This is a genomic window from Pseudoclavibacter sp. RFBB5 (assembly GCF_002931555.1).
Classification (GTDB): domain Bacteria; phylum Actinomycetota; class Actinomycetes; order Actinomycetales; family Microbacteriaceae; genus Pseudoclavibacter.
Map to the genome: position 1 here is coordinate 56,188 of NZ_PSTZ01000001.1, position 54,785 is coordinate 110,972.

58 protein-coding genes and 1 pseudogene (2 of these 59 only partly in view) are annotated in these 54,785 nt (G+C 68.2%); 24 read left to right on the forward strand and 35 right to left on the reverse strand.

From position 1 onward, the window contains the following. Both rhaS and C5B97_RS00265 read left to right on the forward strand, forming a co-directional pair. Positions 1–917, forward strand: partial view of a rhamnose ABC transporter substrate-binding protein gene (gene rhaS / locus C5B97_RS00260; RefSeq protein WP_104310157.1) — the 3' portion only. The gene continues 115 nt to the left of window position 1, outside the view; 917 of the gene's 1,032 nt are visible here — the last part of the coding sequence; its start codon lies beyond the left edge, outside the window; the stop codon is at positions 915–917. Between the two features lie 281 nt (positions 918–1,198). After that, a complete protein-coding gene (locus tag C5B97_RS00265) occupies positions 1,199–1,531 on the forward strand; it encodes an L-rhamnose mutarotase (protein WP_104244631.1) in 333 nt (110 codons plus the stop codon). Between the two features lie 214 nt (positions 1,532–1,745). Here the strand turns inward: C5B97_RS00265 and C5B97_RS00270 are convergent, their stop codons facing one another. Next, entirely contained in the window at positions 1,746–2,261 is a 516-nt protein-coding gene (locus tag C5B97_RS00270; RefSeq protein ID WP_104310158.1) for an adenine phosphoribosyltransferase, read from the reverse strand. A gap of 72 nt (positions 2,262–2,333) precedes the next feature. Further along, complete coding sequence (locus C5B97_RS00275; protein WP_104310159.1) at positions 2,334–3,206, reverse strand: LysR substrate-binding domain-containing protein; 873 nt, start codon at positions 3,204–3,206, stop codon at positions 2,334–2,336. 68 nt (positions 3,207–3,274) lie between these two features. Between C5B97_RS00275 and C5B97_RS00280 the strand changes: the two genes are divergently transcribed. Continuing rightward, positions 3,275–3,757, forward strand: coding sequence for a GNAT family N-acetyltransferase (locus C5B97_RS00280; protein WP_104310160.1), 483 nt, complete (start codon positions 3,275–3,277; stop codon positions 3,755–3,757). 257 nt (positions 3,758–4,014) lie between these two features. Here the strand turns inward: C5B97_RS00280 and C5B97_RS00285 are convergent, their stop codons facing one another. After that, positions 4,015–5,025: a LacI family DNA-binding transcriptional regulator gene (locus tag C5B97_RS00285; RefSeq protein WP_104310161.1), complete on the reverse strand. Its 1,011-nt coding sequence runs from the start codon at positions 5,023–5,025 to the stop codon at positions 4,015–4,017. A 257-nt stretch (positions 5,026–5,282) separates the two neighbouring features. Between C5B97_RS00285 and rhaI the strand changes: the two genes are divergently transcribed. Genes rhaI through C5B97_RS00305 form a run of 4 tightly spaced genes read left to right on the forward strand, consistent with a single transcriptional unit; the run spans position 5,283 to position 11,301 of the window. Further along, positions 5,283–6,449 (forward strand): L-rhamnose isomerase, encoded by a 1,167-nt coding sequence (gene rhaI / locus C5B97_RS00290; protein WP_104254704.1) that lies wholly within the window; start codon positions 5,283–5,285, stop codon positions 6,447–6,449. Between the two features lie 58 nt (positions 6,450–6,507). Continuing rightward, positions 6,508–8,544: a bifunctional aldolase/short-chain dehydrogenase gene (locus C5B97_RS00295; protein ID WP_104310162.1), complete on the forward strand. Its 2,037-nt coding sequence runs from the start codon at positions 6,508–6,510 to the stop codon at positions 8,542–8,544. Next, complete coding sequence (locus C5B97_RS00300) at positions 8,541–10,022, forward strand: rhamnulokinase family protein (protein ID WP_104310163.1); 1,482 nt, start codon at positions 8,541–8,543, stop codon at positions 10,020–10,022. Before C5B97_RS00295 ends, C5B97_RS00300 begins: the two co-directional genes overlap by 4 nt. 19 nt (positions 10,023–10,041) lie before the next feature. Beyond that, positions 10,042–11,301 (forward strand): alpha-hydroxy acid oxidase, encoded by a 1,260-nt coding sequence (locus C5B97_RS00305; protein ID WP_104310164.1) that lies wholly within the window; start codon positions 10,042–10,044, stop codon positions 11,299–11,301. A 208-nt stretch (positions 11,302–11,509) separates the two neighbouring features. On the opposite strand, the gene C5B97_RS00310 is transcribed toward C5B97_RS00305, so the two are convergent. Genes C5B97_RS00310 through C5B97_RS00320 form a run of 3 tightly spaced genes read right to left on the reverse strand, consistent with a single transcriptional unit; the run spans position 11,510 to position 12,832 of the window. Beyond that, positions 11,510–12,373, reverse strand: coding sequence for a Cof-type HAD-IIB family hydrolase (locus C5B97_RS00310; RefSeq protein ID WP_104310165.1), 864 nt, complete (start codon positions 12,371–12,373; stop codon positions 11,510–11,512). A gap of 10 nt (positions 12,374–12,383) precedes the next feature. Beyond that, positions 12,384–12,596, reverse strand: a complete 213-nt coding sequence (locus tag C5B97_RS00315; protein ID WP_104310166.1) for a DUF2945 domain-containing protein — start codon at positions 12,594–12,596, stop codon at positions 12,384–12,386. Further along, positions 12,593–12,832, reverse strand: coding sequence for a hypothetical protein (locus C5B97_RS00320; protein WP_104310167.1), 240 nt, complete (start codon positions 12,830–12,832; stop codon positions 12,593–12,595). Before C5B97_RS00320 ends, C5B97_RS00315 begins: the two co-directional genes overlap by 4 nt. A gap of 94 nt (positions 12,833–12,926) precedes the next feature. Here C5B97_RS00320 and C5B97_RS00325 point away from each other — a divergent pair, with 94 nt between their 5' ends. From C5B97_RS00325 to C5B97_RS00335, 3 genes are all read left to right on the forward strand, one after another. Beyond that, the gene (locus C5B97_RS00325) at positions 12,927–13,271 is read left to right on the forward strand and encodes a PadR family transcriptional regulator (protein ID WP_104310168.1); all 345 of its coding nucleotides are present in this window, start codon (positions 12,927–12,929) and stop codon (positions 13,269–13,271) included. After that, positions 13,268–13,702 carry a hypothetical protein gene (locus tag C5B97_RS00330; protein WP_104310169.1) on the forward strand — a complete coding sequence of 145 codons (435 nt, stop codon included), beginning with the start codon at positions 13,268–13,270 and terminating at the stop codon, positions 13,700–13,702. The genes C5B97_RS00325 and C5B97_RS00330 overlap by 4 nt, the downstream gene beginning before the upstream one ends. A 76-nt stretch (positions 13,703–13,778) precedes the next feature. After that, entirely contained in the window at positions 13,779–14,027 is a 249-nt protein-coding gene (locus C5B97_RS00335; protein WP_104310170.1) for a hypothetical protein, read from the forward strand. Between the two features lie 33 nt (positions 14,028–14,060). On the opposite strand, the gene C5B97_RS00340 is transcribed toward C5B97_RS00335, so the two are convergent. The 6 genes from C5B97_RS00340 to C5B97_RS00365 form a co-directional block, all read right to left on the reverse strand. Beyond that, positions 14,061–14,336 carry a hypothetical protein gene (locus tag C5B97_RS00340; protein ID WP_104310171.1) on the reverse strand — a complete coding sequence of 92 codons (276 nt, stop codon included), beginning with the start codon at positions 14,334–14,336 and terminating at the stop codon, positions 14,061–14,063. 127 nt (positions 14,337–14,463) lie between these two features. Beyond that, the gene (locus tag C5B97_RS00345; RefSeq protein ID WP_104310172.1) at positions 14,464–15,216 is read right to left on the reverse strand and encodes an ABC transporter; all 753 of its coding nucleotides are present in this window, start codon (positions 15,214–15,216) and stop codon (positions 14,464–14,466) included. After that, positions 15,213–16,133 (reverse strand): ABC transporter ATP-binding protein, encoded by a 921-nt coding sequence (locus C5B97_RS00350; protein WP_104310573.1) that lies wholly within the window; start codon positions 16,131–16,133, stop codon positions 15,213–15,215. Before C5B97_RS00350 ends, C5B97_RS00345 begins: the two co-directional genes overlap by 4 nt. Then, positions 16,130–16,357 carry a PLDc N-terminal domain-containing protein gene (locus tag C5B97_RS00355; RefSeq protein WP_104310173.1) on the reverse strand — a complete coding sequence of 76 codons (228 nt, stop codon included), beginning with the start codon at positions 16,355–16,357 and terminating at the stop codon, positions 16,130–16,132. Before C5B97_RS00355 ends, C5B97_RS00350 begins: the two co-directional genes overlap by 4 nt. Positions 16,358–16,470: 113 nt before the next feature. Then, positions 16,471–17,010, reverse strand: a complete 540-nt coding sequence (locus C5B97_RS00360; protein WP_104310174.1) for a helix-turn-helix domain-containing protein — start codon at positions 17,008–17,010, stop codon at positions 16,471–16,473. Between the two features lie 75 nt (positions 17,011–17,085). Beyond that, complete coding sequence (locus C5B97_RS00365; RefSeq protein ID WP_104310175.1) at positions 17,086–17,457, reverse strand: MerR family transcriptional regulator; 372 nt, start codon at positions 17,455–17,457, stop codon at positions 17,086–17,088. A gap of 159 nt (positions 17,458–17,616) precedes the next feature. Here C5B97_RS00365 and C5B97_RS00370 point away from each other — a divergent pair, with 159 nt between their 5' ends. After that, entirely contained in the window at positions 17,617–19,128 is a 1,512-nt protein-coding gene (locus C5B97_RS00370) for a SulP family inorganic anion transporter (protein WP_104310176.1), read from the forward strand. Positions 19,129–19,144: 16 nt separating this feature from the next. Here C5B97_RS00370 and C5B97_RS00375 read toward each other — a convergent pair. Beyond that, positions 19,145–20,125, reverse strand: a pseudogene (locus tag C5B97_RS00375) (TrkH family potassium uptake protein). A gap of 86 nt (positions 20,126–20,211) precedes the next feature. Between C5B97_RS00375 and nhaA the strand changes: the two are divergent. After that, positions 20,212–21,570 (forward strand): Na+/H+ antiporter NhaA, encoded by a 1,359-nt coding sequence (gene nhaA, locus C5B97_RS00380; protein WP_104310177.1) that lies wholly within the window; start codon positions 20,212–20,214, stop codon positions 21,568–21,570. Here nhaA and C5B97_RS00385 read toward each other — a convergent pair. The 4 genes from C5B97_RS00385 to C5B97_RS00400 form a co-directional block, all read right to left on the reverse strand. Further along, entirely contained in the window at positions 21,561–22,079 is a 519-nt protein-coding gene (locus C5B97_RS00385) for a hypothetical protein (protein WP_104310178.1), read from the reverse strand. The genes nhaA and C5B97_RS00385 overlap by 10 nt on opposite strands. A gap of 169 nt (positions 22,080–22,248) precedes the next feature. Further along, positions 22,249–23,076, reverse strand: a complete 828-nt coding sequence (locus C5B97_RS00390) for a PRD domain-containing protein (protein WP_104310179.1) — start codon at positions 23,074–23,076, stop codon at positions 22,249–22,251. Between the two features lie 94 nt (positions 23,077–23,170). Beyond that, positions 23,171–24,625: a glycoside hydrolase family 1 protein gene (locus C5B97_RS00395; protein WP_104310180.1), complete on the reverse strand. Its 1,455-nt coding sequence runs from the start codon at positions 24,623–24,625 to the stop codon at positions 23,171–23,173. Continuing rightward, positions 24,612–26,513, reverse strand: a complete 1,902-nt coding sequence (locus tag C5B97_RS00400) for a beta-glucoside-specific PTS transporter subunit IIABC (protein ID WP_104310574.1) — start codon at positions 26,511–26,513, stop codon at positions 24,612–24,614. Before C5B97_RS00400 ends, C5B97_RS00395 begins: the two co-directional genes overlap by 14 nt. A 264-nt stretch (positions 26,514–26,777) precedes the next feature. Here C5B97_RS00400 and C5B97_RS00405 point away from each other — a divergent pair, with 264 nt between their 5' ends. Further along, positions 26,778–27,956 (forward strand): MFS transporter, encoded by a 1,179-nt coding sequence (locus C5B97_RS00405; RefSeq protein ID WP_104310181.1) that lies wholly within the window; start codon positions 26,778–26,780, stop codon positions 27,954–27,956. 104 nt (positions 27,957–28,060) lie between these two features. On the opposite strand, the gene C5B97_RS00410 is transcribed toward C5B97_RS00405, so the two are convergent. Both C5B97_RS00410 and C5B97_RS00415 read right to left on the reverse strand, forming a co-directional pair. Next, positions 28,061–28,555 (reverse strand): GAF domain-containing protein, encoded by a 495-nt coding sequence (locus tag C5B97_RS00410; protein ID WP_181026836.1) that lies wholly within the window; start codon positions 28,553–28,555, stop codon positions 28,061–28,063. A gap of 205 nt (positions 28,556–28,760) precedes the next feature. After that, positions 28,761–29,678: an AEC family transporter gene (locus tag C5B97_RS00415; RefSeq protein WP_219819738.1), complete on the reverse strand. Its 918-nt coding sequence runs from the start codon at positions 29,676–29,678 to the stop codon at positions 28,761–28,763. Between the two features lie 37 nt (positions 29,679–29,715). Here C5B97_RS00415 and C5B97_RS00420 point away from each other — a divergent pair, with 37 nt between their 5' ends. Then, the gene (locus C5B97_RS00420; protein WP_104310184.1) at positions 29,716–30,237 is read left to right on the forward strand and encodes a CGNR zinc finger domain-containing protein; all 522 of its coding nucleotides are present in this window, start codon (positions 29,716–29,718) and stop codon (positions 30,235–30,237) included. Positions 30,238–30,282: 45 nt separating this feature from the next. Here the strand turns inward: C5B97_RS00420 and C5B97_RS00425 are convergent, their stop codons facing one another. Next, entirely contained in the window at positions 30,283–30,615 is a 333-nt protein-coding gene (locus C5B97_RS00425; RefSeq protein ID WP_104310575.1) for a helix-turn-helix domain-containing protein, read from the reverse strand. A 64-nt stretch (positions 30,616–30,679) separates the two neighbouring features. Here C5B97_RS00425 and C5B97_RS00430 point away from each other — a divergent pair, with 64 nt between their 5' ends. After that, positions 30,680–31,516, forward strand: coding sequence for an NAD(P)H-binding protein (locus C5B97_RS00430; protein ID WP_104310185.1), 837 nt, complete (start codon positions 30,680–30,682; stop codon positions 31,514–31,516). 138 nt (positions 31,517–31,654) lie between these two features. Continuing rightward, positions 31,655–34,183: an ATP-binding cassette domain-containing protein gene (locus C5B97_RS00435; RefSeq protein WP_104310186.1), complete on the forward strand. Its 2,529-nt coding sequence runs from the start codon at positions 31,655–31,657 to the stop codon at positions 34,181–34,183. A 198-nt stretch (positions 34,184–34,381) separates the two neighbouring features. Here the strand turns inward: C5B97_RS00435 and C5B97_RS00445 are convergent, their stop codons facing one another. The 6 genes from C5B97_RS00445 to C5B97_RS00470 all read right to left on the reverse strand — a co-directional run bounded on the left by C5B97_RS00445 (position 34,382) and on the right by C5B97_RS00470 (position 39,278). Continuing rightward, positions 34,382–35,230, reverse strand: coding sequence for an oxidoreductase (locus C5B97_RS00445; RefSeq protein ID WP_211892201.1), 849 nt, complete (start codon positions 35,228–35,230; stop codon positions 34,382–34,384). A 27-nt stretch (positions 35,231–35,257) separates the two neighbouring features. Next, on the reverse strand, positions 35,258–35,884 hold the full coding sequence (locus tag C5B97_RS00450) for an NAD(P)-dependent oxidoreductase (protein ID WP_104310188.1): 627 nt from the start codon (positions 35,882–35,884) through the stop codon (positions 35,258–35,260). A 173-nt stretch (positions 35,885–36,057) separates the two neighbouring features. Further along, entirely contained in the window at positions 36,058–36,624 is a 567-nt protein-coding gene (locus C5B97_RS00455) for a TetR/AcrR family transcriptional regulator (RefSeq protein ID WP_104310189.1), read from the reverse strand. Positions 36,625–36,814: 190 nt separating this feature from the next. After that, complete coding sequence (locus tag C5B97_RS00460) at positions 36,815–37,837, reverse strand: nitronate monooxygenase (RefSeq protein WP_104310190.1); 1,023 nt, start codon at positions 37,835–37,837, stop codon at positions 36,815–36,817. A gap of 18 nt (positions 37,838–37,855) precedes the next feature. Further along, positions 37,856–38,491, reverse strand: a complete 636-nt coding sequence (locus C5B97_RS00465) for a Type 1 glutamine amidotransferase-like domain-containing protein (protein WP_104310191.1) — start codon at positions 38,489–38,491, stop codon at positions 37,856–37,858. 64 nt (positions 38,492–38,555) lie between these two features. Beyond that, the gene (locus C5B97_RS00470; RefSeq protein WP_258067810.1) at positions 38,556–39,278 is read right to left on the reverse strand and encodes an amino acid permease; all 723 of its coding nucleotides are present in this window, start codon (positions 39,276–39,278) and stop codon (positions 38,556–38,558) included. Between the two features lie 53 nt (positions 39,279–39,331). On the opposite strand from C5B97_RS00470, the gene C5B97_RS00475 reads away from it, so the two are divergent. Next, positions 39,332–39,568, forward strand: coding sequence for a hypothetical protein (locus tag C5B97_RS00475; RefSeq protein ID WP_258067812.1), 237 nt, complete (start codon positions 39,332–39,334; stop codon positions 39,566–39,568). Here the strand turns inward: C5B97_RS00475 and C5B97_RS00480 are convergent. Beyond that, positions 39,534–40,040, reverse strand: coding sequence for a GNAT family N-acetyltransferase (locus C5B97_RS00480; protein ID WP_104310192.1), 507 nt, complete (start codon positions 40,038–40,040; stop codon positions 39,534–39,536). The two genes, C5B97_RS00475 and C5B97_RS00480, sit on opposite strands and share 35 nt — an antisense overlap. Positions 40,041–40,245: 205 nt before the next feature. Between C5B97_RS00480 and C5B97_RS00485 the strand changes: the two genes are divergently transcribed. The 3 genes from C5B97_RS00485 to C5B97_RS00495 are packed head-to-tail and all read left to right on the forward strand — an operon-like array spanning position 40,246 to position 44,541. Beyond that, positions 40,246–42,216 (forward strand): beta-glucoside-specific PTS transporter subunit IIABC, encoded by a 1,971-nt coding sequence (locus C5B97_RS00485; protein WP_104310193.1) that lies wholly within the window; start codon positions 40,246–40,248, stop codon positions 42,214–42,216. Beyond that, positions 42,203–43,657 carry a glycoside hydrolase family 1 protein gene (locus tag C5B97_RS00490; protein WP_104310194.1) on the forward strand — a complete coding sequence of 485 codons (1,455 nt, stop codon included), beginning with the start codon at positions 42,203–42,205 and terminating at the stop codon, positions 43,655–43,657. The genes C5B97_RS00485 and C5B97_RS00490 overlap by 14 nt, the downstream gene beginning before the upstream one ends. 53 nt (positions 43,658–43,710) lie before the next feature. Then, the gene (locus C5B97_RS00495; RefSeq protein WP_104310195.1) at positions 43,711–44,541 is read left to right on the forward strand and encodes a PRD domain-containing protein; all 831 of its coding nucleotides are present in this window, start codon (positions 43,711–43,713) and stop codon (positions 44,539–44,541) included. A gap of 32 nt (positions 44,542–44,573) precedes the next feature. On the opposite strand, the gene C5B97_RS00500 is transcribed toward C5B97_RS00495, so the two are convergent. Both C5B97_RS00500 and C5B97_RS00505 read right to left on the reverse strand, forming a co-directional pair. Further along, positions 44,574–45,599, reverse strand: coding sequence for a beta-propeller fold lactonase family protein (locus C5B97_RS00500; RefSeq protein WP_104310196.1), 1,026 nt, complete (start codon positions 45,597–45,599; stop codon positions 44,574–44,576). Beyond that, on the reverse strand, positions 45,596–46,573 hold the full coding sequence (locus C5B97_RS00505) for a Gfo/Idh/MocA family protein (protein WP_104310197.1): 978 nt from the start codon (positions 46,571–46,573) through the stop codon (positions 45,596–45,598). Before C5B97_RS00505 ends, C5B97_RS00500 begins: the two co-directional genes overlap by 4 nt. Positions 46,574–46,875: 302 nt before the next feature. Between C5B97_RS00505 and C5B97_RS00510 the strand changes: the two genes are divergently transcribed. Then, complete coding sequence (locus C5B97_RS00510; protein WP_068477982.1) at positions 46,876–47,100, forward strand: hypothetical protein; 225 nt, start codon at positions 46,876–46,878, stop codon at positions 47,098–47,100. Between the two features lie 18 nt (positions 47,101–47,118). On the opposite strand, the gene C5B97_RS00515 is transcribed toward C5B97_RS00510, so the two are convergent. Continuing rightward, positions 47,119–48,648, reverse strand: a complete 1,530-nt coding sequence (locus tag C5B97_RS00515; RefSeq protein WP_104310198.1) for an RNB domain-containing ribonuclease — start codon at positions 48,646–48,648, stop codon at positions 47,119–47,121. A gap of 230 nt (positions 48,649–48,878) precedes the next feature. On the opposite strand from C5B97_RS00515, the gene C5B97_RS00520 reads away from it, so the two are divergent. From C5B97_RS00520 to C5B97_RS00530, 3 genes are all read left to right on the forward strand, one after another. Beyond that, a complete protein-coding gene (locus C5B97_RS00520) occupies positions 48,879–49,922 on the forward strand; it encodes a hypothetical protein (protein ID WP_181026837.1) in 1,044 nt (347 codons plus the stop codon). Positions 49,923–50,100: 178 nt separating this feature from the next. Then, positions 50,101–51,183, forward strand: coding sequence for a DUF4870 domain-containing protein (locus C5B97_RS00525; RefSeq protein WP_146080682.1), 1,083 nt, complete (start codon positions 50,101–50,103; stop codon positions 51,181–51,183). A gap of 147 nt (positions 51,184–51,330) precedes the next feature. Beyond that, complete coding sequence (locus C5B97_RS00530) at positions 51,331–51,831, forward strand: DUF5956 family protein (protein ID WP_104310200.1); 501 nt, start codon at positions 51,331–51,333, stop codon at positions 51,829–51,831. A 68-nt stretch (positions 51,832–51,899) separates the two neighbouring features. On the opposite strand, the gene C5B97_RS17820 is transcribed toward C5B97_RS00530, so the two are convergent. From C5B97_RS17820 to C5B97_RS00550, 5 genes are all read right to left on the reverse strand, one after another. Beyond that, positions 51,900–52,052: a hypothetical protein gene (locus C5B97_RS17820; protein ID WP_181026838.1), complete on the reverse strand. Its 153-nt coding sequence runs from the start codon at positions 52,050–52,052 to the stop codon at positions 51,900–51,902. Between the two features lie 81 nt (positions 52,053–52,133). Continuing rightward, a complete protein-coding gene (locus tag C5B97_RS00535) occupies positions 52,134–52,520 on the reverse strand; it encodes a hypothetical protein (protein WP_104310201.1) in 387 nt (128 codons plus the stop codon). 174 nt (positions 52,521–52,694) lie between these two features. Continuing rightward, entirely contained in the window at positions 52,695–52,949 is a 255-nt protein-coding gene (locus tag C5B97_RS00540; RefSeq protein ID WP_104310202.1) for a hypothetical protein, read from the reverse strand. A gap of 94 nt (positions 52,950–53,043) precedes the next feature. After that, positions 53,044–53,844 carry a 3-oxoacyl-ACP reductase FabG gene (gene fabG / locus C5B97_RS00545; protein WP_104310203.1) on the reverse strand — a complete coding sequence of 267 codons (801 nt, stop codon included), beginning with the start codon at positions 53,842–53,844 and terminating at the stop codon, positions 53,044–53,046. Between the two features lie 118 nt (positions 53,845–53,962). Continuing rightward, positions 53,963–54,785, reverse strand: partial view of an aldo/keto reductase gene (locus C5B97_RS00550; protein ID WP_104310204.1) — the 3' portion only. The gene runs 146 nt beyond the window's last position; 823 of the gene's 969 nt are visible here — the last part of the coding sequence; its start codon lies off the right edge, out of view; its stop codon occupies positions 53,963–53,965.

Sequence of the window (54,785 nt, forward strand, 5' to 3'; positions counted from 1 at the left end):
CCGGCAACCTCACCGTCACCTTCCTCCCCAAGAACCTCGGAAACCCGTACTTCGAGGCGTCCAGCGTCGGCGGCCAGGCCGCTGCCACCGAGTTCGGCGGCACCTTCGCCGAGGTCGGCCCGTCGGAGGCAACCCCCGACGCGCAGGTCAGCTACATCAACACGCTCACGCAGCAGGGCGTCGGCGGCATCGTCATCGCCGCCAACGACCCCGAAGCCATCTGCGACGCCCTCAACGAGGCCCGCGACGCCGGCACGAAGGTCGTCACCTTCGACTCCGACACCAACCCGGAGTGCCGCGACCTCTTCATCAACCAGGCCGACGCCGACGGCATCGCCAAGGCCCAGATCGACCTCATCGCCGAGCAGATCGGCGGCTCCGGCGAGATCGCCATCCTCTCCGCAACGGCCAACGCCACGAACCAGAACGCCTGGATCGAGAAGATGGAAGAGTACGTCGGCACCGAGTACCCCGACATCACCATCGTCGAGACCGTCTACGGCGACGACGACGACCAGACCTCGTTCGACAAGACCGCAGCTCTCCTCCAGACGCACCCCAACCTCAAGGGCATCGTCTCGCCCACGACGGTCGGCATCGCGGCTGCAGCACGCTACATCCAGACGTCCGACTTCAAGGGCAAGGTCGCGGTGACCGGTCTCGGCACGCCGAACCAGATGCGCGAGTTCGTCGAGGACGGCACCGTCACCTCGTTCGCCCTCTGGAACCCGGAAGACCTCGGCTACCTGTCGGCCTTCGCAGCCCAGGCACTCATCGCCGGCGACATCACCGGAGCTGAAGGCGACACCTTCACCGCAGGCGAGCTCGGCGAGTACACGGTCGGCGCCGACGGCACCGTCCTCCTCGGAGAGCCCTTCGTCTTCGACAAGGACAACATCGGCGACTTCAGCTTCTAAGAGCTGAGCAGCTGAAGGCGGGCGCCAGTCGCCACGCCGAACCGAACTGCAGACGCCGCGCCGGGGCCACCTCCCGGCGCGGCGTTTGCGCGTCCCGCTCACTGCGCGCCCGTCGTTCCTCGCGCATCCCCCCCGAGTGCATCCATGCGGGAGATGCATGCTCGTCGCGCAACGAAGCTGCACCTCCCGGATGTTTGCGGAGGTGGGTGGTGGCGGACGGGGCGGCAGATGCGAAGCGGCACCCACTCAGGCCCGCCGCCAAACCAGATAGGAAGAACCTCATGCCAAGAATCGGATTCCAGCTCAAGGTCGCACCGCAGCACATCGACGAGTACGTCCGCCGTCACGCCGAGGTGTGGCCCGAGATGCTCGCCGAGATCGCCGCCGCAGGGCGACGCAACTACTCGCTGTTCCTCGCCCCGGACGGCACGCTGTTCGGCAGCTACGACGTCGACGACGAGGCCGCCGCCAACGCTTACCTTGCGGCCTCCCCGGTCGCCGCCCGCTGGGAGGCTGACATGTCCCAGTTCTTCGACGGACTCGAGGGCCGCGCCGATCAGGCGGCGTCACCTCTCGTCGAGGTCTTCAACCTCGAAGACCAGCTCGGCGCCTAGCGGCCACTCGTTGCGGGGTCTTGGCGCGTCCCCGCCGCTGATAGGTCGCTTTCATCCCGTCCCGGCGCCCGATACGGGGCGAAAGTGCCCCATCCGGCGAGGGGTGCGTCGATGCGGCACGCTGAGGGCACGCTGAGGGCACGCAGAGGGCTGGCAGGGGCAGGCGGCGCGCAGGTTGGGGCCGCGCAGCGGGCGAGCGCAGGTCGAGCCGAGCTCAGACCTCGAAGAGGCTGTGCACGGGGCCGCAGATACGCTGACCGTCGAGCTCGAGCAGCTCCATCAGCACGGCCGTGCCGGCGAGCGTGTAGCCCAGCTCTTCGAGCAGCTGCTGCCCGGCGCGGAGCGTCCCACCAGTCGCGAGGATGTCGTCGACGAGGAGCACACGTGTGCCGGCGGGGAGGTCCTTCGACGCCTCGAGCCGGTCCGTCCCGTACTCGAGGTCGTAGGTGACTGAGACTGCGGGGCGCGGCAGCTTGCCCGCCTTCCGGATGGGGACGAGGCCGACGCCCGTCGCGTTGGCGATGGCGCCTGCGAGCAGGAACCCTCGCGCCTCGACGCCTGCGACGACGTCGAAGGTTCCGGCGAAGGGCTCGATCACGGCGTCGACGGCGGTGCGCAGGGCAGGCCCGTCGGCGAAGAGCGGCGTGATGTCGCGGAACTGGATGCCCGCTTCCGGGAAGTCGGGGATCGTCGCGATGAGCGACTCGGCGCGCGCGAGCTCAGGGTTCACGCGTCCAGGATACGTGCGGGGGGAGCGAGCGGGCACGGGTCGCGCAGGCTCCCGACCCCCGGTGATGATCTCTCAGTCCACGTCGATGAAGGCGCGCAGGATGGGCCGGTGATCGTCGGCGCGCGATGCCCACGCGAGCTCACTGAAGGCGTCGGTGTCCGTCAGACCGAGCACCGCGATGCCTGGCGGCGGGGAGAGGACGGTGCTCGCGGGAGCCACGGTCACCCCGATGCCAGCCGCGACGAGGTGCAGCAGCGTCGTCCAGGTGCTCCCCGTCTGCACGATGGTCGGCATCCGCCCGCCCGCCAGCACTGGCGCGAGGTTGGGTTCCGTCGCCAGCGCCCCGGCTTCGGCGGGGAAGAACACGAAGGGGTCGCCGGCCAGCTCACTCGCGCGGATGCTGCCCCGCGTCGCGAGTGGGTGCGCGAGGGGCACGGCTGCCACGAACCCTTCCGCGCGGAACGGCGTCAGCCGCACACCGTCGACGGGGTCCGGGTCGCGGACGATCGCGAGGTCCAGCTCGCCGAGCGCGACCTTCACGAGGAGGTGCGCCGTCCATCCTTCGAAGAGCTCGATGTGCACTCGAGGGAATCGTGCTCCGAACCGCTGGACCCGTTCGACGGGGCCGAGCGGGAGTGCTGAGCTGACGAACCCGACGTCGAGTCTGCCCTGCTCTCCGCGGCCGATGCGGGTGACCTCATCCACAATGCGTTCGGACTGCGCGACCAGCGAGATGGCCCGCTCGCGGAGCACGACGCCCGCCGCGGTGAGGCTCACGCTGCGGGAGGAGCGGGTGAACAGCTCGACGCCGAGCTCCGCCTCGAGTCGCTTGATCTGCTGGGACAGCGCGGGCTGCGCCACGTGCAGCGCGGCCGCGGCCCTGCCGAAGTGCAGTTCATCAGCGAGCGCGAGGAACGACCGAAGCGCTCGAATCTCCAGATCCATGCATCCAGCTTATGGATGCGTGCGCATCCGTATTGGACTCGCGGCCTTCGCTTCGCGAAACTCAGCTCATGACGACGACGACCATCACCATCGCCCCGCTGCAGGATGACGCGGACGCGGCGGCATTCCGCACCCTCAACGAGCAGTGGATCGCCACGTTCTTCGCGCTCGAGGACGCCGACAGTGCCGTGCTCGGTGACCCTCAGCGCGCGATCGTCGACCAGGGCGGGACGGTGCTGATCGCACGCGACGGTGAGGCGCGCGTGGGCTGCGTCGCGTTACTGCGGGTCGGCGAGGGCGTCGCTGAGCTGGTCAAGATGGCGGTCGCCCCGGAAGCCCGCGGGGCGGGGATCGGGCGGATGCTCATCACGGCCGCCATCGAGACTGCGCGCGAGCAGGGCCTCACGAAGCTCATGCTCGAGAGCAACCAGTCGCTGGCCCCGGCTGTTCGTCTCTATGAGTCGGTCGGATTCCGACACGTGCCAGCGTCGGCGCACGCACCGACCCCCTATTCGCGTGCCGACGTCTTCATGGATCTCGACCTGGTCTGAGGGCACAGGCGCCTCTGCGCGTCTGCTGCCTGCCTGCCGCCTGCCTGCCTGCCTGCCGCCTGCCTGCCTGCCTGCCTGCCTGCCTGCCTCCGCCCCGGTTGCAAGACCTGGGGCTTGAGCATCCGCACCATCGGATGCGCGTGCGCAACCCCGAGGTCTGCGCGCGGGTTGCCGTTAGGCCTGGGGGTTGTGCATGCCGGGCGGCGCGGGGAGGTGCACGAACCCCAGGTCTGCAGGAGGTTGAGCGGCGCGGGGCGCTAGACGCGGGGCGTTGTGGACGCGCGGGGCACGAGCTCCGGAGTGAAGCGGATGTGCTCAGGGCTGGCTTTCGGGTCGCGGGCTGATGCGACGAGCAGGTCCATGGCCTTGGACCCGATGAGGTGCGCCGGCTGGTGGATGGAGCTGAGGGACGTCGATGCGAAGGCGGCGAAGTCGATGTCGTCGTAGCCGATGAGGGCGATGTTCTCCGGCACCCTCGCGTGGCTGGTGCCCTGCAGGCTCTGGAGGAGGCCGAGCGCGAGCATGTCGTTGGCGGCGAAGACGGCGTCCGGCAGCTCAGCGGCGCCTCGCGCGGCGAGGACGAGCCCCGCGCGCCGGCCCTCTGACATGGAGAGCGCATCCGTCGCGAGCACCTCGAGCGTCGCGCCGGTGACCTCGCTCACCGCGTCGCGGGCTCCTTCGAAGCGGTCGGTGACCTGCTGGATCTCCATCGGGCCGCCGACGAACGCGATGCGTCGGTGCTCGGTCTCGAGGAGGTGCTCGACGGCGATGCGGCCGCCCGTTCGGTCGTCGACGGCGACGGATGGGTAGCGTTCGTCGTCGCTCTCGCGGTCGACGAGCACGACCGGCGTCCCGCGCTTGTGCAGGAGCTCGAGCTGGGGCATGTTCGCCGCCATGGGCGTGACGAGCACCCCGAAGACGCGCTGCTCCTCGAAGAGCCCGAGGTGGGTGCGCTCCCGCTCCTCCTGTTCGTCGCTGTTGGCGACGAGCACTGAGAAGCCAAGCTCGGCGGCGCGCTCTTCCGCGCCGCGTGCGACCTCGGTGAAGAAGGGGTTGCGGAGGTCGAGCACGATGAGGCCGACGGTGCGGCTCTCGCCGGCGCGCAGCTGCCTGGCGGCGTCGTTGCGGACGAAGCCGAGCTCCTCGATGGCCGACTGGACGCGCTCGACGGTTGCCTCGGACACCTTCTCGGGGTGGTTCAGGACGTTCGAGACCGTGCCAACGGAGACGCCGGCGAGAGTCGCGACGTCGCGCACGCTGACTGCCATGGGCCTCCTTTGGTGTACTGAGCAGGATAGGCCACGGGTGAGCGCTCCCGGACCTCGTCCTCGGCGCGGCGTCGTGCGTTCGGCGGGCAGTTCTGCCCCGGCGCTGCGCCGCGATTGAAACGTTCTTGACTTCGCGCAGTTCGCCTCGTAACCTGAACGCACTGAAACGATTCAATACCTGATCGTGTTCCCGGAGCCGTGGACGACGTCGTTCGGCCCGGGGCAGACCCACATCCGACCAATGAAGGCGACGAACCGTGAGCATCCTCTCCGCAGACCAGCTTGCAGCGCTCGAAGGACAGGGCATCGAGCTCCCGTCCTGGGCGTTCGGCAACTCAGGCACCCGATTCAAGGTGTTCCAGACGGCAGGAACGCCGCGCGACCCGTTCGAGAAGATCTCCGACGCGGCCCAGGTCAACAAGTACACCGCGCTCGCCCCCAGCGTGGCCCTGCACATCCCATGGGACGTGGTCGACGACTTCGCCGCCCTCCGCAAGCACGCTGAAGACCTCGGCGTCGAGCTCGGCACCATCAACTCGAACACGTTCCAGGACGACGACTACAAGTTCGGCGCCCTCACGCACGAAGACGCAGCGGTGCGCCGCAAGGCCATCGACCACCACCTGCGCTGCATCGACGTCATGGACGAGACCGGCTCGCGCGACCTGAAGATCTGGCTCGCCGAAGGCTCCAACTACCCCGGCCAGGCCGACCTGCGCGGCCGCCAGGACCGCCTGCACGACTCGCTGCAGGAGATCTACGCCCGCATCGGCGACCACCAGCGCCTCGTGCTCGAGTACAAGTTCTTCGAGCCGGCGTTCTACCACACGGATGTTCCGGACTGGGGAACGAGCTACGTGCAGGTCGCGGCCCTCGGCGAGAAGGCCATGGTCTGCCTCGACACCGGCCACCACGCGCCCGGCACCAACATCGAGTTCATCGTCATGCAGCTGCTGCGCCTCGGCCGCCTCGGCTCGTTCGACTTCAACTCGCGCTTCTACGCCGACGACGACCTCATCGTCGGCTCGGCAGACCCGTTCCAGCTGTTCCGCATCCTCGCCGAGGTCATCCGCGGCGGCGGGCTGAACAACCCGGACGTGGCCTTCATGCTCGACCAGTGCCACAACGTCGAGTCGAAGATCCAGGGCCAGATGCGCTCCGTCCTCAACGTGCAGGAGATGACGGCGCGCGCGCTGCTCATCGACAAGGACGCCCTCACGGCGGCCCAGAAGTCGGGCGACGTGCTCGTCGCGCACGAGGTCTACATGGATGCGTTCTCGACGGATGTGCGTCCCGCCCTCGCCGAGTGGCGCGAGTCGCGCGGCCTGCCCGCGAACCCGCTCGCCGCGTTCCGCGCATCCGGCTACGAGCAGCAGGTCGCCGAGGAGCGCGTCGGCGGCGTCCAGGCCAGCTGGGGCGCGTAAGCGCCACCGCGCCAACGAGCCCACGACTTCACGACCTCAGAGCTTCGAAGGAACTGACATGACGAACCCAGCAGCAGCCGATCTCATCTCGCGCAGCAACCGCCTCGGGAAAGACCCGAAGAACACGAACTACGCGGGTGGCAACACGTCCGCGAAGGGCACCGAGACCGACCCCGTGACGGGTGAGCCCGTCGAGCTGCTCTGGGTGAAGGGCTCCGGCGGAGACCTCGGCACGCTCACCGAGCAGGGCCTCGCCGTGCTGCGCCTCGACCGCTTCCGTGCGCTCACGAACGTCTACCCGGGCGTCGAGCGCGAGGACGAGATGGTCGCGGCCTTCGACTTCTGCCTCCACGGCAAGGGCGGTGCGGCCCCGTCGATCGACACAGCCATGCACGGCCTCGTGGATGCGGCGCACGTCGACCACCTGCACCCCGACTCCGGCATCGCGATCGCCACGGCCGCCGACGGTGAGGAGCTGACGGCGAAGATCTTCGGCGACAAGGTCGTCTGGGTGCCCTGGCGTCGCCCCGGCTTCCAGCTGGGCCTCGACATCGCGAACATCAAGGACGAGAACCCGCAGGCCATCGGCTGCATCCTCGGCGGCCACGGCATCACGGCCTGGGGTGACACATCGGAGGAATCGGAGCGCAACTCGCTCTGGATCATCGACACTGCAGCGGCATACATCGATGCACACGGCAAGGCCGACCCGTTCGGCGGCGTCGTGAGCGGCTTCGAGGCGCTCCCCGCAGAGGAGCGTCGCGCTCGTGCGGCGGCACTTGCACCCTCGATCCGCGCCGTCGCGTCGCACGACGCCCCGATGATCGGGCATTTCACCGACGACGAGCGGGTGCTCGACTTCCTCGCGAGCGAGAAGCTCGCCGAGCTCGCCGCCCTCGGCACGAGCTGCCCCGACCACTTCCTGCGCACCAAGGTCAAGCCGCTCGTGCTCGACCTGCCGACCACGGCATCCGTCGAGGAGCAGCTCGCCCGCCTCGAAGAGCTGCACTCGGCGTACCGCGCCGACTACAAGGCCTACTACGACAAGTTCGCGACGGCCGAGTCGCCCGCCATCCGCGGCGCCGACCCGCTCATCGTGCTCGTCCCGGGCGTCGGCATGTTCTCGTATGGCAAGAACAAGCAGACCGCACGCGTCGCCGGTGAGTTCTACTTGAACGCGATCAACGTGATGCGCGGCGCCGAGGCGCTCTCGAGCTACTCCCCGATCACGGACGAGGAGAAGTTCCGCATCGAGTACTGGGCACTCGAGGAGGCGAAGTTGCAGCGCATGCCGAAGCCGAAGACGCACCAGGGGCGCATCGCGTTCGTCACTGGCGCCGCATCCGGTATCGGCAAGGCCATCGCCACCCGTCTCGCGGCCGAGGGCGCGTGCGTCGTCGTCGCCGACCTCGACCTCGAGAAGGCACAGGCCGCAGCGGCTGAGCTCGGAAACACCGACGTCGCGATCGGCGTCGCGGCGAACGTCGCGGACGCAGCCGGCGTGCAGGCCGCCATCGACGCGACCCTCCTCGCGTTCGGCGGCATCGACCTCGTCGTCAACAACGCCGGCCTCTCGCTCTCGAAGCCGCTGCTCGAGACGACCGAGAAGGACTGGGACCTGCAGCACGACGTCATGGCGAAGGGCTCCTTCCTCGTGTCGAAGGCCGCCGCCAAGGCGCTCATCGAGCAGAAGCTCGGCGGCGACGTCATCTACATCTCCTCGAAGAACTCCGTCTTCGCCGGCCCGAACAACATCGCCTACTCGGCGACGAAGGCCGACCAGGCCCACCAGGTCCGCCTCCTCGCGGTCGAGCTCGGCGAGCACGGCATCCGCGTCAACGGCATCAACCCCGACGGCGTCGTGCGCGGCTCCGGCATCTTCGCGGCAGGCTGGGGCGCCAACCGCGCCGCGACATACGGCGTGAAGGAAGAGGACCTCGGCCAGTACTACGCGAACCGCACCATCCTCAAGCGCGAGGTCGTGCCCGAGAACGTCGCCGACGCGGTGTACGTGCTCACGGGCCCGGAGCTCACGCGCACGACCGGCCTGCACATCCCCGTCGACTCGGGCGTCGCGGCGGCCTTCCTGCGATGACCGAGTCTGCTGCGAAGGGGACGGCTGCCGGCGGCCGCGGTGAGGCGGATGCGCCTCGCACGGTCGCGGCGGTCGACCTCGGCGCCACGAGCGGCCGTGTCATCACGGGCACGATCACGGATGGCGTGCTCACGATGCGTCACGAGGCGCGCTTCCCGAACAACCCGGTGCGCACCCGCGATGGGCTGCACTGGAACCTCCTCGGCCTCTACCAGCACGTCCTCGACGGGCTGGCAGCGGCGGAGCGGGATGCGCCCGGCCAGATCGCGAGCATCGGCATCGACTCGTGGGCCGTCGACTACGCGCTGCTGCGCGACGGTCGTGTCCTCGGTGTACCGTACGCGTACCGCGACGAGCGGACCGCGCGCGGCGTCGAGGCCGTGCACGCCGTCGCCTCGCCGGAGGAGCTCTACCGCCGCAACGGCCTCCAGCACCTGCCGTTCAACACGGTCTTCCAGCTGGCCACCGACGGCGAGCTGCTCGAGCTCGCCGAGCAGATGCTGCTCCTGCCCGACCTGCTCGCCTACTGGCTGACGGGAGCGCAGGTCGCGGAGCGCACCAACGCATCCACGACCGGTCTGCTCCGCGCCGACACTCGTGAGTGGGATGCGGAGCTCGCCAAGCAGGTCGGCGTGCCCGCGCGCATCCTGCCGCACCTCGTCGACCCGGGCGCCGTGCTCGGCTCGCTCGAGGGCGAGGCCGCTCGGGTTGTCGGACGCGACATCGACGTGGTCGCGGTCGGCTCCCACGACACCGCCTCCGCGATCGTCGCCATCCCCAACACGGGCCGCGACTTCGCCTACGTCTCGTGCGGCACGTGGGGACTCGTCGGCCTCGAGCTCGACGAGGCCGTCGTCACCGACGCCGCTCGCGAGGCGAACTTCACGAACGAGGGCGGCGTCGACGGCCGCGTGCGCTTCCTGCACAACGTCATGGGCTTGTGGCTGCTGTCCGAATCGCAGCGCCACTGGGAGCCTGCGGCGACGGATGCGCAGCGCTCGAGCACCCTCCAGCAGCTGCTCGCAGACGCGGCGCAGGTCGCCGGCGACGTGCCGATCTTCGACGTCAACGACCCCGTCTTCATGGCGCCGGGCGACATCCCCGGACGCATCACCGCCTGGCTCACCGAGCGTGGCCTCGAAGCGCCGACGACGCCGGCCGGCATCGTCCGCTCGATCGTCGAGAGCCTCGCGCAGGCCTTCGCCGACGCCGTCGCGACGGCGTCGAACCTCGCCGAGCATCCGGTGAGCGTCATCCACATCGTCGGCGGAGGGTCGCAGAACACGCTCCTCTGCCAAGCGACGGCCGACCGCTCGGGCCTGCCCGTGCTCGCCGGCCCCGTCGAGGCGACCGCCATGGGTAACCTGCTGGTGCAGGCACGCGCACACGGCTGGGTTCCCGACAGCCTCGCCGAGATCCGATCCATCGTCGCGAGATCGACGCAGATCATCCGCTACGACCCGAAGCACACCCGATAGAAGCGAAGGCAGCTGCCCCATGGTGAAACGTCAAGCCCCCAAGCCCCTCGAGCTGCTCGAGCTCATGCAGTTCAAGAAGCCCGACCTCAACGGTCGCCGCCGTCGCCTCAACTCGGCGCTGACGATCGAGGACCTGCGCCGCATCGCGAAGCGCCGCACCCCGAAGGCGGCCTTCGACTACACCGACGGCGCCGCCGAGGGCGAGCTGTCGCTGCGCCGCGCGCGCACCGCGTTCCGCGACGTGGAGTTCAACCCGTCGGTGCTGCGCGACGTCGCGAACGTCGACACGTCCAGCACGGTCCTCGGCGGGCCGATGGCGATGCCGTTCGCGATCGCCCCGACCGGGTTCACGCGCCTCATGCAGACCGAGGGCGAGACGGCCGGAGCCGGCGCTGCCGCGGCCGCGGGCATCCCGTTCACGCTGTCGACGCTCGGAACGACGACCATCGAAGAGGTCGCGAAGGTCAACCCGAACGGCCGCAACTGGTTCCAGCTGTACGTCATGAAGGACCGCTCGATCTCCTACGGCCTCGTCGAGCGTGCCGCGAAGGCGGGCTTCGACACGCTGCACTTCACGGTCGACACCCCCGTCGCGGGCGCCCGCCTGCGCGACAAGCGCAACGGCTTCTCCATCCCGCCGCAGCTGACCGTCGGCACGATCATCAACGCCATCCCGCGCCCCTGGTGGTGGATCGACTTTCTCACCACCCCGAAGCTCGAGTTCGCGTCGCTCGCGACGACGGGCGGCACAGTCGGCGAGCTGCTCGACTCGGCCATGGACCCGACGATCAACTTCGAGGACCTCAAGGTCATCCGCGAGATGTGGCCGGGCAAGATCGTCATCAAGGGCGTGCAGAACCTCGAGGACTCCAAGACGTTCGCCGACCTCGGCGTCGACGGCATCGTCCTCTCCAACCACGGCGGGCGGCAGCTGGATCGGGCTCCGATCCCCTTCCACCTGCTCCCCGCCGTCGCACGCGAGGTCGGCAAGGACCTCGAGATCGGCGTCGACACCGGCATCATGAACGGCGCCGACATCGTCGCGTCGGTCGCGCTCGGCGCGAACTTCACGATGATCGGCCGCGCCTACCTGTACGGCCTCATGGCCGGTGGGCGCGAGGGCGTCGACCGCACCATCGCGATCCTCTCCGACGAGATCATCCGCACCATGAAGCTCCTCGGCGCGCACACGCTCGAAGAGCTCAACCCGTCGCACGTCACGCAGCTCAAGCGCTACGTGCCGACGTCGTTCATCGAGGCGGCACCCGACCGCGCGTAGTTTCGGACGCTTCGGGCTGGGCTGGCCGCCGGGCTGGCTCGGTTCCAGCCGGTCAGATTGATGGGTTCTCGCGACTGGTGATGGGAAAATACCCACCACCAGTCGGCGTAACCCATCACGCTGGTCCGGCGGAACCCATCACCGGTTGGCAAAACCCATCAGAGTCGAAACCGCGTTGCGCGGCGCTAGGTAGAGGGTGCTTCGACACCTATCCCTTCGCGTCCAGCAGCGCGCTCACGACGGTGAGCACACCGTGCTCCTGGTTGGAGGGCGCGAGGTACCGCGCGAGCTCCTTGACCTCTGGATGCGCGCCCGCCATCGCGTAGGAGCGGTCGGCCTCGCGGAACATCTCGACGTCGTTGAAGAAGTCACCGAACACTGCCGTCTGCGCGGCGGTCACGCCGAGGCGCTCCTGCAGCTGCCGAACCGCCCTGCCCTTGTTGGCCTCTGGCGGCATGATGTCCATCCAGTGGTGGCCGGAGACGACGACTCGGTGGGATTCGCGGAGCTCGTCGACCTCGATGGCGGCGCCCGTCTCGACCTCAGCGAAGTCGTAGACGGCGATCTTCACGTACTCGTCGTCCGTGTCGAGCACGTCGTCGACGACGGTGAGCGCCTCGTAGTAGTTGCGGGCCTCGGCGATGAACTCGTCGTCGCCGCGTTCGATGTACGCGGACTTCTTGCCGCACAGGACGAACCCGAGGTCGTGGCCACTTGCGGCGAGGCCCCGCAGGAGCGCGATCGCGCGCGCGATGAACGCGGTCTCGAGCGTCAGCGAGCTGACCTCCGCTCCATCCCGCACCACGAAGGTGCCGTTCTCGGCTATGAACGACATGCCCTCCGAGTCACGCTCGAAGAGCTTCGCGAGCGTCGCGTACTGGCGGCCGCTCGCTGGCGTGAACTCGACGCCTGCCTCGCGCATCCGCGTCAGCAGCGCCCAGAACTGGTCGGGAACGGTGTGGTCGTCGAGGAGCAGTGTGCCGTCCATGTCGGCGACCACCAGCCGCACGTCGTTGCCGTCGAGCGACGTCTCGTAGTGGCGATCGGCGGTCTCGAGAACGGTGTCTGCCATGCGGGCAAGCCTACGAGAGCTTGCGGAGCGCTGACTCCTTGTGCGCGGCCTTCGCCCCAGTCTTCTCCGACTCGATGAGGTATGCGGGCTCGTCCGTCGATGCGGTGAACTTCTGCCCGTCGAACTGGAAGTCCGTGGTCTTCTTCTCGATGATCTTGCCCTGCGTGCGCCCCTGCGACGTGTTCCAGCTCACGCGGTCGCCGTCGCTGAAGTCTGCGGTCATGGTGTCTCCTCGCTGCTGCTGTCGCTGCTGTCGTTGCCGTCGGTTTCGTTCGGGCCGTTTGAGTGTGGATCGGTTCGTGTGCTCGGGTTCGGCTTGCGGTACGCGATGATGGCGAACACCACGCCGAGCGCGAACCAGACGATCCAGATGCTGCCGTCGTTGCCAAGATCTATGAGCGCGACGATGAAGAACGCGAGCGCCACCCACGCGTAGGTGTTCAGCAGCAGCTTCCTCATGTGCGCATCCTGCCCGTCTGTGCTGGACGTGGAATGGATGCGCCGCGAAGCGGACTAGATGCGAATGCGCACTAGTCCGTGCAATGATCTAGTCATGACTTCGACTGACTGGCCGGGCGAGTGGGTGCGAGCTGCCCTGCCCGGAGCGGTGCTCGCACTCGTGAGCGAAGAGGACGCCTACGGGTACCTCATCGCGCAGCGACTCGCGGCGGCAGGGTTCGGGACGATCAAGGGCAGCACCCTGTATCCGCTGCTGGCTCGCCTCGAGCAGGACGGTGTCCTCGCCTCGACGTGGCAGGACGGTTCCGGGGGGCCGGGTCGCAAGTACTACTCGGTCACCGATGCGGGCCAGCACCGGCTCCAGGAGCACCGAAGCTTCTGGCAGGACTTCACGGCGACGACGACGGCGGTTCTCGCCGAGAAGAGGAACACGAGATGAGCAGCGGACAGCTGGACGACTACGGTGATCAACTGACCGACGAGCTCGAACTTCGCGACGTCCCGATCGATGCCATCGAGCGCATCGTTCGCGAGGTGCGGAGTCACACGGCGGAATCCGGGGAGGACCCGCTGGATTCGTTCGGGACACCTCAGCAGTACGCGGACCATTTCGCGCCTCGGACCTGGACGCGCAGGGCTCTCTGGTGGATCGTCGCGCTCGCGGGACTGCTGGGGGCGGGAGCAGGCTTTCTCATCCTCAGCGGGATCTTCGGTCTGCTCGATTCCTCGGCTCAGCTGTGGGGGCTGCCTCCTGGCGTCCGCCTCGGGGGCGGGGTGCTGTGCCTGGCGGGGTTCGTCGGTTTGCTGGTCTGGATGGCGGTGGGATCGCGCCGCCGCTCCGCGACGTGGCGGGTGCAGGAGTCGACCTGACGCCGCTTCGGCGAGCGACTCTGCTCTCCGGGTGCAGACTCACATTCGGTTCGGGTGAGAGTGCGAGACTGCCGCCATGACTGAGCAGACTCCCCACCACGTGACACTCGATCTGACCGATGAGGGACGCCACGCGGTCCTCATCGCCGCTCTTCAGGAGTACGCCGACGCCGCCCTCGACAGCGTTGAGCGCGACGAGAGCACGACTGCCGAGCGCGATCACTTCCAGATCATTGCGACCACCGCTCAAGGGCTCGTCGACGAGATCATGGCTGCTGGCGGACATGCTGTTCCGGTCGCGGCCCCGGATCTGTCATCGAGCTGACTCCACGGTCGCCCTACCGGCGACGACCTCCGATCACAGCTCAGGGACACCTGAGTCGTAGCCGGTCTCGCGCTCGCGGGCTTCTCGGTCGTCATTCTCCAACTCCTGCTGGCGTCGCTCCTTGCGGCCGCTGGAGTAGCTGGAGAATCCGACAATCGTGACGCACACTCCGGTGGCCACGTTCAGCCAGCTGGCGTTGCCCGTCGCCAGGAGCACTGCCGAGACGATCGTGAACGCCGCGCCCGTTATGAACAGGACCAGCCCGAAGGTTCCGGCGTTCCGCTTGCTCTCATTGCGCATGGACTGCATGGACGGCACTGTAGCGGCCTACGATCCGCCGCCGTAGGTTATGGCACTCTCGCGCAGGAGCTGACCCGCCGCATCCTCCGCGAGTTCGAGAAGTGCCGCCTCGTGCCAGCGTCGTGACGCTGTCCCGTCACGCGTCGCGACGAAGCGCCTGGCGTCTCGCGATGCTCCCCGCAGCCAGAACGCAACCGACGGTCAGGGCACCTGCTGCGAGGAGCGGGGGTGCAGTGAGGTCTGTCTGCGCGAGGAGCGAGGTTGGAGACCAAGCCGCCACTGCATCCACCTGGCTCAGGAGAGGGAGAGCCAGCAGGAGGACTGCGGAGATCGCGAGGGCTGCGGCGGTTCGGCGGATCGCCGTCATGATCAGATAGCCGACGCTCATGGACATCACCAGGTACACGGTGGATGCGGCCCAGGTCGTGCTGATGAACGTCGCGGTCAGGGGCCCGATCGCGGCCACGCTGACGATGCCCGCGCATGCCAGGCCGAGGGTGTAGCTCGCGACCGCTGCCAGGCAGTCCACGCCGAGGCGGGGCACGGTGAGCGCAGTGATCGTTCTCACGCGGGTGCGGTAGAAGATCGACGAGCCGGCTCTTGTGTCCCAGGTCAGCGACGTGACCGCGGTGGCGACGGACAGGATGAGGCCGAGTTGCATCGCGCTCTGGTTGTAGAGGGCGATCCCGTCGGCGGGCGTCGCGGCAGCGGCGGTCATGCTGATCTGCTCGGCACTCGCTGCTGCGTCGAAGATCTCCTGCATGTGGGTTGCGAGAACGGGCGCCGAGAGGCCGAAGAACGTGAAGGCCACGATCATGCCGAGCAGGAGCCCTGTCCGCAGGAGTCGGAGGCTCTCCACACGAGCGGATGTGCGGATGACACGTGTCATGGGTGGGGGTCTCCGATGAGCCGAGCGAATGCGGCGTCGAGGTCTCGATCCTCGAGTGTGACTTCGACGAGCGGGGCGGGCAGCGCGGCGATCAGCCGAGGGAGCTCTGTGTCCGCCTGCTCGAAGCTCGAGAAGCGCACCTGACAGATCGCGTCACTAGTGAAGCGGATGCGCGCCTCCGGGAACTGTGCGCGGAGCATGTGCTCGGACGTGCGTGCCCCTTCCGGGGTGAGCTGTGTGTTGAGTCGGATGTTCCAGATGGGGTCCGCAGCGCGTGTGAGGAGCTGTGACGTCGTTCCGGACGAGATCAGGCGCCCCTCGTTCATGACCACGACGTGGTCGGCGAGCTGTTCCACTTCGCTGAGGAGGTGGCTGGAGAGGAGGATGCACCTGTGCTGTCGTTGCTCCTCGAGCACAGCTCGGATGTCTGCTCGGCCGATCGGGTCGAGCGCGCTGTTGGGTTCGTCGAGGATGAGCACGTCGGGATCCAGGACCAGCGCGGCTGCCAGCCCGAGGCGTTGCAGCATGCCTCTCGAGAAGTTCGCGACACCGCGGTCCTCGACCTTCCGCAGCCCGCAGAGGGCGAGCGCTTCTCGTGGTGCGATGCGGCTGGGGGTGCCGCCGCACATCGCGGTGGAGTTCTCGACAACCTCGCGCGCGGTGAGCCAGGACTCGAACTCGGGAACGTCGGGGCAGTACGCCGTCCGTGCGCCGGGCTGGGACACGACGTGTCCGGAGTCGGCTGATGCGAGCCCCGCGATGATGGTGAAGAGGACGGTCTTGCCTGCTCCGTTCGGTCCGATGACGGCGGTGATGCCCCGATTCGCGGCCTCGAACGTGATGTCACGGATGCCGGTGTCGTTGGCGAAGGTGCGCGTGACTCGGTCGACCCGGAGCGCGGTGTCGCTGGCGCTCACCACAGGTCGCTGTCGTGCAAGGGGGCTGCCGGGGCTCGGCCGAGGATGAGGTAGGCGATGGCGCCGAACGGGATCGCGGCGATCGTGATCACGGCCCAGGCCATCTTGGGCAGGTATCGCACCTCGGGGCGTCGGGCGAGATCGACGAGGCACCAAGCGACGAGCACGAGGACGAGGACGAGAACAGGGAGGAGCGGGGCCAGCAGGTCGAAGTTGCCATTCATGGGGTGTCCATCCGGTGGAGTGGGGTCAGGTGCCGAGGAAGCGAGTGCTTCGGAAGTCGTGCGGTGTCAGCTGGGCCGCGAGGCGACCGGCCGCCCAAGCGCCGCGGAGGGCGTCAGGCGCCGTCCATCTCGGGGCGGGGGAGCGCGATCGTCGTCAGCGCGCGGCGACGGCGGCCTTCGCCGGAAGGGTTCGCCATGACCGTGCCCAGCGCTTCCATGACGGAGGCGAAGAAGGCATCGAGTTCCTCATCGGTCGCCCAGAAGTCCGCCTGTGCGAAGCTCACGCGGTCGCGGACGAGATCGCGCGTCTCGCCGTCTACGTAGGTCCCGAAGTCGCGGATCAACCCGGAGACGAAGACCGTGAACACGGTCATCAGCTCCTCGGATGTGAGCGACAGCAGTTCCTTCGAGCTCGGGTTCGCCAGATTCGCCCCGACACGGTAGGAGCGCTCACTTGCGCCGCGCACGCGCCGTTCGCCCGCGACCTCGATGAGCTCGTGCTCGAGCAGGTGCTTGATGTGGCGGTACAGGGTCGCGATCGGCACGTCGCCGAGTCGTTCGTGCAGTTCGTGCGAGGTCAGCTCGTCACTCGCGAGCAACGACTGGACGATGCGAAGCCGGATCGGGTGCAGGAGGGGAGACGAAGAGACCATGAACAGACTGTATCAGTATTGATATTGATACTGATACAGGTGCGAGCGGCTCTGTGGCGACTCCAGGGGGCGGGGTCAGTTGAGGGTGGCGAGGCGCGCGACGAACTCGTCGGCAGCGGCTACCTGTTTGCGGAGCTTCGCCTGGCGTTCAAGCGCTTCAGTGCGAATCTCATCCAGTCGGGCCTGGTTTTCGGTGTTCTCCGGATGCGCCTCGAGCTCGTCGACGACGTCGAGCAGCTCTCGCATCTGCTCCAGGCTGTAGCCGAGCGGCTTCATCCGCCGGATGAGCAGCAGGCGCTCCTCGTCCTCTGCGGTGTACAGGCGGAACCCGCCGTCGGTGCGAGCAGACGGCACGAGGAGCCCGATCTCGTCGTAATGGCGCAGCGATCGAATGGACATGCCGGTGCGGTCGGCGAGCTTGCCGATCTGCATCGTCTCCTCGGCCATGCGGGCACTCCTCTTGGCTTAACTCTCACGTTACGGTAGGTTTGCGTGAGGTTGCGGTTCTCCGCGATCCTCTCACTCTTTCCGAGACGCCTCAGGCTCTCGTGGTGCGCAACGGCGCGTGCTCCCTCGTCCTATTCCTGCACCCACCGAGGAGCTCCCGTGACCACCGTCACCCCTACTTCCGACCCATCAGCCCGCTACCGCATCGAGCCGACCGTGCTGCAGGCGTTGCGCAGCCCCCGCATCCTGACTCGCGAGGTGCTCGCTGGTCTGGTCGTGGCGATCGCGCTCATCCCCGAAGCCATCGCGTTCTCGATCATCGCCGGCGTCGATCCACGGGTCGGCCTCTTCTCGTCGTTCGTGATGGCCGTCGCCATCGCGTTCCTCGGTGGTCGACCCGCGATGATCACGGCTGCAACAGGCGCCATCGCGCTTGTCATCGCGCCCGTCGCCCGCGACTACGGCATGGACTACTTCATCGCCACCGTCATCCTCGGCGGCCTCATCCAGATCGTCCTCGCCCTGCTCGGAGTCGCGAAGCTCATGCGCTTCATCCCGCGCAGCGTCATGGTCGGGTTCGTGAACGCCCTCGCCATCCTCATCTTCATCTCGCAGGTGCCGCAGCTGCTCGGCGTGCCCTGGCTCGTCTACCCGCTCGTGGTCGCAGGCCTCCTCATCATGTACCTGCTGCCGCGGCTCACGAAGGTCGTGCCGGCGCCGCTGGTCGCGATCGTGCTCCTGACCGGCGCCGCCGTGGCCTTCGGCCTGAACGTGCCCACCGTCGGCGATCAGGGAGAGCTGCCGCGCAGCCTGCCCGAGCTGTTCATCCCGAACGTGCCACTCAGCCTGGAAACGCTGCAGATTATCGCCCCGTTCGCCATCGCGATGGCCGTGGTGGGCATCCTCGAGTCGCTCATGACCGCGAAGCTCGTCGATGAGATCACCGACACCCACTCCCGCAAGACCCGCGAGACCTGGGCGCAGGGCGTCGCCAACATGCTCTCCGGCATCTTCGGCGGCATGGGCGGATGCGCGATGATCGGCCAGACCATGATCAACGTGAAAGCATCCGGCGCTCGCACCCGAATCTCGACGTTCCTCGCCGGCGTCTTCCTGCTGGTTCTCGTCCTCGCGCTCGGAGACGTGGTCGCGGTCATCCCCATGGCAGCCCTCGTCGCCGTGATGATCGTCGTCTCCATCGCGACCTTCGACTGGCACAGCATCACCCCCGCCATGCTGAAGCGCATGCCCAAGAGCGAACTCGCAGTCATGCTCATCACCGTCATCGCGACCGTCTGGACCCACAACCTCGCCATCGGCGTCGTCCTCGGCGTCCTCGTCGCCATGGTCCTCTTCGCCCGCCGCGTCGCGCACTTCACCAACGTCACCCGTCGCATCGACGGCGACACCGCCCACTACGACGTGGAGGGAGAGCTGTTCTTCGCCTCCAGCAACGACCTCACCACGCAGTTCGAGTACACGTCAGACCCGGACCGCATCGTCATCGACATGGCCCGCTCGCACATCTGGGATGCCTCCACCGTCGCCGCGCTCGATGCCATCGTCACGAAGTATGAGGCCCACGGCAAGCGCGTGCACATCGTGGGCATGAACGACGCGACCGCCGCCTTCCACCAACGGCTCAGCGGCGGAGTGGCGTCGAGCCACTGACCCCGTGGCCGCGCGGCTACCCGATGACCGGGCGCTCCTCCGGCAACGTGTAGACGACGTTGCGCTGACGCACGGCGAGCGCCGTCGCGAGCGCGATCGGGCCGACTCGACCCATGAGCATGAGCGCGGAGAGCACGTACTTGCCGAAGGGGTTGAGCTCCTCGGAGAGGCCGATGGAGAGCCCGCAGGTCGCGAACGCCGAGATGACCTCGAAGAGCGCACGGTCGAGCCCCACCGGATTCGTGAGCATCATCATCGACGTGGAGACGAGCACGAGCGTGGCCCCGAGGAAGGTGACGCTGATCGCGAGACGCTGCGTGCCGACCGGGATGCGGCGGCCCGCCACGTTCACGTGCTTGGTGCCTCGGGCTTCGGCGACGATCGCGAGGAACAGGACGGCGAGAGTCGTGACCTTGATGCCGCCGGCGGTCGAGGCGGACCCGCCGCCCACGAACATGAGCGCATCCGTGAACAGCCAGGCCGTCGGCGACGACATGGCGGGGTCGACGATCGAGAAGCCGCCGGAGCGCATCATGACCGACGCGAAGAGCCCGTGGAAGATGCTGTCCGGTACCGAGCGCTCGCCGATGGTGGCGGGGTTGTTCCACTCTGCGACGCACCAGCCGACGGCGCCGAGAGCGAAGAGGATGAGCGTCGTCGCCAACGTGAGCTTCGTGTGCAGCGTCTACTGCTTCCGCACCCAACGCGCTCGAATCAGGTTGAGGAAGACGGGGAAGCCGAGGCTGCCGACGAACACGCCGACCATGATCGGGATGAGGATCGCGAAGTTCCCGTCGAAGGTGGCGAGCCCCTCCGCATGCAGGGCGAAGCCGGCGTTGCCAAACGCGGACACCGCGTAGAACAACCCGTGCCAGAGGCCGAGGCCGAACGACCCCTCGGTTGCGGTGAATGCCAGCACGAGCACCACCATGAGGGCGGCCTCGATCGTGAACGTGGTCAGCAGCACCAGGCCGAGCCGTCGCGTCACGCGATGCATCAGGTTCACGACGGTAAACTGTGCCGCGGTGTGTCGGGAAGCCTGGTCGACGATGTCCTGTCGTAGAACCCGTCTGGAGCACCACCGTGTCCGAAACGCCGTCCCCGACCACCGAGCAGACCCCGGTCGCCGTTCCCGCTCGAGGAAGCTACCGCGAATCCCGCCGCATCGGCGACATCCTCCGCAAGGAGACCGTCGGGGGAGTGCTCCTCGCCGTCATGGCCCTCGTCGCCGTCGTGTGGGCCAACTCGCCCGCCGCTGACAGCTACTTCGCGCTGCGCGACTTCCGCATCGGGTACGAGCCCTGGCACCTGGAGCTGAGCCTGGGCGCCTGGGCGGCCGACGGCCTGCTGGCGATCTTCTTCTTCATGGTCGGTCTCGAGCTCAAGCGCGAGTTCGTCTCCGGGGACCTGCGCAGCTTCCGGACGGCCGCAGTGCCGATCGCGGCAGCTGTCGGCGGCGTCGCGGCGCCAGCGGGCATCTACGCGCTCGTCGTCGCGCGTTCCCCTGAGCTGCTCGGCGGCTGGGCCATCCCCACCGCAACCGACATCGCCTTCGCGGTCGCCGTCCTCGCGCTCATCGGCTCGCACCTGCCGAGCCCGCTCCGCATCTTCCTCCTCACGCTGGCCGTCGTGGATGACCTGCTCGCGATCAGCATCATCGCGATCTTCTACACGGACACCATCGACCTCGTGCCGCTGCTGGTCGCCCTGGGCGTCATCGCCGTGTACGGATTCATCGCGCAGCGCTACCGGAGCCTCTTCGACCGCCACGCGTTCGCCGCCTGGCTCGTGCTGCTGCCCATCGGCGTCGTCGCCTGGGCGTTCCTGCACGCCTCCGGCATCCACGCCACCATCGCAGGAGTCCTGCTGGCCTTCACCATCCCCGTCCTGCAGGGGAAGGGGTCGGAGGCACCCGACCGTGCGGGGCTGGCCGAGGAGTTCGAGCATCGCTTCCGTCCGATCTCGGCGGGCATCGCCGTCCCGATCTTCGCGTTCTTCTCCGCGGGTGTCGCCGTGGGAGGTGCCGACGGCCTTCTGTCCGCGCTCACCGACCCGGTCACGATCGGCGTCGTCGCAGCGCTCGTGCTCGGCAAGCCCATCGGGATCGTCAGCACGACGTGGCTCGTCACCCGGTCGAAGCGCTTCACGCTCGACCCGCAGCTGCGGTGGATCGACATCACGGGGGTGGCGCTGCTGGCGGGAATCGGCTTCACCGTCTCCCTCTTGATCGCCGAGCTCAGTTTCCCGGCCGGGTCCGCCGAACAGGATCACGCGAAGGTCGCGATCCTGCTCGCTTCCGTCATCGCCGCCGCCGCGGCAGCGGTCATCCTGAGCGCGCGGAACCGCAAGTACCGGCGGCTGCGCGAGGCGGAGCGCGTCGACGCGGATGGCGACGGCATCCCGGACGTGTTCCAGACGGCTACGGAGCAGGTTCAGAAGTAGTCGCTCATCGCGGCCGCCGCGATGCTGCGCTCTTCCACATCCGACCATCGCAGCGCACTGTCGGACGCTGTTCCGGCGGGGCGCTGGATGTGCGCGGCGAGCCGGCGGCTCAGCCCTTCGGGCGACTCGCAGCCGGTGACGTCGAGCAGGACCACGTCGACGGATTCGCCGAGCTCGCGCTCCAATGACGCGTGCACGCGCATCGCCAGGCCGGCGGCCGCCGAGTCGAGCCGGCGGTTCGTCGCATCCGCCGCATACACCACGATGAAGTGCGCGAACTGCCCGTAGCGGCGCGCTTCGACGACCGCATCCTTCAGAACCGACTTCAGCTGTCGACGTGCGGTCTGCGGTGCCGACGACGTTCGGAGGTCGATGGCCACCACGAACGCTCGCGCGCTCATGGTGCGGGATGCGGGCCGTTCGGCTCGGCAGTCGACCACTCCGGTCGAGGCGGCGAACGCCTGCAGGTGGGGAATCTGGTCGCCGAAGAGGAGCGAGGGGCGGGGCATAGGTGGGGTCCGTTCTGCTGCGAAACGATCGTTCGATCGCTGCCGACCAGACTTCCCGGCGCACCAAGCCCGCAAGGGCAGGAAGCCAACACTAGTCCGAGTCCGGCGAGAACGGGGGAGCATCGGCGGAGGGCCCGCGGGGCGCTCGCCCTGCCCGCCCCCGGAGGCATCACTCAGGGGACGCGCGGGCGATGTGCACCGCGAGGAAGGCCACTTCCTCGTCGGGCAGCTCGACCCCGTGCGCTTCGCGGATGAACGTCCGAACCCGCTCCGCGGTGGCGATGGCGCGCGGGGCGCGATCGCTGAGGTTCCTGAACAGGAAGTCGTCGCCGGCGAGCAGCTGGCCGGCGAAGAACCGTTCGGCGAAGAACTGCAGGTGCGTCAGGAAGCGGGATGCGTGGAGGTCTTTGCGTGAGACGCGCACCGCCGACGTCATGGTCACGATGCTGGTGACCTTCGCGACGAGATCGACGACCCGCATGGAGTCGACCCCGGGCTTCCCTGTGTCGGCGTTGACGAGGTGGAAGGCCACATTGGCCGCTTCCTCCTCGCCGAGTCGCACTCCGAGCCGCCGCTCGACATGTTCGAGGGCGCTCACGCCGACCGCGTGATGGTCCGGGTAGACCGTTCGCACTTCCCACGCGAGCCTGTTGGTGAGCGTCAATCCCTGTCGGTGTCGCTCCACGGCGAAGTGCAGGTGGTCGGTGAGGGTGAGGTACACGTGTGGATCGAGGGTCAGTCCCGCCCGAGCCGCATCTGCGGCGATCTCCCTCGTCAGCTCCACGTACTCGGCCGGTATCTGCGCGAGCAGCTCGACGAGGTTCCGGTGGTCCGCATCCGGGAGCGAGATGAACTCCTGGTCGGTGATGGCCGGTGAGACCTCGTCGCCCGGCTTCTGCCCGTACCCGATCCCCTTGCCCAGGAGGACACGCTCGACGCCGCGGTCGTCGACGACGAGGACCACACTGGAGTTGAGGACTTTCTTGATGGCGGGCACGGGGGTCTCCTTTGACGCCGCTAGTAGTTTCTGCTCTCGAGCTGAGAGGGCTGAGCTGAGCCGTGCTGCGCTCAGCTCAGCTCAGCCGATCGGCTCAGTTGAGATTCGAGCCGTTGGACTCGATGACCTGTCGGTACCAGTGGAACGAGTCCTTGCGTCGGCGCTCCAAGGTGCCGTTGCCGAGGTCGTCCAGGTCCACGTGGATGAAGCCGTACCGCTTGCTCATCTGCGACGTCGACGAGCTTACGAGGTCGATCGGGCCCCAACTCGTGTACCCCATCAGGTCCACGCCCTCGTCGACGGCCTGGATCATCTGCTCGAAGTGCGCTCGGAAGTACTCGACGCGGTAGTCGTCGCGGATGCGGCCATCCGCATCCACCGTGTCGCGCATCCCGAGCCCGTTCTCGACGATGAAGAGCGGCTTGCGGTAGCGGTCGTAGAGGTCGAGCAGTGAGATGCGCAGCCCGATGGGGTCGATCTGCCACCCCCACTCGGAAGAACCCAGGTAGGGGTTCTTCACGCCGAGCACCGTGTTGCCCGGAGTGCGCTCTGCATCGGGATCGACGGATTCGGTCATCGACATGTAGTAGCTGAACGAGACGAAGTCCGCGGTGTTCTCGCGGAGGAGCTCGGCATCACCCTCCTCGAACGGAACCGTGACGCCCATCTCTGCGAGCTGGCGCAGCACGATCGGCGAGTACGAACCGCCGGCCTGCACGTCCGAGCACATGTAGAGGAGGCGCTCCTTGGCGCGCGTCGCTGCGACATCGTCGGGGTGGCAGGTGCGGGGATAGGTGGTGAGCATCGTGATCATGCACCCCATCTGGGCGTCCGGGTGCAGCTCCCGCAGCAGGCGGGTGACCGAGGCCCCGGCGACGAACTGGTGGTGCAGCGCCGTGTAGCAGGCCTGCGTGATCGAGGTCTCCGTCACTGTCTCCTCGATGATCCCACCGGAGGTGAAGGGGTGGCGCTCCATGCCGTCGATCTCGTTGAAGGAGATCCACATCTTCACGAGGTGCCCGAACTTCTCGAAGCAGGTGCGGGCGAAGCGCTCGAACAGGCCGATGGTGGCTCGATCGAGCCAGCCGTTGCGCGTCACGGCCAGTTCGAGGGGGGCATCGAAGTGCGAGAGGGTGACGAGCGGCTGGATGCCGAGGCGCTGCATCTCCTCGAACAGGTCCAGGTAGTAGGCGACGCCGGCTTCGTTGGGTTCCAGCTCCTCGCCGGTCGGGTAGAGGCGCGACCAGAGGATCGAGACACGGAGGACGGAGAAGCCCATCTCGGCGAACAGTGCGAGGTCTTCCCGGTAGCGGTGCACGAAGTCGATGCCTCGCCGCTTTGGGAAGTACGTGGGGTCGGGGTCGGCTTTGGCTTCAGCGATGCTCTCCAGCGTGACCGCATGGAGTGCCGCGAAGTCGTCGTTGTCGGCGTTCGGGTGCCGGCGGAGCACGTCGGTGACGACCCAGCCTCGCCCGTCTTCTCCCCAGCCGCCTTCGGCTTGGTTCGCGGCGAGTGCGCCGCCCCAGAGGAAGGTGTCAGACAGTGCCATTTGCGGTCTCCTTGATGGTGGTGAGTTCGATGAGCTGTGCTGCACGCTCGGTGTGCTGACCCGTCGTGAATCGCACGTCTCGTCCTGCTGAGTTCACGACGACGACGGGTGTGATGGTGTCGAGTCCGGCTGCCCTGATCGCGTCGAGGTCGGCGTCGATGACGGGCTGTCCCGCTTCGACGCGGTCGCCCTGCGCGACGTGCGTCGTGAAGGGTGCACCGTCGAGCGCGACGGTGTCCATGCCCACGTGGACGAGGACTTCGACGCCGTCGTCGGTGCGGATGCCGATGGCGTGCCGTGAGTCCAGCATGGAGGTGACGGTTCCCGTGACGGGTGCCACGACGCGTCCGTCGGCGGGGCGTATCGCGACGCCTTCTCCGAGGACGCCGGATGAGAAGACCCCGTCCTCGAGGGATGAGAGCTCGACGACCTCGCCCTTCATGGGGGCCACGATGGCGAGCGACACCGTGTCGTCCGCTGCGTCCAGCGGCTGGCTCTCGGCTTGGCCGAGCACTCGCAGGGTGCCGGAGTCCGAGTCCTTCCAGAGGACCACCCCGACCACGAAGGAGACGACGAGCCCGATGACGAGACCGATCAGCGCGTGGATGAGGTTCCACGGGTCGAGCGAGTCGATGAACATGGAGATGCTGGCCAGGCCGGGGCTGACGATCGCGAACGTGTCGACGAACGTGATGCCGAGGTAGGCGCCGGAGGTGATGGCGCCGGCGAGGACGGCGATGAGGGCTCGACGGTTCTGCAGCGTCACGCCGTAGAGGGCGGGCTCGGTGACGCCGAACAGCGCTGAGAAGCCAGCTGAGACGGCGATCGCCCGGAGCCCCTGGTTGCGGGTGCGGAGAGCCACGGCGAAGCTCGCCCCCGCCTCGGAGATGTTGTGGGCGAGCGACGCGGTCAGGTAGAAGCTCTCCTTGCCGTAGGTCGCCATCGTCGTGATCGTCGGGGGCAGCAGCGGCTTGTGCATGCCGACCGAGATGAGGAACGGCAGGATGGCGGCGAGGAGCGCGACGGCGATCCACCCGAAGGTGTTGTGGAAGTTGAAGAGGAGGCCGGCGAAGAGGTCGCCGATCTCGAAGCCGAGCGGGCCGATGAGGAAGACGGTCGCGGGGGCCACGACGAGGTAGCACATCAGGGGCACGAAGAACGTTCGGATGGGCGGCCAGGAGAACTTCGTGAAGAAGCGCTCGGTGCCCCAGAGCAGCAGCACGGCGAGGATTGCGGGGAACACCTGCGAGTTGTAGTTGACGACGGGGACGGGGATCCCGAACAGCGCTGTGCCGCCTTCCTGGGTCACGAGGGCCGTGAAGGCGGGGAAGAGCAGGAGCGCCACCGTGCCGAGCGCCACCGGGCGGTTGACGTCGAGCTTCTTGGCCGTGGTGTAGGCGACGAGGAGCGGCAGGAAGGCGAACACCGCGTCGGGGACGGCGGAGATGAGCGCGTACGAGTCCGTCTCGCGGTCGATCCAGCCAAGGGCCGCTGCCAGGACGAGCAGCGACTTGAAGATGCCGGCGCCCGCGATCGCGGGGATGATGGGCACGAAGACGCTGACGACGAAGTCCAGCACCTTCGAGCCGACCCGCTTGACGGTCCACGGGGTTCGGGTCTTCTCGGCTGCGGTGGCGGTCGGTGACCCTGAGCGGAGCTTCTCGACCGCTCGGTAGTACTCGAGAACTCGTCCTCCCACGATGACCTGCGTCTGCGGGCCTCGGACGACGCCGAGCACGCCCGGGATGGACTTGAGTGCCGACTCGTCGACGGTGCTGTCGTCGGCGAGGGTAAACCTCAGACGGGTCGAGCAGTGCTGCAGGGCAGACACGTTGCTGCTCCCGCCGACGTGCTCGAGGATCTCGGCTGCCTCTGAGCTGATGTTCATGTTGTGCTCCTCCATTGGAACTCCGGGGGACCGCATCCGGGCAACAAAAAAGGACCCGACCGTTAGCTCTGAAGAGCAACAATCGGATCCTGCCTGCATGACCAGTCACATGTCCGTTGCATGAACATACACGGATCCCGGATCGGTGTCCACCGTCGGTTCGGAGGTACACTCGGCCTCAGCAGGGTGCGTGCGTGGCACCTTCACGCCAGGTGACCTACGGGGCCTTCGCGATCCGATCGGAGAGCGACGACTGGAGTCCCCTTGACGAATCCCAGCACCAGGGAGCGTGCCCTGGCGGCGCTTGCGGCTCTCGCATTCGGCTTCGTGATCGCGGGTGCCAACAGCATCAACCCGCTGCTTCCGATGCTCCGGGTCGAGGTTCCGCTGGGCCCGCTCGGAGTCTCGCTGACATTCGTGGCCTACGTGTCCGCGGCGGTCCTGACCCTCTTGGTGGTCGGCTTCTCCCGCGTGCGCGTGTCACCGGGTGCGGCCGTGGTCGTGGCGCTGCTGGTCGCGGCCTGCGCGAATGCGCTTCTGGCGTCGCCCGTGGACTGGCAGATCCTCGCGGGGCGGGCTGCAACAGGTATCGCGGTCGGGCTCGCCACCGGTGGCGCGGCAGGTCTGGTCGTCGAGGCGCTGCAGGGGCGCGGGCGGGGCTTGGCCGCTACGGGGAACCTCGTCGGCGCGGTCGTCGGCACTGCCATCGCGCAGGGCGTGGCGGCGGTCGAGAGCACCGCCGGCGTGACGCTCATGTACGTCACGGGTGCCGGAGTCTCGCTGCTGCTCGCCGTTGCGCTTCTCCTCCTGCTCCGGGCACGGGCGGGGGCACGGGTGCCGCAGGGTGAACCGCCGAGGAGCACGACCGATGCCGCGCCATCTCATCGACTGACGCGCGCAGACGTGGGGACGATCCTGCGTGCCGCCATCGTGTGGACAGGGCTCAGCGCCGGTGTCGTGTACGCGCCGACGATCTTCGCTGACGCCGCCATGCCAGCGGCGCAGTTCGCGGGAAGTGTCACGATGCTCGTGGCCGCGGCCATCGCCCAGCTCGGGAGCGCGCCCCTCGGGCGCTTGTTTCCCAGGGCGAGCGGTCACCTCGCCTTCGCCGTCGGCGCTGCGCTGGCGGTGACATCGGTGCTGACCACGAGCAATGCGCTTGCCTTCATCGCGCTGGCGCTCGTCGGCGGGGGAGGGGCCGTGGCGTACCGGACGTCGCTCGTGCACCTGACGCGGGGAGCTGCGCCAAAGCTGCAGAGCGTGCTCGCATCGAAGTTCGCCGTCGCCACCTATGCCGCGTCGGCCTCAGCAGTGCTCACGATCGGGCTGCTCGGCGGTGTGCTGCCGACGGAGATCGTGCTTGCCGCGTTCGCGACGCTCCTGAGCCTCGCCGCGCTTCTCATGCACTGGCGTGCGCCGAGGCTCCGGGACCTGTCCGGGTGAGTCCGCACCGAGCTGGCGGGCGAGTTCTGCAGCAGCTCGTGCACCGTGCCCGCCTGCCCGATATCACTGGCCAGGAGAATGCCGACTGCCGCGTGCGTCGTGACTCACGGGCGCTCCTCGATGCGACGAGATCTCCAACGGGCCTCCTTCGGCGCGTCGGCGGCGGAGGCCAGGGACAGGCGAAGAACCTGCTTCGCGAGCAGGTCTGCGAGCACGACCGCCTGACGCACCTGCATCGGGGTGAACCCTGCTGGCGTGCTCGCGTACATGTCCACCGCCCCGATCGGCGTGGGCCCGACGAACATCGGGAACGCGAACAGCGCACCGACCTGCTCTCGCGAGACCGCATCCTTGAACGCCGACCACCGGTGTGCAGGGAGCGCCGTCACGTTCTCGGTCAGCACCGGCTTCCTCGTCGCGAGCGCGTCCCAGCATGGCCCCTCACGGAGGTCGAGCTGGATCTCGTCGATCCGAGCCGCCACCTCGTTCGAGGCCGACAACGTCGCGCTGCCGAGGACGTCGCCCATGGTGGACACTGATGCGCCCGTCACTCGGAACGTCTGCAGGAACAGGTCAGCGGTGCAGTCCAGGGAGTCCACTGGCGCCGCCAATGTCTCCAATGCCCGTTCGAAGCGCTCTCGTCGCATGGAGGGACCTCCTCGGCTCCACAACCCTGGTCCCGCCCGAGCGTAGGGCGGCTGGGCGTCGGGATGCACCCGGTAGCCAGGGATCTCGAAGAGTGGTAGGAACCGGCAGCGCGGGACCGACGGAGCTCGAACCGGTCGAGGAACTCGCTCTCGAGCTCTACTGCGCCAGTCGCCCCGCCCAGTCGAGCATCAGCGGCATCGATGCGGTCGACAGCAGCGTCTGCACGCCGATGATGGTCGCCATGAGTCGCGTGTCACCGCCGAGCTTCGCGGAGAGGATGGCGGCGGACGGGGCGGTGGGGACGGCCGTCAGGATGACGACGGCGTGGAGCGTCAGCTCGTCAGCGCCGAGCGCGATAGTCAGGGCGGCCGCGGCGAGCGGCAGCGCGGCGAGCTTGATGAGGGTCGGGACGGTCACCTCGATGAGGTCGCGCCTCCTCCAGGCGAAGCTGATGCTGGCACCGGCGATGAGGGTGCCGCAGAGCAGGGCCGATGATGCTGCGAGGTCGAGGGTGCTCGCGATCGCTGTCGGCAGCGCGATGCCCGTGATGCTCAACCCCAGGCCGGCGAGGCAGCTGAGGATGAGCGGGTTCGTGGCGATCTCCCGGAGGAGCTTCGGCCGCGGGGCGTCGTCGTCGTGGGCACCGTACAGGGTGAGCGTCGAGACGCAGAGGAGATTGACGACCGGCACCGAGATGGCGCAGGCGATCGCGAACGTGGCGATTCCGAGCTCGCCGTGCAGGGCGCTGATGAAGACCAGGCCGATATAGGTGTTGATGCGGATCGCCCCCTGCACCATGGAGCCGAGTGCGGGGCCGGTCGACCTCAGCAGGGGCCTCGACGCGATGAGTACGCCCGTGGCGGTGATGATCGGAACCGTCGTCGTCAGCAGGAGCGGACCGATGTCGATGGCTCCGAGGTCGGCGTTCCCGATCGAGGTGACGAACAGCGCGGGACCGAGCACGTAGTACGTGAGGCGTTCGAGGCCGCTCCAGAACTGGCCGGACCTCAGCATGGTGCGCCGCAGGACCGCACCGCCGATGAGCGTCAGCAGCACGGGCACGATCGCAGTCATGATGATTCCCACGCCCCCACCGTGGTGCAATAGGTCAATGCAGTTCAACCATGACAACATGACGGGTGCGCTGCTCGCCGCCGAGCTCGTCAACGCCGAGGCCAGCAATGGTCCAGAAGCACGCGTCGGTGCGGCGCTCGAGCTGCACGGGATCCGCGGTCGAGCTGCACTGTCCACATTCGTCGATGGCGTGCTCGAGTGGGCTCGACTGCTCCGTCGGGTCTTCGAGGGCCAGGATGCGCGGACGCGCTGCGACGAGGTCAACGCGCTTCTCGCGCTCGGGGCCAGCAAGGGCGTCTACCTGAGCACGCACGACGGTCTCGACCCTCACCTGCACTTCGCCCCGGACAGCGACGACCTCCTGGCCAGGGTCCGGGCCGTCACAGTGGGTGGTCTGGCGATCTTCCTGACCGAATCGCGCGGCAGCCGTCTCGGCGTCTGCTCCCGGCGCCGTTGCGAGCAGGTGTTCGTCGACGTCGGCAGGAACGCGACTCGTCGGTACTGCTCGACGCGGTGCGGGAACAACGACGCCGTCGACCGCTACCGTCAGCGCGGCTGACGACCGGCGCATCCGCCGGAGGGGGCGACGAAAGCCCCGACGGGCTCAGTCGGTGTCGACGACCTCGGGCACCGACAGCGCCCATGCGTTCATCGCGTCGAGCACGGTCCTCAGCTGCTCGCCCACTTCGGTGAGCTCGTAGACGACTCGCGGTGGAATCTCCGGGTAGGCCGTCCGGGTGACGAGCCCGCTCGCCTCGAAGCGCCGCAGTCGGTTCGTGAGCGTGTGCGCGCTGATGCCAGGGAGGCGGTCTTTGATCTCCGTGAATCGGAGGGGGCCGTGGAGCAGCTCCCGCACGATCAAGGTGGCCCAGGGGCCTTCGAGGAGGATGAGGAAGCGTGCCACACCGCACTCTGGGAGATCGTCGCATCGAGACATGGGTTCGAGCATAGGCCTTTAGTGCAGTTGACGTAACCGATGCATCGTATGCACTAATAGACGCATGACCTATCTGATCCACGGCGCCACTGGCGCCCAGGGTGCCCCCGTCGCCGCAGCTCTCGCCGCTGCCGGCCTCGACGTCACCGCCGCTGTCCGCACGCCGAGCACCTATGAGGGGCCGGGAACGGCCGTGGCCGTCGACTTCACCGACACCGCCTCGCTGACCAGCGCCTACCGCGACGTCGACGGGGTCTTCGTCCACCTGCCCATCGGGTCGCCTGCACAGCAGCTCGCGGCGGCCACCGCCGTGGCCGACGCCGCGGAGGCATCCCGTCCCGCCCGAGTCGTGGTCTCCACGAGCGGATACACGCTCGAGGACCCGGAGAGCGCGCTCGCGGTGCTGGTGCGCAGGCTCGACGAGGCTGGGATCTCCACCGCCGTCGTGCAGCCCCGCCTGTACCTCGAGAACCTCCTGCTGCCGTTCGTCGCGGGACCGGCGAAGGAGCGCGGCGTGCTCAGCTACCCCATACGGGAGGACTACGCGGTCTCCTGGAGCTCTCACCTCGATGTCGCGGACGTCGTCGTCGGCCTCATGCGAGACAGCTCGATCACCGGGATCGTCGGTGTCGGCGCCTTGCCGGGTCTGCTCGGCAAGGACCTCGCGGCGAGCTTCGAAGCACGCCTCGGGAAGCCCGTCAGCTTCGAGAGCCGCGACCCGGACGACTTCGGGACGGACCTCGCCAGGCTCATCGGCCCGGGGGCGGCGCCCGTCGTCGACTCCTACAAGTGGCGAGCCACGCAGCCCGACGAGGTCATCGACGAGGCGACGAGCGCGCAGCAGCGCCTCGGCATCAGCCCCCGCTCTGTGACCGACTGGCTCGGGCAGATGGGCGTCTGACCGAGGGCGTCCGTCACGCGAGCGAAGCCGGGAGCCTTCGAGCTCGGCTCCCCTGCTTCGCTCGTGGACGAGGGGCAACCGCGCGTGTGTCCATCGACCGCCGCCTACTGTGTGGTCGAGAAGACCCGGGAGGTCGCAATGGAGAGCCGCACGCAGCCGACTTCCATCAAGGTGCGAGGTGCACGGGTCCATAACCTGAAGAACGTCGACGTGGACGTCCCGCTCGGTCGCCTCGTGGCGATAGCGGGAGTGTCCGGGTCGGGGAAGTCGTCGCTGGCGCTCGGTGTCCTGTACGCGGAGGGCTCGCGGCGCTACGTCGAGGCGCTCTCGACGTACACGCGGCGACGCATGACCCACGCGACCCGGGCGACGGTGGACTCCGTTCAGCATGTCCCTGCTGCGCTGGCGCTCCGTCAGCGCCCAGGCATCCCTGGAGTGCGATCGACCTTCGGCACGTCGACGGAGCTGCTGAACGTGCTCCGCGTGATGTTCTCGCGCCTCGGGTCCCATCTGTGTCCGAACGGGCATCGGATCGCGCCGACGATCGATGTCGCTGCGAACAAGGATCTCGTCTGCCCCGAGTGCGGCGTGAGCTTCTCCCCGCCGGGCGCGGAGTCGCTCGCATTCAACTCGGACGGCGCCTGTGCCGAGTGCAGCGGTACCGGATTCGTGCGCGACGTGGATGACGATGCGCTTGTCCCCGACCCGTCGAAGACGATCGCAGATGGAGCGGTGGCTCCGTGGGGGATGTTCGGCCTTGCCGTGATGCCCCAGGTCGCCGCGGAGCTCGGGGTCCGCATCGACGTGCCCTACCGCGAGCTGACCGACCAGGAACGGCTCATCGTCATGGACGGGGCTCCGGTCAAGCGCGAGATCAGAGTGCCGTCCCGATCCGGCAAGCTCTTCGACCTGAACTTCACCTATCGGAACGCGCGGCAGGCGGTTCGCGAGGCGATCGACAATGCGAGCAGCGAAGCGGGGATCGCCCGTGTGAACCGCTTCATCACGACGCATCAGTGCACGGTCTGCCACGGAACTCGACTCTCGGAGCAGGCGCTCGGCAGCGAGGTCTGTGGCATCGATCTCGCGCAGGCGGCGAGGAAGGACCTCGAGGCGATCCTCGCGTGGGTGGCGGCGGTCCCGGAGTCGATGGATGACACCCTGCAGCCGATGGCGGCGCTCATCGCCGGGCAGTTCGCCGAGATGGGGCAGCGGCTGCTGCAACTCGGGTTGGGGTATCTGACGCTCGACCGAGCGAGCTCGACGCTCTCCACCGGAGAGCGCCAGCGAGTCCAGCTGGCGCGAGCCGTGCGCAACGAGACGACCGGCGTGCTCTACGTCCTCGACGAGCCTTCGATCGGACTGCATCCGGCGAACATCGACGGCCTGATCGGGGTGATGCACGACCTCCTCGCCGACGGCAACTCCGTCGTGCTCGTCGACCACGACGTGCAGGTGCTCCGCGAGGCGGACTGGCTGATCGAGATCGGCCCAGGGTCCGGCGGGGCGGGAGGCACCGTGCTCGCGGAGGGAACCGTCCCCGAGATCGGCGCCCACCCGGCATCGCTGATCGGAGAGTTCCTGGATGGGCGAGCTGAGACCATCACCAGGGTGCGGAGCGACGCGGCGGGCGTCTTCACGCAGGGCACCGTGCGACTCGAGACCTCGGCGGTGCACACCGTGCACCCGCTGCAGGTCAGCATCCCGAAGGGGCGTCTCACCGCGGTGACCGGCATGTCGGGGTCCGGGAAGACGACGCTCGTCCTCGAGAGCCTGGTGCCGGCGATCGCCGCGGCCCGTCAGGGCACGGTGCCGCCGAGTCACGTGCGAAGGCTGGACCCTGCGGGCCTCAACGAAGCCAACGTCGTCGACGCGTCTCCCATCGGCACGAACGTCCGTTCGACCGTGGCGACGTACAGCGGGGTCCTGGATGATCTGCGTCGACTGTTCGCGGCGACTCCTGAATCACGTGAGCGCGGGCTCAAGGCGGGTGACTTCTCGTACAACACGGGCTCGCTCCGTTGCCCGCGATGCGAGGGCACCGGTCAGGTGGTGCTGGATGTGCAGTTCCTGCCGGACGTCGACATCCCCTGTCCCGACTGCGGGGGCAGCCGGTACCGGCCTGACGCGCAGGCGATCCGGATCGCCACGGAGGGAGGTGAGCGCAGCATGCCGGACCTGCTCTCGGCCTCGGTCTCGGACGCCGCCGAGATGCTCGCAGGCCTTCCCAGACTCGCGAGGAAGCTGCGGACCCTGGTCGAACTCGGTCTCGGCTACCTGACGCTGGGCGAGGACACCCCTGCGCTGTCGGGGGGTGAAGCGCAGCGCCTCAAGCTCGCCACCGATCTCGGGCGCAAGCACGACGGCAGCCTATTCATCCTCGACGAGCCGTCCGTCGGCCTGCATCCCCTCGATACGAGAGTGCTGCTCGACGTCATCGATCGGCTCCTGGCGACCGGTGCCACGGTGATCATCATCGAGCACGACCTCGACATGATCGCTAATGCCGACTACGTCATCGACATGGGGCCGGGTGGCGGCACCGCGGGAGGCCGCGTCGTCGCGACCGGCACGCCGGAGGAAGTGTCGATCAGCCCCGAGAGCGTGACCGGGCGATACCTGGCCCCGATGCTCCGCGACGTGCGGCACAAGCCGTCGCGCTCCTAGCGCGGGCGTGCGAGCAACGAGTGGGCGCGCGGTGGGCACCCTCTCGCTCCTGCGCGCTACGTCTTCGACGAGCTGCGCTACCGCCGATACGAGTTGAAGTGCGACAGTCTCAACACCCCGTCCCGCCGCACAGCCGAGCGCCTCCGCTTCGTGTTCGAGGGCGCGTTCCGGTAGCCGTCGCGGGGGTGGGGCCGATGCTCACGCGAGGTCGGCGAGGTCCTCCGCAGTGAGAGTGATGGCGTCTGCGGCCATGTTCTCCGCGAGGTGAGCGGGTGACCCGGTCCCGGGGATCGCGAGGGTGACCGGTGAGCGCGCGAGAAGCCAGGCGAGGGCGATCTGTGCGGTGGTCGCCTCGTGGCGGGCTGCGACGGTGGTGAGCCGGTCATCCGTGATGTCGGAGAAGCCGCCACCGAGCGGGAAGAAGGGGACGAAGGCGATCCCGACCTCCTCGCAGGCGGCGAGCACCTCGAGGTCGTCGCGTTGCGTGGCGACGAAGTGGTTCTGGACCGCCGCGACCGGGGCCACAGTTAGCGCCTCGTGCAGGTGCGCCGTCCCGGCGTTGCTCAGCCCGAGGTGTCGGATCAACCCCTCGTCGCGCATCGCGGCGAGCGCCTCGAAGCGAGCTGCGGCCGATTCCTCGGGTGCGCCGAGTCGCAGGTAGACCAGGTCGAGGCGCTCGAGGCCCAGGTTCTCGAGGTTGGTCTCGACCATCTGCCGCAAGGCGCTCGGGTCGGTTGTCATCTCCACGCCACCCCCTGGTGTCCGCTGGGGGCCCACCTTCGTGGCGATGACCAGGTCATCGCGGTACGGGTGCAGCGCCTCGCGGATGAGGGTGTTCGCGCTGAGTGCGCCGTCATCGCTGACATAGAAGTCGGCGGTGTCGATGTGGTCGACACCCGCCGCGATGGCCTGGCGCAGGACCTCGCGGCTGGTCTCGGCATCGCGGGCGGGGCCGCTGAAGCCGTTCGCGGCCAGACGCATGGCGCCGTAGCCGAGGCGACGGATCGGCAGGTCTCCGCCGAGAAGGAAGGTGTTCTGGTTGCTCACGTGGTGGCTCCTGTTCAGGGGGGGTGGTCAGTCGGTGATGATGGCGTCGCGGCGGATCCATTCAGGACCGGCAGCCGCGCTGTGCAGGAAATGGGCGACGTCTTCACGACTGATCGTCGGGGCGCCCTTCATGGGGACGTGCTCGCCGGACCGGTAGGTTCCCTTGCCGGGCTTGTGGGTCAGCGTCGTGGGATAGACGAGTGTCAGGTCGAGATCACTGGCGCGCAGCAGACGCTCTGAGGCTGTCTTGTCGGCGTAGACGGAACGCAGGAAGGTGCTGTACATGATCTTCTGGACGGGCGTCGAGGAGGGATAGGTGTCACCGGCGCCGAACGAGGACAGCCACACGACCCGAGTGGTGCCGGTCTGCTCCGCTGCTGAGACCAGCGCGGCGGCGGCCCGTGAGAACAGGTCGGTCGGCCCCATGGACCGACCCCGGCCGAGGGTCGAGATGACCACATCCTGGCCGATCATCGCCGTCGCGAGATCCGCGGGTGCGGTCGGGTCGCCTCCGAGGACCGTGATCTGGCTCGAGAGGTCGGCGAGCGCTTCCGGGCGACGCACCAGGGCGGTGACGCTGTCTCCCGCGCGTTGCGCGCGCTCGAGGACGAGGCGTCCTGTGGGTCCGGTGGCACCGATTACGAGCACCTTCATGGGAGGCTCCCTGTCTGCTGGCTCAGTTCCGACTGAACGCCGGCACACTGAAGCGGACATCTGTCCGCTTGAGACGACCGTAGCGGACAGTTGTCCGTTTATCAAGGCGTGGGCATGGCGGGCACTCGTGATGCTCGCCTCGGAACCTGCGACAGGGAATGCGCCCGGGGTGATCAGGCTGGCGCTCGGAGCCCTGCCATGACCAGGTCGAGAAGTCGGGAAGCCTGGCTCTGCCAGTCACCGGAGGGATCGATCTGCCAGATGCCCGCGATGGCCAGGAGAAAGTCGCCGGTGGTGATGTCGGCGCGTATTTTGCCGGCATCGCGATTGGCGACCAGCAGCGACTCGACCGCGTCGCGCACCATCACGTAGGCGGGATTCGCGTCCATAGCGGGCCTCCCCGCCTGATCGAAGGCCTCGGCAAGGCCGGACTTGACCATCGCGAAAGCTGCCAGACGGTTCATCCACTCACGGAGGGCGTCATCGGGCGCGAGCTCCTGAAGGAGCGTCGAGGCGCTGGTCACGACCTGCTGGACCTCGCGCTGGTAGACCTCGAGCACCAGGGACTCCCTGTTCGGGAAGTTCCGATAGAACGTGCCCTGACCGACGCCGGCCCGCTTCGCGATGACGCTCAGCGCCACATCCGGATCCCTGGTCAGCTCTGCAGTGGCGGCCTCGAGCACCTTCTCGCGGTTGCGCTGCGCGTCGGAGCGCTGGGGGGTCGTGCCAGTCGACGTCATGGTCAATCTCCTTCAGCGAACCGGATCCGAGCTGCTGCGTTGTCCTGCGAGCGTAACGGACGCCTGTCCGCATGGCGCCTTCGCAGCTTGCGGTCCAGATGCGCTCGATGCCCTGGGGCGGTGGGCGTCTCCCGGACCGGGGACTTCTCCTCAGCTGACCGGCCCGGCCCCGTGGCACCGTGGCACCGTCTCAAGGCTCCAGGGCATCCAGGATCGCGACGACCGGGCCTTCCTCGGCGTCGCGCCACCCTTGTCCTGCCCAGAGGTTGACGAGCGTGCTGTCACCCGCGGCCGTCGCGTTCGCCCGCATCGCGCGGGTCAGATGGTGGAGAGCTGGATACCCGACGGGCGCATCCGCGTGGCTTTCGACGAAGGCGTTCACGAGCGCTCGTGCGGGGCGGCCGGTGAAGGCACGCGTAAGGATCGTCTCGGTGTAGCGGTCATCCGCGAGTGCTGCCTTGTGCGTTGCGGATGCTCCGCTCTCGTCGGAGAGAAGCACCGCGGTTCCGACCGCGGCCAGGTCTGCGCCCGCGTCGAGCACTTCGCGTACCTGGTCGCGACGAGTGATACCACCCGATGCGATCAGCGGCAGGTCCGTGACCGTCCGGACGCGCTCGACGAGCGTCGTGAGCGGGACGTTCTCCGGGAAGGTGTCCGCATCCCAGACGCCGCTGTGACCGCCGGCGTCGTATCCCTGAACGGTAAGAGCATCGGCGCCGGCTGCTGCAGCCCGTCGCGCCTCGTCGACGGACGTCACCGTCTGGACCGTGAGGACCCCAGCCGTCTTCAGCCTCCGGAACACGTCCGGTGAGGGGAGCCCGAACGTGAAGCTCACCACCGGGGTTCGACTGCGGATGACAGCATCCAGCTTCTCCGCCCATTCGTCGTCGTCTTCCAGCCTGGGCGCCATGGTCGCGGTTTCATCGTGCGTGGACGCGTGCTGCCGGATGCGCTCCCAGTACGCGGCGTACCCCGCTTCGTCGATGGGGTGGGGGTTGGGAACGAAGAGATTGACGCCGAACACCTGCACACCGGCCTCCGTCACCTCAGCGATCTGCGTCTCCAAGGCCGCCGCTGTCTTGTACCCGCCAGCGAGCTGCGCGAAGTGTCCTGCTCTTGCGGCCGCGATGACGAGGGCGGGAGAGCTCGGACCGCCAGCCATGGGCGCGACGGCGATGCGCTTGAACGTGTCCAGGGGCGAGGGGAGGGGCATTGTCGAACCTTTCCGTGATCACCCTGTGCAGGGTGACTCGATCACTTTCGCACCAGTTCCAGTGGCGACGAGCGCCTGGTCATCGGCGAGGGGGAGCAACGGGTAGTCGGGGCCATAGGCGTCCAGGGTTCTGCGGATCAGCTCCGGTGGGTAGGGCGGCAGCTGCCCGTCCGCGTGTGGGACGACCGTCTGCTCCACCAAGCCGAGGCCGGCGAGATCCGTGAGCGTCGGCCCATCCGCAGGATCATCCATCAGCGACGCAGGCGTGACGTCGGGACCCGCGATGATTGACCCGGCGCTGGAGCCGACGTAGGGGAGCCCCGCTCGCACGAACCTGACCAGGGGCTCGTCGCAGCCGGAAACGCGCAGCCCCTCGAGGAGCGCGAAGGTGCTCCCACTGGCCACGTACACCGCATCCAGCCCTTCCAGCACGCGCTCGAACTCGGTCGGGTCCAAGTCGCGAACGGTGATCCCGACGATCTCATGGCCGAGCTTCGCCACCGAATCGCGTTCCGCTCGCACGAACGGAGCCTCCGCGAACGCCGCCTGAGCGTCGTCGATGTAGCCGAGGCGGAGCGGAGCTGCCCCACCAGTCGAGTCGGCGAGGAAGGGTGCCAGCGCACCCGTGCAGCGAGAAAGCAGCAGGATGTTCACGCCGGGAACGGTACCAGCCACCCCCGACAACGGCGCCGACCCGGTGTCCGCGACACGGGCCGCGCTACTCGTCCTCGTCGAGCGGATGCGCGATGGTCGGGATCGGAGCCGTCAGCGGTCGCCCTTCCCGCTGCAGCTTCCGCTTCTGCAGCTGCCAGAGCACGGTGAGGATGAGGAACCAGACGGGTGCTGCGAGGAACGGCAGGCGCGTGTCCTCGCCGTAGATGAGCGTGCCGGCAATGAACACGAAGAACGCGAGCACGAGCCAGGGGGCGACGCGTGCGAGCGGCATCTTGAACTTCGACGCGCGGTGCTTCTCGGGGTAGCGCCGCAGGTACACGATGTAGCTCACGACGATGGAGCCCCACGTAAAGAGGATGAGGGTCGCGCACATCGACGACACGAAGGTGAAGGCGGCGATGACCTCGTCGCCCGCGAAGAGCAGCGGGATGGCGGAGAAGAGGAAGACGCAGGTGAAGAAGACGGCCTTCGTCGGCACGCCCTGCCTGCTGGTCGACGCGAACGCCGCGAGGCCGAAGCCGGCGATCGCGAGCGTCGACACGAAGGGGCTCTTGCCCGGCTCGATCTTGTCCCACGGCGTGACGCTCATGATGACGATGAGGGCGCCGACGTAGAAGATGAGGATGCGTGCGACGATCGAGTTGATGGCCTTCGGCAGCGTCTTGCGGGGGTTCTCGGTCTCGGCGGCGGCAGTGCCGACGAGCTCGACCCCGATGAACGAGAAGATCCCCATCTGGAAGCCGAGCACGAACCCGCTCGCGCCCATCGGGAACATCCCGCCGTGTCGGCCAGTCGCTCGGCTACCCCGTTCGCGAGCTGATGCGCACCGACGACCTCTACATGATCCATGGCCTCGTCGCCGAAGGGCTCGGCTTCGCCCTCTCGACGGATGCCGCCATCGACCCCGACTTCGACGTCGTGCTGCGCCCCGCCGTGCAGGACCTGGGGGAGCGGCACGTGTCGTTTGCCACCCGCCGGGGATCCGTGCCGAAAGCTGCGGGCTGGCTCGCGGAGATCCTGCTCAGCGGCCGAGCGCCTGCAGCGGATCGCCCGTGAGCCGGAACGTGTCCCACTCATCCATCGGGAACGCCCCGAGGCTCCTGTAGAACCCGATCGACGGCTCGTTCCACTTCAGCACCGACCACTCGAGGCGCCGGTAGTCCTTCGCGACGCACTCCTGCGCAAGCGAGCCGAGCAGCGCTTTCCCGATGCCCCCGCCGCGCGCATCCTCCCGCACGTAGAGGTCCTCCAGCCAGATGCCGTGCTCGCCCTCCCACGTCGAGTAGCTCAGGAACCAGAGGGCGATGCCGTCGAGGCGCGTGGAGTCGGCGCCGGCCTCGGTCTCGCGCGGCGCTTCCGCGACCGTCGCGAACACCGCGGGGTTCTCGCCGAAGAAGTTGCGGTGGAGCTGCTCCTCGGTCGTCTTGACCGCGTCGGGTTCGCGCTCGTAGACGGCGAGCCCGCGGATGAGGTCGAGGATCTGCGGCACGTCGGCGGGAACAGCAGGGCGGATGGTCGGCTCGGTCACGGCACGACGCTAACAGCCGGTCGATCCGATTCGCTGGTCGGCGGAATCCTGTGGTAGCTTCCCGGCAGGACATGTAACTGGTCAAGCAGGCAGGATCCGAACGCTTCACTCACGTGACGGCGATCGGGTCCTTTTTTTGTGCCCACTTTTCCAGGCAGGCGTCCACCTACTTCCCCCACCCCTTGGATCCAAAGGAGGACCCATCATGACTCGACAGGATGACGCGAAGGCGATTCTCGCTGGCGTCGGCGGCGCTGAGAACATCAGCGGGCTCACTCACTGCAGCACGCGACTGCGCTTCACGCTCGCCGACGACGCCCTGGCCGACCTCAACGCGCTGAAGTCGCTTCCCGGCGTTCTCGGCGCCGTGCGCAGCGGTGCGCAGACCCAAGTCGTCGTCGGCAATGACGTGGTCCCTATCTTCGACGCGATCGAGCGCGAACGCCGCGGCACGGCGGATGCTCCGGCAGCCGGGGGCACCGCAACGCGGCGTGAGTTCTCGTGGAAGCGCGCGGGCGGAGTCCTCATGGACTTCATCGTGAGCGTGTTCTCGCCGCTGGTTCCCGCCATTGCCGGTGCGGGCATCCTGAAGTCGTTGCTGGTCGGAGCCGGGGCTCTCGGCTGGCTGTCCGTCGAGTCCGAGACCTACCTCCTCCTCTCGGCCATCCCCGACGCGGTCTTCGCCTTCCTCCCGCTCCTCGTCGCCTACACGACGGCAAAGAAGCTCAACGTCAATCGTCCGCTCGCGCTCGGCGTCGTGGCCATCCTGCTGTTCGCGAACTTCACGACCCTCATCAACCAGGACGGCGGGGTCTCCCTCTTCGGCATCCCGGTCCAGGCGGTCAACTACAACTCGCAGGTCTTCCCGTCGATCCTCGCTGTGCTGCTGCTGTGGCCGCTCGAGCGCTTCTTCAACAAGGTCTCGCCGGGGCCGATCCGCGTGTTCTTCGCGCCCTTCATGTGCTACCTCATCGTCGCGCCGCTGCTGATCCTGGTGCTCGGCCCGGTCGGATTCTGGCTCGGCTCGATCCTCACGGGGGCCATGATCGGCCTCTACAACACGCTCGGCTGGGTCGCGGTCGCCATCCTCGCCGCGCTGCTCCCGCTTGTCATCTCCGTCGGCATGCACAAGGCCTTCATCCCACCGACCATCGCCACGATGGCGCAGACGGGTAAGGACACGTTCTACCTCGTCGCCTCGCTCGGCCACAACATGGCCGAGGCCGGCGCCATGTTCGCCGTCGCGCTCCGCACCCGCAGCAACCGTCTGCGCGCTACGGCTGTCTCCGCCGGTATCTCTGCGCTCTTCGGCATCACCGAACCGGCGATCTACGGCGTCACCCTGCAGAACCGCAAGGTGCTCGTCTCCGTGATGGCCGGTGCTTTCGCCAGCGGTGCCTACCTGGGTCTCACGGTCGTCTCGGCTTTCGCGCTCGTGGGCCCCGGCCTCGCGAGCTTCACGATGTTCGTGGACGGCCTCAACCCCATGAACATCGTGCACGCGGCGATCGGCGCGGTCATCGGCATCGCGGTGGCGTTCATCATCTCGCTCATCACGTGGAAGGACTCGACCTCGCCGTCACTGCGTGACGAGAGTGTCGACGCGGATGCTCTGGGAGCGTCGGCCGAGTCGAGCTCAGCGGCGGTCGCGCAGCCAGCAGCGGCAGCTGCAGCTCCGGCCGGCGCCGCGACAGTGATCGCTCCGATGACCGGCGAGGTCGTCGCGCTCTCGAGCGTCACCGACCCCGTGTTCTCCGGAGGAGTGCTCGGGGACGGGGTGGCCATCCAGCCCGATTCCGGTGCGGTCCGCGCCCCCATCGCCGGCACCGTCACCTCGCTCATGGACTCGCATCACGCCATCGGCGTCACATCGGACGATGGGGTCGAGGTCCTCGTGCACGTCGGCCTCGACACGGTCAAGCTCGACGGCGCCCCCTTCACGGTGCATGTCGCCCAGGGCGACCGGGTCGAGCAGGGGCAGCTGGTCATCGAGGCCGACCTGGAGGCGATCCGCGCGGCGGGCTGCGACACGACGACCCCCGTCGTCGTCGTCAACTCCGCGAAGTTCCCCGTCACTGTCCTCGCCTCCGGGCACACCACGATCGGCGACCCGCTCGCGAGCATCGCCGCCACACACCACAACGTAGAGAAGGAGCTTGCCAATGGCACTGCCTGACGGATTCCTCTGGGGCGGCGCGATCGCCGCGAACCAGGTCGAAGGCGCGTGGAAGGACGGCGGGCGAGGTCCCGCGGTCACTGACGTCAACACGTACAAGCCGAAGGCCGACCCCAAGCAGTACGCGGTCCACCACGTGAACACGCTCGAGAGCATCCAGGCCGCCATGGCCGACCCCGACGAGCTCACGTACTACCCGAAGCGGCGCGGCATCGACTTCTACCACCGCTACCCGGAGGACCTGGCGCTCTTCGCCGAGATGGGCTTCAAGGTGCTGCGCGTGTCGATCGCGTGGACCCGCCTCTACCCGACCGGCGAGGAGCTGGAGCCGAACGAGGAAGGGGTGCAGCACTACCTCGACTTCTTCACCGAGATGCGCCGGCTCGGCATCGAGCCGCTCGTCACGCTCGCGCACTACGACCCGCCGCTGCACCTCGCGCTCAAGAACAACGCGTGGGCTGACCGCAGCATCCTGCCGCTCTTCGAGCGCTTCGTGCGCACCTGCTTCGACCGGTTCGGCCACCTCGTCACGAAGTGGCTGAGCTTCAACGAGATCGACGGCATCATCCGTCACCCGTTCACGTCGGGCGGCATCATCGAGGAGACCGTGGATGGCAGCGTTGAGCAGGCCTGCTACACGGCGCTCCACCACCAGTTCGTCGCATCCGCGCGTGCCACGCAGCTGCTCCACGAGCAGTACCCGGACTCGCAGATGGGCTGCATGCTCACGATGCTGACCACGTACCCGAACACCTGCCACCCCGACGATGTCGCGGCGACGCAGGCGAAGGAGCGGATGCTGTTCCTCTGCACCGACGTCCAGGCCGGCGGGGCCTACCCTCGCCTCGCGCTCAAGGCCCTCGAGCAGATGGGCGTCGAGATTCCGTTCGAGGACGGCGACGCCGAGCTGCTCCGCGAGCACCCGGTCGACTTCATCTCGTTCAGCTACTACATGTCGCTCACCGAGTCGGTGAACCCGGACGCGGAGCGCACGCCGGGCAACACGATCCTCGGGGTCAAGAACCCGTTCCTCTCGTCGAGCGAGTGGGGATGGCAGATCGACCCCACCGGGCTTCGCATCTCGCTCATCGAGCTCTACGACCGCTACAACAAGCCCCTGTTCATCGTCGAGAACGGTCTCGGGATGCGCGACGAGCTCGAGGAGGACGGAACCATCCACGACCCGTACCGAATCGACTACTTCCGCGCGCACTTCGAGGAGATGATCCGCGCGGTGGATGAGGGCGTCGACCTGCTCGGCTACACCAGCTGGGCCCCCATCGACAGCATCAGCGCATCCACCTCCCAGATCACGAAGCGCTACGGGTTCATCCACGTGGATATGGACGATCTTGGGCGTGGAACAATGGAACGTCGCCGCAAGGATTCGTTCTACTGGTACCAGAAGGTCATCGCGACGAACGGAGCGGATCTGTCCTGAGCCTCGCGCCGCCCCACGGTGGCCGCACAGGCAGTGTCGACGGAGACACACCAATGCAGACAATCAGAAAAGTTCTCAACTCGAGTGTCGTGCTCGCCGCTGACGAGCACGGCACCGAGTTCGTGGTGCTCGGCAAAGGCATCGGATACGGGCGCAAGCCGGGCGAGGAAGTCGTGCAGGACGGGGCGAACCAGGTGTTCGTCTCGCTCCCGAAGGGCGACCAGCGCAACCTCGAGGACCTGCTCACCCAGATTCCGGGGGAGTACATCGAGCTCACGAGGGCGATCGTCGCGCGCGCCGAGGCCGGTGGGCTGGACCTCGATCCGCACATCTACCTCGCGCTCACCGACCACCTGCACTTCGCTGTCGAACGACACCGCAAGGGGCTGGCGACGGTGAACCGGCTCGCCTGGGAAGTCCGAACCATCTACCCGAAGCAGTACGAGATCGGTCTCACGGCCGTCTCGATGCTCAACACCCGCACGGGGGTCGAGCTGCCGGAGCAGGAGGCCGCGAACATCGCGTTCCACCTGGTCAACGCCGATACCGGCAACGCCGGGGTCGACTCGATGCGGATCGTACAGCTCGTCAGCCAGGTGGCGACGGTCGTCACCCACTCCACGGGCAGGCAGCTGCACAACAACGAGCTGCACGGCGCGCGGTTCGTCGCGCACCTGCAGTACTTCGCGCGGCGCTTCTTCGACGGCAAGCTCGCGACGAGCGCCGACGACTTCCTCTTCAACAGCCTGAGCGAGCGCTACCCGGCCGCCGTCTCGGCGGCCGAGCGTGTGCGCGCGTTCGTGCGTCAGGAGTACGAGCAGGAGCTGCCGAACGAGGAGATCGCGTTCCTGGCGCTGCACATCGCGAGGGTCTCGACCGACTGAGCCTCGGTGCTGACCGGCGAGCCGGGCGGGCGTCAGACCCAGCGCACCCAGTTGGCGCCGCTGCCGGTCTCGACCTGCTGCAGCTCGGTGAGGTGGTTGCCGTTGACCTCGTACAGCGACACCTGCGTGGAACCCTCGCCCGCGGCGACGAGGAAGTGCCCGTCTGGGCTCATCCCGAATCCTCTCGGCTGCTGCTGCGTGACCGTGAACGCTCGCGCGTCCTCGAGTGAGCCGTCCTCGGAGACCTTGAGGGGCGCGAGCGTGCTCGTCGTGCGCTCGGAGGTCCACAGGAACTGCTCGTCCGCACCCCAGTGCACGTCAGCGCCCCAGATGGAACGGGGCTCGAGCGGATTCGCACCGAGAGTCCCCCGCTGGAGGCCTTGGAGTGCGTCCGCGAAGCTCGCCGCGTCGACGAGCGACAGGATGCCCGTGGCCTGGTCGCGCGCGAAGCGCAGCACCTCGCCGCTGAACTCGGTGATCACGTAGGCGTCGGTCTCTGCTCCGTTGAGCACGATGTGGCGGGGCCCGCTGCCGGCCGGTGCTGCCTCGCCGACGGGGTCGAGCGGCTCGAGGTCGAGGTCGTCCGTGATCGCGTACTGTCCCACGAGGTCGTCGCCGAGCGAGACGAAGTACGCGAAGCGGCCGTCGCTGCTCGGGGCCACCGAGTGGAGGTGCAGGTGCTCGACGACGGCCGTCGGCTCGCCGACCTCGCCGTCATCGACCGGCGCGATGAGGCCGTGGTTCGCCGAGTACGCGGCGCCGAGCAACGCGGACCCGTTCTTCGTGAGCGCAACGTAGTTGAGTCCACCGCGGGGCGTATCGCGCCGCGAGACCTGCGTCAGCTCGCCCGACTCGCGGTCGAGGCGCAGCGTCACGATTCCCGCCGGGCTGCCCTTCACCGCGGCATAGACGAAGTCTCGGTCGGTGTCGACGACGAAGTTCGAGCATCCGGTCAGCCCGGAAGCGACGGACAGCCGCTCGAGGGCGGTGCCGTCGAAGCGGAACACCGAGATCGAGCCTTCGCCTGCATTCGCGACGAGTACGAGTTGGGTGGTCATGCAGTCTCCTTCTGTGTTGCTGTGGCCGCGCGCGCAGCCACGACGACCGAGAGCACGTCGGCGCTGTGGTCGAGACGGCGGTCTCGCGCGTCTGTGTCGTGCTCGCGGATGATGCGCTCGAATTCCTGGAACTCCTCCACCACGCGGTGCGGGTACTTCGTGAGGTCGACCTGCGCGGCGGCGCCGTCTCGGGTCGCGTAGCTCACGGAGGCCATGACGTTCGGCGGGCCGTCGACGACGATCCAGCCGTCCTCGCCCTGGATCTTGCTGCGGATGGGGCCGTCAGAGTCCTTCGCGCAGACGCACACGGCCGTGGTGTCGCCGTAATCGAGGACGAGCACGCCGGACGTGTCGATGCCGCGCTGCACGTTCGGCGTGTAGCTGACGTGCTTCGGCCTGCCGAGCAGCCCGACGACGAAGTGGATGGCGTAGATGCCGAGGTCCATGAGCGCTCCGCCGCCCTGCGCGGGGTCGAAGGCCGGCAGCACGGTGCCCTCGCGGAAGGCGTCATAGCGGGAGGAGTACTGCGAGTAGTCCGACTGGATGAGCTTGACCTTGCCGACCAGGTCGAGGTGCTCTCTGATCCAGCGGTAGTTCGCGAGGTACTGCGTCGTGATGGCCTCGATGAGAATAAGGTCGCGTTCCGTCGCGAGGGCGCGCAGCTCCTGCAGCTCCGATTTCTCGAGCACGAACGGCTTCTCGCAGATGACGTGCTTCCCGGCCTCGAGCGCCTTGCGGGAGACCTCGAAGTGCAGGGAGTTGGGCACGGCGACCCAGACCGTGTCGACGGACGCGTCAGCGAGGCACTCGTCGAGGTCCGTGTAGACCCGCTCGATGCCGAACTGCGTCTGGAGCTCTTGGAGACGCTCGCGACGGCGACCGGAGATCGCGGCGAGCTCGAGCCCGGGGACGTCGGCCACGTGGGGAAGGAAGTCGGCGACGATCTGCCCGGCGCCGATCACAGCGAGCCTCATCGGCGGGTCCTCGGGTGCGTGGCGCGCGTGGGGGAGATCGTGGGATGCACGCTGTCGATCCTATTCGGGGCCCGACCCGTGCTGTCGTCCGTGCCCGTTCGCGGAGTTCGACTAGCACCGCCGCCTGCGAACGAGGGCGAGATCGCGGAGGAAACATCCAGGGCCTCGCCGACTCGCGCGCCATCGCGGGGAGGGGAGTTCTCCCCGCCTCCCGCACGCGCCCTGCAGTGCGAGTGCATCGCAATCTGCGGGTCTACGCTCGCCGACATCCCGGACCAGCCGGGCCTGTCGAAGGAGTTCTCATGCGTCGAATCGCCTCAAGCATCACCGCAGCCCTCTTCGCCGTCGGCATCGCCGTCTCCGCTCCGGCGATCGCGAATGCCGGCACGGAGCAGATGTACTGGACCGGCGGATCGCTCGCCGACTGCCAGGCAGTGCAGCGCACGTACATCAGCTCGTGGACGAAGATCACAGAGTCCTGCCACCGCAACGGCAACGGCTACTCGTTCACCTGGACCTCCATCTAGGCGCCCAGAGCCGGGCGTTCAGCGCTCGAGTTCGGAGGCGCCCGGCGAGACGACGCTGAGTGTGACCGTCCGCCTGTCCGGGTCGACCGACTCGACGCGAACCACGACCGGGGCGCCCAGCTCGAGCGCCGAGGCGTCGCCGACGACCCTCGCCCTCACCGCCGGATCGCGCAGCAGCACGGTCGCCTTCGCCCGTCGCTCCGTGGCTTCACCGGTCGGTGAGGACTCGACGACGATCCCGTCGAGCTCCTCGCCGACCAGTGGTCCGAGCAGCACTGCCTCGAGCAGGTCGACGGTTCCTCGCTCGTACGCGTTCGCGCGCTGCGACCCCGCTGCCATCTCAGCCGGGAGCGCGCCGAGCGCATCCACCACCCAGGACGGCACCTCTCGGCCGGCGCAGAACGCCAGCGCGATCTCGGTGCCGTACCGGTCGACGAGGCGTCGGAGGGGCGCCGTGACGTGCGCGTACTCGGCCGCGATAGCGCTGTGCGATGCGCCGCGCGGGACCTCAGGATGCTCCGGCGTTCCGAACGCCGCGTATCCCGCGCCGCGGAACAGTCGGGTCGCCTCGGTCGCGAACGCCGCGTATTCGGGACGCGACGTGTCGATGGTTCGCACGAACTCGGCGTAGGAGGAGCTCGGGGTCCAGTCGAACCCGAGGGCCGTGGCGACACGGCGCAGGCGCTCGACATCTTCGGGGCGAGCCTCATCGAGGGTGCGCCAGATGCCGACTCCGGCGAGGCGATGCAGCCTCGCCGCGGCGATGCCGGTGAGCAGTGACAGCTGCGCGTTGAACTCCTCGCTCGCCAGCGGCTCGCGCAGCACCAACCGGTAGCGGGTCCCATCTTCGCTGCGCTCGATCTCCTGGTCTGGGACCTCGAGCGTTGCGCCCCCGCGCGTGAACTGGGCGTCGATGCGCAGCTGACCCACCTCGGCGAGAAGCTGCAGCAGCTCGTCGGCGGTTCCGTCGTCGAGCTGTCGCTGCACCGACGCGTAGTCGAGCTGCGCCCGCGAACGGACCACGGATCGACGTACGTCGATGTCGTCGAGCGGCTCACCCGACGCGTCGAGCCGCATCCGCCACACCACAGCCGGTCTGTCGACGTCGGGGAGCAGGCTCGCGGCACCCTCGCTGAGGACGGTCGGATGCAGGCCGAAACGGCCGTCGGGGCCGTACACGGTGAGGGCGCGCCGGTGGGTCTCGGCGTCGAGCGCGCCACCCGGCTCGACGAACGAGGCGACGTCGGCGATCGCGTAGAACACCTCGAACCGGGCGGGTTCAGCGTCGGCTGCCGCGACGCGTCGGAGGAAGAAGGCCTGGTCGAGGTCGCGGGACCCGACGGGGTCGAGGGTCACGAAAGGCAGGTCGCGGAGGTCCTGCCTGACGGAGTCTGGTCCGGCGTCGAACTCGAGTGCCGCAGCTGCCTCGGCCTCGAGCAGCGCGTCGGCGGGGTAGTCGACGGGGATCTCGAGTTCGGTGCGCAGCCGCTCGAGGTGCGGGGCGAGCACATCGGCGGCCGCGCCGGCCTGCACCGCGCGCTTGCTCATCGGGTGCTCAACTCCGGAGCGTGGACTGGGCTGTTCGACTGCATAGCGTCAACGTAGCCGGTGCCGCCGACATTCGAGCCGAGCATGCATCCCGCGCCGAAGCCACCTCTCGATCTCGCCCCCGTCCGCCTCGCGGCTGGCACCGACCGGCGTGACGCGGCCGCAACGCTCTGAGCGGAACCGGATGCGCCCCATACGTTTTCCATAGAACGGTGGGTCACGATAAGCGCATGGTTGACTTCAACAAGATTCTCGGCGCGGCCTCCAAGGCCCTCGGCAACTCCGGTGGCTCCAGCAACTCCGGCAACCGGGGCGGCGGGAAGAGCGGCTCCGGGGACTGGAAGGACATGGTCCGCAAGGTCGCCGACCAGGTGACCGGCGACGGTCAGCAGTCGCGCGGCCAGCAGGGCTACCAGAACCAGCAGGGCTACCAGAACCAGCAGGGCCGCCCGGGGCAGGCGCCCCAGTACGGCCAGCAGGGCCGGTACGACCAGCGGCCGCCGAGCGCACCGAGCTACGGCTCACGTCCCGGCGCGAGCGCCGGGTCGGGAAGCGCCGCCGACAAGGCGGCCGTCGCGAAGTACGACTACCTCCTCAAGACGGCTGCGCCCGATCAGCTCGAGCAGGCCCACCGTGAGGCGTTCCAGCGCCTCACGCCTGAGCAGCGCGACCAGGTGCGCGAGCGCCTGAGCGCCGAGTCCGGCCCGTACGACCGCCCCCAGTCGAGCTCGCCGGACGACCTGGCCCGCGCCGCGACGCGCGGAGAAGTGCAGCGGCCCGGGTTCATGGCGAAGGTGCTCGGCGCGGGAAAGCGCATCGCCTCCTCGCGTGGCGGTGGCAACTTCACTCCCGGTTCCAGCCGTGGCGGCTCTTCCCGCTTCGGCCGAGGCATGGGCGTCGCGGGAGCCGGAGCGGCTGCGGCCGGTGCGGGAGCGCTCGGCGGTATCGCGCTCGGCGTCGTCGGGGGCGCCGTGGCGAGCTCCGTCGCCCTGCCGCTGCTCGGCGACGCGATGGCATCCGGTATCGACTTCGACGGCATCGCCGCGTCCGGCATCGAGGGCTTCGAGGGGCTCACGGCCGACCTCGGTGAGTTCGGCGGCATCGGCGAGACCGTCTCCGGTCTCAGCGAGCAGGTCGGCGGATTCGGCGACCAGTTCGCCGGTGCCGGAGAGCAGCTCTCAGGAGCCGGCGATCAGTTCCTCGGCGGCGTCGAGGAGCAGGCAGGCAACTTCGGTTTCGATATCCCCGGCCTCGGAGACCTGTTCGGCAAGTAGCTCACGCCTCCTCGAAGGTTTCAAGCTTGGCACTGACCAACTCCCGTGATGGATGAGCGCTCGCGCGGCCTCTGAGCTCGCGATCCGCGCATCCATCATGGATGTTGGCCCCGATGCCCGCGTCCGGGGTCGCCGACCGCGACCCCGAGCCGCGGGCATCGGCCGTTAGGCTCGGATGATGGCGAACCGCAGTTATCTCTACGTTGTCGACGAGATCCCAGGTCAGGGGGCCCCGCTCACGCGGGTCACCGGTCTCTCGGAGTGGAAGTGGGATGTGCCGCTCGTGCACGAGCTGCTCGTCTCCGGGTCCGGCCGCCTCGTTCCCTCGACGATCTGGGATGCGCCTGCCATGGCGATCCTCGGCGACTACGACCAGGGCGTCGCCAACCTCGAGCGCCTCTTCGCGCAGCTCCCGCACGACGAGGAGACGCAGCGACAGATCGCCGAGGCGCGCAACGCGCTGAACGACCCCGCGAACCGCGGTCGCTACCTGCTGCTCGAGGTCGCCGAGATCCACGTGCTGGGCGTCACGGACGACGACAACCCCTTCCCGGAGATGCTGACCGAGGCGCAGGGCATGGTCCGCGACGACGAGGCGAGCGTGGATTCGCTCATCCGCCACGCGCTCGGGCTTCCCGCCGAGAAGCGCCCGCAGCTCACCGGCTCCGGGTCGTGGGCCAACAACCTGTACTTCGCGCCATCCGGGGCACCGCAGCAGGAGCCTGCCGCGGTACCGGATGCAGTGCCCGAGGCCCAGCCGGCGCCGCCGGCCGCTGCGCAGTACGCAGCGCACACCGACCAGCAGGCTGCGCAGTTCCCGCCACCGATGGGCCAGCCCCAGCAGGTTCTCCTCGTCAGGCCTCTCGCGAACGGGGCCGCGCAGTGGGGCGTCGGGCTGCTCGCGCTCATCCCGTTCCCGTTCGTGAGCGCCATCGTCGCGGGAATCGTCATGACGGCGGTCGGACGGTCGCGCGCACCGGCGACCGAGGCCGGGGAGCGGAACCGGACGAACGCCGCCAACTGGGGGATCACCTACCTGATCTCCTCGGTCATCCTCATCGCGCTGCACATCGCGTTCCTCATGACCTTGGACGAGTACTCGTCGACGTTCTACCCGATCGGCATCCCCATCACCATCTGGTTCGCACTCTCGGTGACGCACGTCGTGCTCTCGATCGTCGGCCTCGTGAAGGCCTCGCGGGGCGTCGTGTTCAAGCCCATCGCACTGCCGTTCTTCAGCCCCCGCGCTCGCCTCTGGTGAGTCGCACGCGCTGACGCTCCCCAGCGTGGGGCTCGTGCTCATACCCGTCGTGGACTCGGCGGCGTAGCGGATGCGCGACAATAGCCTGCAGCACCGTCGGCTCGAGTCGGCGCGTGCACGGGGAATTCAGGCTGGGGGGGCCGAGATATGCCGATCAATGACACCGAGGTGATACTCGCGGCGCGGGACGCGCTGCCGAGCTGGTCGTGGGACGACTTCGCGAAGGAGCCGCCGCAGACAGTGGAGCTCATGCGGCTCGATCCGAACGAGTGGCACGCGCTCATCGCCTACCTCGCGGGGCCGAGCTGGGTGTACCAGGAGCCTGCTCGCTACGATCCGGTCGACGAGACCGGCCGCGTGCGGCGCGGAGATGCGTCCACGGCTGGCACCTTCTCGGGCGATGCGGACGTCACCGGCGACCACGACGAGATGGCCCGATACCTGGTGGACGCCGGAGTGCCCGAGCCACCTCGAGGGGTGCAGTGGATGCTCTGCCTCCCCGACGGGGTCACCGAGTGGGAACTCGAACACGCGTGCCGACTCGCTGTGCAGAACATCGATCCGGCAGATCGCCGCCGGAGCGCTCTCGAGGTGCACGCCGCCCTGCGGGTGCTCCTGAACGGAAGGATGACGCCGCTGTCCTGGTGACCACCTCCCGGCGAAGATGCGGCGGCAGCTCAGTCGATCTCGTGCGAAGCCGGCGACTGCAACCCAGGCTACTGGGGTGTATCCGGGGTCCGCAGGTACTTGCGCAGCGCCTTGATGGCAAGGACGAGGGCCCAGACCGCGAGCACTGCGACGACCGTCGCCAGCGTTAGCGGGAGGACCGGCAGGAGTGCGTGAACGAATCGGGTCGGCGGGGGCGACATCGGGGTCCGTCAATGTCTCGTGACGGACCCCGACGGTTATCTCATCCGCTTCCAGGAGAGCCTGGGGTGGCGAGCAACTGGCTAGCTCTGCGCGACCGCGGGCGCCTGACGACCGCGGCGGGCGGCGATGAACGAGCGCACGCCGGCCGTGATGAGCGCGACGAGCAGGACCAGCATGATCGTGCTGCTGATGATCGCGCCCGGGCGCTCGGCCGTGCCGGCGAAGAGGTCGCCGAGCTGAGCGACGTTCATGAGCGAGCCGAGGGCACCCAGCAGTGCTACGGCGAGCGCGCCGTGGATGGCGTGCTTGCGGAGCTTCGGGTTGCGGGCGATGAGGCCTGCGATCACGAGCAGGACGCCGACTGCTGCTGGGATGAGAGCCGTGAGGCTGCCGGTGTCGCTGACGAAGTACGCGACGGCACCGGTCACGACGAGGAGGGCACCGATGAGGATGGTGAGGAGAGGCATGCGGGATGGGATCCAATCTCGCGGTAGGCCAGCGGCATCCCAGGCGGACCGCTTCGCGCGGGCTCTGCCCTGGCGCGTGACGGCCGGCGACGGGGGAGTCGCTGGTCGTTGGTGTCTGGTCCCGCCAACTTTACCAGTCGGTCGGTTTCGACCCGCAGTCTGGAACCCAGATCGTCAGCGGGCTGCGCCCTCGATCGCGTCGCGCCCGGACTCGCGCGATTCGAACGCGCCGAGGAAGGTGCCCTGGCCGTCGTGGGCGCGGAACTCTCCTTGGACGAGCTCGACGAACCCGGCGAAGTCGTCGCCCGTCGGGGTCTCGCGCATGGCCACCCAAAGGCCGTTCGCGGGTGAGAGCCAGCGCAGTCGGCGAGGGGTCGCCTCTACTGCCGACTGGGGTGCCGACGGTCGGGGGATCTCGAGCAGGCTCATGGGGTTCCTCGGTTCGAAGTGGTTGGCCGGATAGTTAGGCTAGCTAGCTATTCCTGGGAGTGGGCATAGGGTTGTCTGAGGGCGGTGCTGCGGATCAGGCGACGGCGTCGGGTGATTCGGGGAGCGTCTGTCCGCCATCGACGACGATCGTCTGACCGGTGATGAATGCGGCTTCCCTGCTCGCGAGGAACGCCGCCGCGAAGCCGATCTCCTCCGCGCGGCCGAGTCTCCGCAGCGGCACGGCCGATGTCATCGACGCGAGGTACTGCTCGCCCATCTCCTCGAGTCCAGCCGATTCGACGTTGCCTGGCAGCACGGCGTTGACGGTGATCGTGTGCTTGGCGAGCTCGATCGCCGCCGTGCGCATGAAGCCCAGCTGGGCCGCTTTGGACGCGCCGTAGTGCGACCATCCCGGGTAGCCGGTGATCGGGCCCGTGATGGATGAGGTCATGACGACCCGGCCTCGCCCCGATTCCTGCAGGGCGGGCAGGCACGCCTGCACGGCGTAGATCGTTCCCTTCACGTTCGTGTCGAGCACCTCGTCGAGCTGTGCCGGCGTCATCGTGTCGAGCTCGGCCTGCGGGAAGATGCCAGCGTTGGCGCACAGCACATCGATACCGCCGAGCAGGTTGGTAGCAGATGCGGCCAGGTCGCGGCACGACTCCGGGTCGGCGACGTCGACCGTGAAGCCGACCACGCGCCCTGGTTCCTCCGGCCCCGCAAGCTCCTCGAGCGAGGCGACGGCCGCATCCACTCCCGTCTGAGAGCGGCCAGCGACGGCAACGCGCGCGCCCGCCTGCACGAACACGCTGGCGATGCCGAAGCCGATGCCCTTCGTGCCGCCCGTGATGACGACGCGGGTATCGGACAGGTCGAAGAGCGGTGCAGCTGGCATGGGGTGCCTTTCGTGGATGGGCAGGTGTGGCCATTCCATCGCGACGAGGAGCTGCGGCGGGCGGTGCGAAACCTCCCGGCGATCGCTCGTAACCCAGTGTTTACGCCGAGCCGCGCCGTCACCACCAGAACGGAGGCTGGGTGACGTAGGGCGCCTCGAGCCGCGCCACCTCGTCATCGGTGAGCGTCAGCTCGAGCGCGGCGACGGCATCGTCGAGGTGCCTGGCCTTCGTCGCGCCCACGATCGGTGCCGCCACCGTCGGGTTGCGCAGCACCCAGGCGAGCGCGACCCGAGCCATCGGCACGTCGCGTTCTGCAGCGATCTGCTCGACAACATCGATGATCGGGCCATCGGCGTCGGCGTCGAACGCCTTCGCGACGGCGTCGACCTCGGCGCGTGACGACGATTGGCCGAGAGGGCGGGTCAGGCGCCCCTTGCCGTTCGGCGAGTAGGGCACGAGGCCGACGCCCATGTCGGCGCACATGGGGATCATCTCCCGCTCCTCCTCGCGCTTCAGCAGGTTGTACTGGTCCTGCATGGCGACGAAGGGCGTCCATCCGCCGACGGCCGCCGCCTGCTGCAGCTTCGCGAACTGCCACGCGTACATCGACGATGCGCCGAGGTAGCGCACCTTGCCCGCGCGTACGAGGTCGTCGAGCGTCTGCATCGTCTCCTCGACCGGGGTCGCGTCGTCGAACCGGTGGATGTACAGCACGTCGACGTGGTCGGTGCCGAGCCGCTCGAGAGAGGCATTCGCCTGCTCGAGGATAGCCTTCCGGGAGAGGCCCGAGCCGCCGGGGCCGTCGTGCATCTTGCCGGAGACCTTGGTCGCGAGCACGATGTCCTCGCGTCGGCTGAAGCGGCGCATCGCGCGGCCGATGATCTCCTCGCTGGTGCCCTGCTGGTAGACGTTCGCGGTGTCCCAGAAGGTGATGCCGAGC

Bases quoted from the DNA above. Each gene is read 5' to 3' on its own strand.
- C5B97_RS00265 (WP_104244631.1), top strand. From the start codon at position 1,199: ATGCCAAGAATCGGATTCCAGCTCAAGGTCGCACCGCAGCACATCGAC.
- C5B97_RS00275 (WP_104310159.1), bottom strand. From the start codon at position 3,206: ATGGATCTGGAGATTCGAGCGCTTCGGTCGTTCCTCGCGCTCGCTGAT.
- C5B97_RS00280 (WP_104310160.1), top strand. From the start codon at position 3,275: ATGACGACGACGACCATCACCATCGCCCCGCTGCAGGATGACGCGGAC.
- C5B97_RS00285 (WP_104310161.1), bottom strand. From the start codon at position 5,025: ATGGCAGTCAGCGTGCGCGACGTCGCGACTCTCGCCGGCGTCTCCGTT.
- C5B97_RS00295 (WP_104310162.1), top strand. From the start codon at position 6,508: ATGACGAACCCAGCAGCAGCCGATCTCATCTCGCGCAGCAACCGCCTC.
- C5B97_RS00300 (WP_104310163.1), top strand. From the start codon at position 8,541: ATGACCGAGTCTGCTGCGAAGGGGACGGCTGCCGGCGGCCGCGGTGAG.
- C5B97_RS00305 (WP_104310164.1), top strand. From the start codon at position 10,042: ATGGTGAAACGTCAAGCCCCCAAGCCCCTCGAGCTGCTCGAGCTCATG.
- C5B97_RS00310 (WP_104310165.1), bottom strand. From the start codon at position 12,373: ATGGCAGACACCGTTCTCGAGACCGCCGATCGCCACTACGAGACGTCG.
- C5B97_RS00315 (WP_104310166.1), bottom strand. From the start codon at position 12,596: ATGACCGCAGACTTCAGCGACGGCGACCGCGTGAGCTGGAACACGTCG.
- C5B97_RS00320 (WP_104310167.1), bottom strand. From the start codon at position 12,832: ATGAGGAAGCTGCTGCTGAACACCTACGCGTGGGTGGCGCTCGCGTTC.
- C5B97_RS00325 (WP_104310168.1), top strand. From the start codon at position 12,927: ATGACTTCGACTGACTGGCCGGGCGAGTGGGTGCGAGCTGCCCTGCCC.
- C5B97_RS00330 (WP_104310169.1), top strand. From the start codon at position 13,268: ATGAGCAGCGGACAGCTGGACGACTACGGTGATCAACTGACCGACGAG.
- C5B97_RS00335 (WP_104310170.1), top strand. From the start codon at position 13,779: ATGACTGAGCAGACTCCCCACCACGTGACACTCGATCTGACCGATGAG.
- C5B97_RS00340 (WP_104310171.1), bottom strand. From the start codon at position 14,336: ATGCAGTCCATGCGCAATGAGAGCAAGCGGAACGCCGGAACCTTCGGG.
- C5B97_RS00345 (WP_104310172.1), bottom strand. From the start codon at position 15,216: ATGACACGTGTCATCCGCACATCCGCTCGTGTGGAGAGCCTCCGACTC.
- C5B97_RS00355 (WP_104310173.1), bottom strand. From the start codon at position 16,357: ATGAATGGCAACTTCGACCTGCTGGCCCCGCTCCTCCCTGTTCTCGTC.
- C5B97_RS00360 (WP_104310174.1), bottom strand. From the start codon at position 17,010: ATGGTCTCTTCGTCTCCCCTCCTGCACCCGATCCGGCTTCGCATCGTC.
- C5B97_RS00365 (WP_104310175.1), bottom strand. From the start codon at position 17,457: ATGGCCGAGGAGACGATGCAGATCGGCAAGCTCGCCGACCGCACCGGC.
- C5B97_RS00385 (WP_104310178.1), bottom strand. From the start codon at position 22,079: ATGCCCCGCCCCTCGCTCCTCTTCGGCGACCAGATTCCCCACCTGCAG.
- C5B97_RS00395 (WP_104310180.1), bottom strand. From the start codon at position 24,625: ATGGCACTGTCTGACACCTTCCTCTGGGGCGGCGCACTCGCCGCGAAC.
- C5B97_RS00400 (WP_104310574.1), bottom strand. From the start codon at position 26,513: ATGAACATCAGCTCAGAGGCAGCCGAGATCCTCGAGCACGTCGGCGGG.
- C5B97_RS00415 (WP_219819738.1), bottom strand. From the start codon at position 29,678: ATGACTGCGATCGTGCCCGTGCTGCTGACGCTCATCGGCGGTGCGGTC.
- C5B97_RS00420 (WP_104310184.1), top strand. From the start codon at position 29,716: ATGCAGTTCAACCATGACAACATGACGGGTGCGCTGCTCGCCGCCGAG.
- C5B97_RS00425 (WP_104310575.1), bottom strand. From the start codon at position 30,615: ATGTCTCGATGCGACGATCTCCCAGAGTGCGGTGTGGCACGCTTCCTC.
- C5B97_RS00430 (WP_104310185.1), top strand. From the start codon at position 30,680: ATGACCTATCTGATCCACGGCGCCACTGGCGCCCAGGGTGCCCCCGTC.
- C5B97_RS00435 (WP_104310186.1), top strand. From the start codon at position 31,655: ATGGAGAGCCGCACGCAGCCGACTTCCATCAAGGTGCGAGGTGCACGG.
- C5B97_RS00450 (WP_104310188.1), bottom strand. From the start codon at position 35,884: ATGAAGGTGCTCGTAATCGGTGCCACCGGACCCACAGGACGCCTCGTC.
- C5B97_RS00455 (WP_104310189.1), bottom strand. From the start codon at position 36,624: ATGACGTCGACTGGCACGACCCCCCAGCGCTCCGACGCGCAGCGCAAC.
- C5B97_RS00460 (WP_104310190.1), bottom strand. From the start codon at position 37,837: ATGCCCCTCCCCTCGCCCCTGGACACGTTCAAGCGCATCGCCGTCGCG.
- C5B97_RS00470 (WP_258067810.1), bottom strand. From the start codon at position 39,278: ATGGGCGCGAGCGGGTTCGTGCTCGGCTTCCAGATGGGGATCTTCTCG.
- C5B97_RS00475 (WP_258067812.1), top strand. From the start codon at position 39,332: ATGCGCACCGACGACCTCTACATGATCCATGGCCTCGTCGCCGAAGGG.
- C5B97_RS00485 (WP_104310193.1), top strand. From the start codon at position 40,246: ATGACTCGACAGGATGACGCGAAGGCGATTCTCGCTGGCGTCGGCGGC.
- C5B97_RS00490 (WP_104310194.1), top strand. From the start codon at position 42,203: ATGGCACTGCCTGACGGATTCCTCTGGGGCGGCGCGATCGCCGCGAAC.
- C5B97_RS00495 (WP_104310195.1), top strand. From the start codon at position 43,711: ATGCAGACAATCAGAAAAGTTCTCAACTCGAGTGTCGTGCTCGCCGCT.
- C5B97_RS00500 (WP_104310196.1), bottom strand. From the start codon at position 45,599: ATGACCACCCAACTCGTACTCGTCGCGAATGCAGGCGAAGGCTCGATC.
- C5B97_RS00505 (WP_104310197.1), bottom strand. From the start codon at position 46,573: ATGAGGCTCGCTGTGATCGGCGCCGGGCAGATCGTCGCCGACTTCCTT.
- C5B97_RS00510 (WP_068477982.1), top strand. From the start codon at position 46,876: ATGCGTCGAATCGCCTCAAGCATCACCGCAGCCCTCTTCGCCGTCGGC.
- C5B97_RS00515 (WP_104310198.1), bottom strand. From the start codon at position 48,648: ATGAGCAAGCGCGCGGTGCAGGCCGGCGCGGCCGCCGATGTGCTCGCC.
- C5B97_RS00520 (WP_181026837.1), top strand. From the start codon at position 48,879: ATGGTTGACTTCAACAAGATTCTCGGCGCGGCCTCCAAGGCCCTCGGC.
- C5B97_RS00525 (WP_146080682.1), top strand. From the start codon at position 50,101: ATGGCGAACCGCAGTTATCTCTACGTTGTCGACGAGATCCCAGGTCAG.
- C5B97_RS00530 (WP_104310200.1), top strand. From the start codon at position 51,331: ATGCCGATCAATGACACCGAGGTGATACTCGCGGCGCGGGACGCGCTG.
- C5B97_RS17820 (WP_181026838.1), bottom strand. From the start codon at position 52,052: ATGTCGCCCCCGCCGACCCGATTCGTTCACGCACTCCTGCCGGTCCTC.
- C5B97_RS00535 (WP_104310201.1), bottom strand. From the start codon at position 52,520: ATGCCTCTCCTCACCATCCTCATCGGTGCCCTCCTCGTCGTGACCGGT.
- C5B97_RS00540 (WP_104310202.1), bottom strand. From the start codon at position 52,949: ATGAGCCTGCTCGAGATCCCCCGACCGTCGGCACCCCAGTCGGCAGTA.
- fabG (WP_104310203.1), bottom strand. From the start codon at position 53,844: ATGCCAGCTGCACCGCTCTTCGACCTGTCCGATACCCGCGTCGTCATC.